General features: G+C 30.2%; 49 protein-coding genes (1 of these 49 running past the window's edge). 9 read left to right on the top strand and 40 right to left on the bottom strand.

The genetic code is table 11. The annotated features are described in order from the left end of the window. The 15 genes from KGF45_RS10880 to KGF45_RS10810 all read right to left on the bottom strand — a co-directional run. Positions 1 to 110 carry the 5' portion of a thiamine pyrophosphate-dependent dehydrogenase E1 component subunit alpha gene (locus tag KGF45_RS10880; RefSeq protein WP_227842548.1) on the bottom strand. Its footprint begins 871 nt before the window's first position, so the window shows 110 of its 981 coding nt (coding positions 1-110); its start codon is at positions 108 to 110; its stop codon lies beyond the left edge, outside the window. A 36-nt stretch (positions 111 to 146) separates the two neighbouring features. Continuing rightward, the gene (mch, locus tag KGF45_RS10875) at positions 147 to 1,106 is read right to left on the bottom strand and encodes a methenyltetrahydromethanopterin cyclohydrolase (protein WP_227827647.1); all 960 of its coding nucleotides are present in this window, start codon (positions 1,104 to 1,106) and stop codon (positions 147 to 149) included. A gap of 24 nt (positions 1,107 to 1,130) precedes the next feature. Continuing rightward, positions 1,131 to 1,865, bottom strand: a complete 735-nt coding sequence (locus KGF45_RS10870) for an SDR family NAD(P)-dependent oxidoreductase (protein ID WP_227827648.1) — start codon at positions 1,863 to 1,865, stop codon at positions 1,131 to 1,133. Positions 1,866 to 1,998: 133 nt separating this feature from the next. Further along, positions 1,999 to 4,251, bottom strand: coding sequence for a xanthine dehydrogenase family protein molybdopterin-binding subunit (locus KGF45_RS10865; RefSeq protein ID WP_227842547.1), 2,253 nt, complete (start codon positions 4,249 to 4,251; stop codon positions 1,999 to 2,001). After that, positions 4,244 to 4,732, bottom strand: coding sequence for a (2Fe-2S)-binding protein (locus KGF45_RS10860; protein ID WP_413840514.1), 489 nt, complete (start codon positions 4,730 to 4,732; stop codon positions 4,244 to 4,246). Before KGF45_RS10860 ends, KGF45_RS10865 begins: the two co-directional genes overlap by 8 nt. Before the next feature lie 272 nt (positions 4,733 to 5,004). After that, on the bottom strand, positions 5,005 to 6,330 hold the full coding sequence (locus KGF45_RS10855; RefSeq protein WP_227827650.1) for a uracil-xanthine permease family protein: 1,326 nt from the start codon (positions 6,328 to 6,330) through the stop codon (positions 5,005 to 5,007). A gap of 1,001 nt (positions 6,331 to 7,331) precedes the next feature. Then, positions 7,332 to 8,933: an N-acyl-D-amino-acid deacylase family protein gene (locus KGF45_RS10850; RefSeq protein WP_227827651.1), complete on the bottom strand. Its 1,602-nt coding sequence runs from the start codon at positions 8,931 to 8,933 to the stop codon at positions 7,332 to 7,334. Between the two features lie 111 nt (positions 8,934 to 9,044). Beyond that, positions 9,045 to 9,722, bottom strand: coding sequence for a hypothetical protein (locus KGF45_RS10845; protein WP_227827652.1), 678 nt, complete (start codon positions 9,720 to 9,722; stop codon positions 9,045 to 9,047). Between the two features lie 12 nt (positions 9,723 to 9,734). Next, positions 9,735 to 10,430: a DUF5058 family protein gene (locus tag KGF45_RS10840; RefSeq protein ID WP_227827653.1), complete on the bottom strand. Its 696-nt coding sequence runs from the start codon at positions 10,428 to 10,430 to the stop codon at positions 9,735 to 9,737. Between the two features lie 50 nt (positions 10,431 to 10,480). Then, on the bottom strand, positions 10,481 to 11,680 hold the full coding sequence (locus KGF45_RS10835; protein ID WP_227842546.1) for a dipeptidase: 1,200 nt from the start codon (positions 11,678 to 11,680) through the stop codon (positions 10,481 to 10,483). Between the two features lie 257 nt (positions 11,681 to 11,937). Next, positions 11,938 to 13,983 (bottom strand): sigma-54 interaction domain-containing protein, encoded by a 2,046-nt coding sequence (locus tag KGF45_RS10830; protein WP_227827655.1) that lies wholly within the window; start codon positions 13,981 to 13,983, stop codon positions 11,938 to 11,940. 300 nt (positions 13,984 to 14,283) lie between these two features. Continuing rightward, the gene (locus KGF45_RS10825; RefSeq protein ID WP_227827656.1) at positions 14,284 to 15,093 is read right to left on the bottom strand and encodes an alpha/beta fold hydrolase; all 810 of its coding nucleotides are present in this window, start codon (positions 15,091 to 15,093) and stop codon (positions 14,284 to 14,286) included. 83 nt (positions 15,094 to 15,176) lie between these two features. Then, positions 15,177 to 15,710: a ferritin-like domain-containing protein gene (locus KGF45_RS10820; RefSeq protein WP_227827657.1), complete on the bottom strand. Its 534-nt coding sequence runs from the start codon at positions 15,708 to 15,710 to the stop codon at positions 15,177 to 15,179. A gap of 179 nt (positions 15,711 to 15,889) precedes the next feature. Beyond that, positions 15,890 to 17,239, bottom strand: coding sequence for a TldD/PmbA family protein (locus tag KGF45_RS10815; protein WP_227827658.1), 1,350 nt, complete (start codon positions 17,237 to 17,239; stop codon positions 15,890 to 15,892). Between the two features lie 11 nt (positions 17,240 to 17,250). Next, positions 17,251 to 18,633, bottom strand: coding sequence for a TldD/PmbA family protein (locus KGF45_RS10810; RefSeq protein ID WP_227827659.1), 1,383 nt, complete (start codon positions 18,631 to 18,633; stop codon positions 17,251 to 17,253). A gap of 231 nt (positions 18,634 to 18,864) precedes the next feature. Between KGF45_RS10810 and KGF45_RS10805 the strand changes: the two genes are divergently transcribed. The 6 genes from KGF45_RS10805 to KGF45_RS10780 all read left to right on the top strand — a co-directional run bounded on the left by KGF45_RS10805 (position 18,865) and on the right by KGF45_RS10780 (position 27,524). Next, positions 18,865 to 20,079 carry an FAD-dependent oxidoreductase gene (locus KGF45_RS10805; protein ID WP_227842545.1) on the top strand — a complete coding sequence of 405 codons (1,215 nt, stop codon included), beginning with the start codon at positions 18,865 to 18,867 and terminating at the stop codon, positions 20,077 to 20,079. 200 nt (positions 20,080 to 20,279) lie between these two features. After that, entirely contained in the window at positions 20,280 to 22,172 is a 1,893-nt protein-coding gene (locus KGF45_RS10800) for a sigma 54-interacting transcriptional regulator (RefSeq protein ID WP_227827661.1), read from the top strand. 267 nt (positions 22,173 to 22,439) lie between these two features. After that, positions 22,440 to 23,414 carry a 2-keto-3-deoxygluconate permease gene (locus KGF45_RS10795; RefSeq protein WP_227839653.1) on the top strand — a complete coding sequence of 325 codons (975 nt, stop codon included), beginning with the start codon at positions 22,440 to 22,442 and terminating at the stop codon, positions 23,412 to 23,414. Between the two features lie 20 nt (positions 23,415 to 23,434). Then, a complete protein-coding gene (locus KGF45_RS10790; RefSeq protein ID WP_009891186.1) occupies positions 23,435 to 23,710 on the top strand; it encodes a UxaA family hydrolase in 276 nt (91 codons plus the stop codon). 12 nt (positions 23,711 to 23,722) lie between these two features. Then, entirely contained in the window at positions 23,723 to 24,886 is a 1,164-nt protein-coding gene (locus KGF45_RS10785) for a UxaA family hydrolase (protein ID WP_227842544.1), read from the top strand. A gap of 355 nt (positions 24,887 to 25,241) precedes the next feature. Then, positions 25,242 to 27,524, top strand: coding sequence for an EAL domain-containing protein (locus KGF45_RS10780; RefSeq protein WP_227827664.1), 2,283 nt, complete (start codon positions 25,242 to 25,244; stop codon positions 27,522 to 27,524). A gap of 62 nt (positions 27,525 to 27,586) precedes the next feature. Here KGF45_RS10780 and KGF45_RS10775 read toward each other — a convergent pair whose 3' ends face one another. From KGF45_RS10775 to KGF45_RS10755, 5 genes are all read right to left on the bottom strand, one after another. After that, complete coding sequence (locus KGF45_RS10775) at positions 27,587 to 28,927, bottom strand: MATE family efflux transporter (protein ID WP_227842543.1); 1,341 nt, start codon at positions 28,925 to 28,927, stop codon at positions 27,587 to 27,589. Positions 28,928 to 28,938: 11 nt separating this feature from the next. Further along, entirely contained in the window at positions 28,939 to 29,721 is a 783-nt protein-coding gene (locus tag KGF45_RS10770; protein ID WP_227827666.1) for an ABC transporter ATP-binding protein, read from the bottom strand. A gap of 14 nt (positions 29,722 to 29,735) precedes the next feature. After that, the gene (locus KGF45_RS10765; RefSeq protein WP_227827667.1) at positions 29,736 to 30,758 is read right to left on the bottom strand and encodes a FecCD family ABC transporter permease; all 1,023 of its coding nucleotides are present in this window, start codon (positions 30,756 to 30,758) and stop codon (positions 29,736 to 29,738) included. A 5-nt stretch (positions 30,759 to 30,763) separates the two neighbouring features. Further along, positions 30,764 to 31,777, bottom strand: coding sequence for a FecCD family ABC transporter permease (locus KGF45_RS10760; RefSeq protein ID WP_227827668.1), 1,014 nt, complete (start codon positions 31,775 to 31,777; stop codon positions 30,764 to 30,766). A gap of 128 nt (positions 31,778 to 31,905) precedes the next feature. Then, the gene (locus tag KGF45_RS10755) at positions 31,906 to 32,844 is read right to left on the bottom strand and encodes an ABC transporter substrate-binding protein (RefSeq protein WP_227827669.1); all 939 of its coding nucleotides are present in this window, start codon (positions 32,842 to 32,844) and stop codon (positions 31,906 to 31,908) included. 280 nt (positions 32,845 to 33,124) lie between these two features. Here KGF45_RS10755 and KGF45_RS10750 point away from each other — a divergent pair, with 280 nt between their 5' ends. Further along, positions 33,125 to 33,589 (top strand): hypothetical protein, encoded by a 465-nt coding sequence (locus KGF45_RS10750; protein ID WP_227827670.1) that lies wholly within the window; start codon positions 33,125 to 33,127, stop codon positions 33,587 to 33,589. Between the two features lie 122 nt (positions 33,590 to 33,711). Here KGF45_RS10750 and KGF45_RS10745 read toward each other — a convergent pair whose 3' ends face one another. The 7 genes from KGF45_RS10745 to KGF45_RS10715 all read right to left on the bottom strand — a co-directional run bounded on the left by KGF45_RS10745 (position 33,712) and on the right by KGF45_RS10715 (position 40,194). Continuing rightward, a complete protein-coding gene (locus tag KGF45_RS10745; protein WP_227827671.1) occupies positions 33,712 to 34,029 on the bottom strand; it encodes a PTS lactose/cellobiose transporter subunit IIA in 318 nt (105 codons plus the stop codon). A gap of 12 nt (positions 34,030 to 34,041) precedes the next feature. Then, the gene (chbG, locus tag KGF45_RS10740; RefSeq protein WP_227827672.1) at positions 34,042 to 34,773 is read right to left on the bottom strand and encodes a chitin disaccharide deacetylase; all 732 of its coding nucleotides are present in this window, start codon (positions 34,771 to 34,773) and stop codon (positions 34,042 to 34,044) included. 22 nt (positions 34,774 to 34,795) lie between these two features. Further along, positions 34,796 to 36,106, bottom strand: a complete 1,311-nt coding sequence (locus KGF45_RS10735; RefSeq protein WP_227842542.1) for a 6-phospho-beta-glucosidase — start codon at positions 36,104 to 36,106, stop codon at positions 34,796 to 34,798. Between the two features lie 74 nt (positions 36,107 to 36,180). Further along, positions 36,181 to 37,497 (bottom strand): PTS transporter subunit EIIC, encoded by a 1,317-nt coding sequence (locus tag KGF45_RS10730; RefSeq protein ID WP_227842541.1) that lies wholly within the window; start codon positions 37,495 to 37,497, stop codon positions 36,181 to 36,183. Positions 37,498 to 37,518: 21 nt separating this feature from the next. Continuing rightward, entirely contained in the window at positions 37,519 to 37,830 is a 312-nt protein-coding gene (locus KGF45_RS10725; protein WP_227827675.1) for a PTS sugar transporter subunit IIB, read from the bottom strand. Positions 37,831 to 38,033: 203 nt separating this feature from the next. Continuing rightward, positions 38,034 to 38,738 carry a GntR family transcriptional regulator gene (locus KGF45_RS10720; RefSeq protein WP_227827676.1) on the bottom strand — a complete coding sequence of 235 codons (705 nt, stop codon included), beginning with the start codon at positions 38,736 to 38,738 and terminating at the stop codon, positions 38,034 to 38,036. A gap of 94 nt (positions 38,739 to 38,832) precedes the next feature. Further along, entirely contained in the window at positions 38,833 to 40,194 is a 1,362-nt protein-coding gene (locus KGF45_RS10715; RefSeq protein WP_227842540.1) for an MATE family efflux transporter, read from the bottom strand. Positions 40,195 to 40,632: 438 nt separating this feature from the next. On the opposite strand from KGF45_RS10715, the gene KGF45_RS10710 reads away from it, so the two are divergent. Both KGF45_RS10710 and KGF45_RS10705 read left to right on the top strand, forming a co-directional pair. Next, on the top strand, positions 40,633 to 42,396 hold the full coding sequence (locus tag KGF45_RS10710) for a bifunctional homocysteine S-methyltransferase/methylenetetrahydrofolate reductase (RefSeq protein ID WP_227842539.1): 1,764 nt from the start codon (positions 40,633 to 40,635) through the stop codon (positions 42,394 to 42,396). 219 nt (positions 42,397 to 42,615) lie between these two features. Then, positions 42,616 to 43,767: a GGDEF domain-containing protein gene (locus KGF45_RS10705; RefSeq protein WP_227842538.1), complete on the top strand. Its 1,152-nt coding sequence runs from the start codon at positions 42,616 to 42,618 to the stop codon at positions 43,765 to 43,767. Positions 43,768 to 43,862: 95 nt separating this feature from the next. Here the strand turns inward: KGF45_RS10705 and KGF45_RS10700 are convergent, their stop codons facing one another. The 13 genes from KGF45_RS10700 to KGF45_RS10640 form a co-directional block, all read right to left on the bottom strand. Next, a complete protein-coding gene (locus tag KGF45_RS10700; RefSeq protein WP_227827680.1) occupies positions 43,863 to 45,581 on the bottom strand; it encodes a putative 2-aminoethylphosphonate ABC transporter permease subunit in 1,719 nt (572 codons plus the stop codon). A 4-nt stretch (positions 45,582 to 45,585) separates the two neighbouring features. After that, positions 45,586 to 46,575: an ABC transporter ATP-binding protein gene (locus KGF45_RS10695; RefSeq protein WP_227827681.1), complete on the bottom strand. Its 990-nt coding sequence runs from the start codon at positions 46,573 to 46,575 to the stop codon at positions 45,586 to 45,588. 103 nt (positions 46,576 to 46,678) lie between these two features. Next, positions 46,679 to 47,728 (bottom strand): putative 2-aminoethylphosphonate ABC transporter substrate-binding protein, encoded by a 1,050-nt coding sequence (locus tag KGF45_RS10690; protein WP_227827682.1) that lies wholly within the window; start codon positions 47,726 to 47,728, stop codon positions 46,679 to 46,681. A gap of 366 nt (positions 47,729 to 48,094) precedes the next feature. Then, positions 48,095 to 48,763: a V-type ATP synthase subunit D gene (locus KGF45_RS10685; RefSeq protein WP_227482033.1), complete on the bottom strand. Its 669-nt coding sequence runs from the start codon at positions 48,761 to 48,763 to the stop codon at positions 48,095 to 48,097. 5 nt (positions 48,764 to 48,768) lie between these two features. Further along, entirely contained in the window at positions 48,769 to 50,142 is a 1,374-nt protein-coding gene (locus KGF45_RS10680; protein WP_227433968.1) for a V-type ATP synthase subunit B, read from the bottom strand. Then, on the bottom strand, positions 50,139 to 51,917 hold the full coding sequence (locus tag KGF45_RS10675) for a V-type ATP synthase subunit A (RefSeq protein WP_227433967.1): 1,779 nt from the start codon (positions 51,915 to 51,917) through the stop codon (positions 50,139 to 50,141). Before KGF45_RS10675 ends, KGF45_RS10680 begins: the two co-directional genes overlap by 4 nt. Positions 51,918 to 52,033: 116 nt before the next feature. Further along, positions 52,034 to 52,351 carry a V-type ATP synthase subunit F gene (locus KGF45_RS10670; RefSeq protein WP_009893746.1) on the bottom strand — a complete coding sequence of 106 codons (318 nt, stop codon included), beginning with the start codon at positions 52,349 to 52,351 and terminating at the stop codon, positions 52,034 to 52,036. After that, positions 52,344 to 53,321: a V-type ATP synthase subunit C gene (locus KGF45_RS10665; RefSeq protein ID WP_227839670.1), complete on the bottom strand. Its 978-nt coding sequence runs from the start codon at positions 53,319 to 53,321 to the stop codon at positions 52,344 to 52,346. The genes KGF45_RS10670 and KGF45_RS10665 overlap by 8 nt, the downstream gene beginning before the upstream one ends. A gap of 16 nt (positions 53,322 to 53,337) precedes the next feature. Beyond that, the gene (locus KGF45_RS10660) at positions 53,338 to 53,901 is read right to left on the bottom strand and encodes a V-type ATP synthase subunit E (protein WP_227827684.1); all 564 of its coding nucleotides are present in this window, start codon (positions 53,899 to 53,901) and stop codon (positions 53,338 to 53,340) included. Between the two features lie 51 nt (positions 53,902 to 53,952). Next, on the bottom strand, positions 53,953 to 54,444 hold the full coding sequence (locus KGF45_RS10655; protein ID WP_003422657.1) for a V-type ATP synthase subunit K: 492 nt from the start codon (positions 54,442 to 54,444) through the stop codon (positions 53,953 to 53,955). 2 nt (positions 54,445 to 54,446) lie between these two features. Further along, a complete protein-coding gene (locus tag KGF45_RS10650; RefSeq protein WP_227827685.1) occupies positions 54,447 to 56,372 on the bottom strand; it encodes a V-type ATP synthase subunit I in 1,926 nt (641 codons plus the stop codon). Position 56,373: 1 nt separating this feature from the next. After that, on the bottom strand, positions 56,374 to 56,685 hold the full coding sequence (locus KGF45_RS10645; RefSeq protein ID WP_227827686.1) for a hypothetical protein: 312 nt from the start codon (positions 56,683 to 56,685) through the stop codon (positions 56,374 to 56,376). Positions 56,686 to 57,324: 639 nt separating this feature from the next. Continuing rightward, positions 57,325 to 57,534: a hypothetical protein gene (locus KGF45_RS10640; RefSeq protein WP_227827687.1), complete on the bottom strand. Its 210-nt coding sequence runs from the start codon at positions 57,532 to 57,534 to the stop codon at positions 57,325 to 57,327. Between the last annotated feature and the right edge of the window lie 137 nt (positions 57,535 to 57,671).

The following is a 57,671-nucleotide window of genomic DNA, read 5'->3' as shown; positions in this document are numbered from 1 at the left end:
AATCCTGGTATTGTTCCATTGGCAGCATATATTTCTATTACTTCTTCAAATCTTCGAATCATAACCATGTCACGGTATAATTTTTCTAATCTTAACTTACCTAATGCCATCTTATCTCCCCCTGAATCAATAAATTTTTAAATTGTTTATTTTAAGAAACTTTTTTCGAGTACTGAATAATTTATTTCTCCTGCCGAAAATGATTTTCCAGTGTTTATATTATGTATTTGTATTTTGCCTATTGAATGTACATCATGGTCTACATAGAAAAAGTCTCTTCCTGCCTTCACAAATACATCTTCAAACAATTCCCCATAATTTGGAGATGACGTTTTCCCTGCTAACTGGTGTATAGTCTTTGCAATGGCAGTATCAGTTGAATCTACCCAAAACTCAGTTTCACTACCATAAATCAATGCATCATTTATTCTTCCCATAGTCTTAAGTTCATCTTTTACTATAGGTGCTATTGGTGCTTTTCCTCTCGCAAGTACAATTTGACCTGCATCAAAGTTTTTTTCAAACATCTTATGACATACTTGCTCAATGATTCTTGCTGATACTTGCATTGATGCTACAATACATGTACTTGGTGAAATTAATATATATGTGTCTTCTGGTTTTACTTTACAAGCATTTGCAACCTCTAAGACTGTTTCATTATTGGGATATTTTATATCTTGGATACATAAAACTGCCTCATGATAAGTATCTTTATATGGAGTCATTTCAAAATACCAGTCTGATTCAACTCTTGCTAAAGCTCTTGCTGGTCCTGACCCAATAGTTGCAAATTCACCTTCTCCAAGTTTCCATCCAGCAATCTGTGAACCCATACATGCAATCAATGGTTTATCTATAAATACTTCAACTGCTGAGAAAGAATATTCATCATTTAATTTAAAATCTCCTAATGACACTGTTCCTAGGTCACCTATAGAAGCCCTAGTAAATAAAACACCTGCTTTCCAGCTTCCACTACAATTTAAGCCCATATCAATTATAGTTGCTCCACAATCCATCTTAATAATTTCACATCCCAATGCTTCTGCATCTTCTATTATCTCTCTCACTACCACCATAGCTTTCTTGTTTAAACTTATCATCTTTATACCTCTCAATATATATTTTTATGCTTTCTTACCACATACATCAATTGCAGCTCCCATTATTGGACTTGCTTCATCAGATGCTAAGAAAGTTACAACTTTTGATACTTCTTCCACTTGCAACATTTCTTCAAGCGGTATCGTAACTGCATCATCATAGTTAAATCTTTTTCTTGTATATTCAGTGTTAGTCATCCCTAAATATATCGCATTTACATTGATTCCATACTCTTTTACTTCTTCAGATAATGTTTGAGTAAAACTTACCATTCCTCCTTTAGAAGCAGCATATGCTCCAAAGCCTGGAAAAAAGTGTTTTGCTGCTGTAGAGCTAATATTTATTATTTTTCCATACTTTTTATCAATCATTGTTCTAAGGACAGCCTTAGTACAATAAAAAGTTCCACTTAAATTAGTCTTTATCTGAGCATCCCAATCTTCAATTGTAGTATCAACTACTGGAGCTGATTTATGGAGAGCAACATTATTAATCAATACATCTACACTCTCAAATTTATCTATTACCTCACTAAAACAAACTTCTACATCTTTAGGTTTACTTACATCACAAACTGAAACAAAAGCTTTACCTCCAGATTTAATGATTTGTTCTGCAACATTATCCAATTTGCTTTTGGTTCTACCAATTAAGACTACTATTGCTCCTTCGATAGCAAAATCTAAAGCAAATCCTGCTCCTAACCCCTGCCCTGCTCCTGTTATCACAACAACCTTATCTTTAAACCTTAAATTCAAAATTCATCACACCCTCTACATTTATATAATTTAAACTTACATTTAGAAAAAGGTCTTACATTTTAATATCTAAAGTATTTTAAATAAATATCTTTTTACTTTGTATAACTAATTTCTTTTGTATAAAGCAACATTAAATATTTATATTATCTAGTAAAATACTTTTCTTTATTGGCAAACTATAAAAATCACAATTTAATGCGTTTGCTACTGCATTTGCTACTGCTGGTGCTGATGGTACAACAGAACATTCACCTATACTCTTAGCTCCAAATGGACCTCCAGGTTCTCCACATTCTATCAGGCCAACTTTTATTTGGGGCATTTCACTAGCCTTTATCATATGATACGAGCGAAATGAATTAGCTTTTATTTTTCCTCTATTGTCAAATTCAAGTGCTTCAGTCAACGCATATCCTATTCCCATTTGAATTGCTCCTTCAATCTGACCTTCTACAGACATTGGGTTTAAAGCTTTCCCTACATCATGAACTGCAACATATTCCAAAACTCTTACACTTGCCAGTTTAGTATCGACCTCAACTTTAGCAAAATGTACACCATATGAACTTGCTCCAGTTTGAGATGCAAAAGTTTCAGCTCCTATAATCTCTCTTAAACTTACCTTTTGAGCATGTATCATGACATCACATAAAGTGGCTTGTTTGTTGTTATTTTTGATAGAATAGACTCTCTCATCCTTAAATTCTATATATTCTTCATCCTCTTTTAAAAGTTGGGATGCTTCCTTTAAAAGTTCTTTTTTTACTGAATTTGCTACTTTTAAAGCTGCATTTCCAGATACAAAAACTCCTCTGCTTGCGTAATCTCCTAAATTCCATGGTGATGCTTCTGTATCTGCCTGTATACATTCTATTTTTTCCTGGCTTATTCCAAGTACTTCAGATATAATTTGTACTTGAACACTTACAGATGCATTTCCCATATCATGAGTACCTGTATATAATACAGCTGAACCATCTTCATTCATTTTCAACATTAAAGCTGTTATATCTCTATGTGCTCCAAAGCATCCATTTCCATGTGAACCAACTGCCATACCTACACCAATCAAAAATCTACCATTTGATTCATTTTGCTGTCTAATTTGTTTTTTCCAGTCAAACATTTCAGCACCTTTTTTTATACAATCTATTGGTCTTGGATTTCCATGAGGACTTTTAAATCTTTGATCTATTCCATCTGGTTCGACTAAGTTCTTAAGCTGTAAATCTAAAATATCCATATTTAGTTTTTTTGCAATTTTATTTAGTTGGGATTGTTGAGCAAAAAAAGCTTGTGGAGAACCATACCCTCTCATTGCTCCTGCAATTGGTGTGTTTGTATACACTGGTATCCCCGTATATCTCATATTTTCAATCTTATATGCTTTAAACACTTTATGACTCATTGCTCCAATTACATTTAAAGCACTTGATGCATATGCACCTGTATTTGTCAGAACTTTCATATCTTGTGCTATAACTTGACCATCCTTCATAACACCCGTTTTTAGATATACAACTGCGCCATGTCTAGTTCTTGTCGAAGCAATAGTTTCTCTCCTGTTAAGTTCTAGTTTGACTGGCCTACCTGACAGTTTTGCTAATAATGCTACAATTGGCTCAATTGTAATCTCTAATTTACCTCCAAAAGCTCCTCCAATAGCTGGACTTACTAGTCTAACTTTATTCATTGGTAATCCAAATAAATTAGATAAGATTATCCTAAATCCAAAAGTGTTTTGATTAGGACTATAAACAGTAAGTTTCCCACTGTAATCATAATCTGCAATCGCCACATGAGTTTCTATTGCACCATGATGTATAGCTGGAAGTGTATACTTATCTTCAAAAATATAATCAGCTTTTTTCATGGCTTCTTCAATATTTCCACACTGCTGTACATTTACTGCAAGCTTGTTTCCCCCTTTATGTATTGGATATGCACCCTCTTGTATTGCTTCTTCTGGATTAAATACTGAGGGTAATTCTTCATATTCAACCTCAATAAGCTTCAATGCTTTTTCAGCCGTTTGTAAATCTTCAGCTGCAACGGCTGCAACTTTATCACCCACAAAACGAACAGTATCATCAAAGATATGTTCAACCTCTGGCAACTCATGTTCATAAAATCTCATGGCACTATTAAAGGCTTTTTGAGGTGAGTTTTTATAAGTGGCTATAGCTTTTACACCTTCTAATTTCTCAGCTTTTGATGTGTCTATTTTTTTAATTTTTGCATGCGCTATAGGGCTGAATAAAACCTTAGCATAAAGCATATTTGGAATTTTCATATCTGCAGTATATCTAAGTTGGCCAGTAGCTTTAAGTACAGCATCTCTTATTGGGACTCTTTCACCAATAACTTTAAAATTATTACTCACAGGTTATACCCCCCATCCTTTTTGCTGATAAAAGTATAGCCTCAACAATTTTTACATATCCTGTACATCTGCAAAGATTATTGTCTATAGACTTTCTAACATCTTCCTCAGAAGGATTTGGATTTTTATCTAACAGGGCTTTTGCCGACATTATCATCCCTGGAGTGCAATACCCACATTGAACAGCTCCACAATCAATAAATGCTTGTTGAATTGGATGTATATTGATACCATCTGACAACCCTTCAATTGTCAATATCTTTTTCCCAACTGCATTTCTTGCTAGAATCAAACATGAATTAACTGCTTCTCCATCTAAAATTATTTTACAAGCTCCACAATCACCAGTACTACATCCACACTTACTTCCAGTTAAATTAAACACTTCTCTTAAAACATAAAGTAAAGTCCAACTTTTTTTTATACTCACCTCTCTCAATCTGCCATTTATATCAAGCTCAATAACATCTATAATCTCCACCTTCTCTCCACATAATTTAATTTTTAATATTTTCTATGAAATTTAATCTTTGATTAATAATTTATCCAAGTTATTTACACTCATTTGACAAGTAAAATCCATAATTACTGTTAAAAAAGGAGGAGCAAGGCGCTCCTCCTGGATATCCTTTCAGATTATACTTTTATTAAAATGAGTATCATATCTTTTGATTATTTAGTTTTTTAAGGTTTTTGGGTAAAAAAAATAGAAGCAAGGCGCTCCTTCTTGGATATCCTTTAGAATTACGTTCTCTAAGCTTTACAACTTACTTTACTTTCCACTACATCCTCTTTTTCCTTAGGCAATACGATATTTAGTATTAAAGATAATAGAGCTGTTCCAGATATACCAGTCATTAAAGTGACTACAATGCTTGGTAAAAATGCTAATGCAGCTTGATTAAAATAACCACCCATACCAATGCCCAGCGAAACTGCTAAAATTGTTATGTTACGATTTGTCATCTTTCCCATTCCAATAACCTTAATACCTGATGATGCAATTGTTCCAAACATCATAACTAATGTACCTCCAATAACTGGGTCTGGTGTTAAAGCTAATATTTGGGCAAACTTTGGGAAAAATGCTAATATACCTAACATTACTCCCCCAAGTGCTACTATGTACCTACTTGCAACTCCTGTCATACAAATTATTCCTATGTTTGGACTACCTGATATGACTGGAAGCCCATTAAACAAAGCTGCAAAACAACTTCCAACTCCATCTGCTCTAACAGCTCTCATCAATTCTTTTTGCGTAGGTAGACGGTTTTCAACAGAACTAACAACCCCTGTCGTATCTCCTATTATTTCCATAACTGTCACAATATGAATTGTACATATGGTTATAATAGCGCCCAAGTTGAACTCCAATCCCCAGTATATAGGCTTTGGCACTGCAAACCAATTTGCTTGTGCCATACTAGAAAAGTCAACCATACCAAATATTACTGCTACTACATAGCCTATTACTATTGAAATTATTATGGATGCTACTTTGAGAAAACCTTTTCCAAATTGATTTAAAATAAGTGTCAACAACAATGTAAATACAGCTAAAGAAAAATTAGCAACTACATTAGGTCCATGAGCATCAAAAGATACTGCATAGTCAAATGAAGAGCTCATAAGTGATAAACCTACTGCCAAAACAACACTTCCTGTAACTGTAGGTGTAAAATATTTATGTAAATATTTTACTGCAAGAGGTCCTACTAAAGTTAAAACTAGACTTCCTACAAGTACTGCTCCAAAAGCTCCAGCAATACCAACATCATTATTTGTACTTAAGGCAATTAATGGTGCTACAAAGGTGAAACTTCCACCAGTAACAATTGGCAACCGTGACCCTATTGGTCCAATTCCCATAGATTGCAGTATGGTGCTCACCCCTGCAATCAACATCGAACATTGAATCAAAAATGCAGTCTCACTTAGTGAGAGACCCATGCCCACAGCTACTAAAATGGCACCCGACATAGTACCTGCAAAAGCAGAAAAAACATGTTGCATACTAAGTGGTATTGCTGTTAGAAGCTTTGGCTTGTCATTAAATCCATACTTGTAATTTTCCATATCTTACCCCTTATCGCTCCCGCCATTGCCGCCAAATGTATGGAGCCATGTAATAAATTATTAGTAACCTTAAAAGTTAGAGCCTAATAAATATTGCACAGTTACATTATGAAGTTTTAGTAATACATTTTGAAATTAGAAAAGCTCTAATTTAAGGAGTGGCGGAGGATTAGTTACTAAAAAAATAAAACGTTTGCTTTTAGCATTATTTTTATTTTTTGTAAGCTAGGTAATTAATCCGATTTTTAATTGTATTATACAGTCACGATTTTAGACTGTCAAGATTATTCTGATAATTTAATTTTAGTTTTATTTAGAATTATTAAAGTAAAAATAATAATCAATCTGTAGAATAAAATCAGTATTAAAACACTTTAATTTTTAAATTTACGTTATTTTTTTATCAATATTCGTTTTAATATTTATTTCTATAAAATATATGCAACCTCTTATTTTCGCCATATAACGCTATTTCAGTAAATATAATAAATAATAAATAGTAACTAACATTTATTAAATATCATAAAAATCTTAATTATTGGATAAATATAAATATTTTATCGTTTATTTAATTAAATTAGACATAGTATATATATTTTATAATATAATATTATTTTAATATATATAAAAAGTAATAACTATTTTTTATTATTTTCTCATTCTCTGATATTGAAACTCTCTTTTGCTAGATATTTTTTTAACATTTTCTAGAAGAAGTTTATCTTTATCTACTTACAAAAAATTTCTTTTTCAAAATTATAACCATTTATTTTCCCAATTTTTCTACATATTTCAATAAATAAAAATCTCAATTTTTTTATTATAAAAGTAAATTATTTTTTGTACATTTCTTATTGTACATGCTTTTTATTGTCCATATAAATTAAGATTTAATACTATTATAAAAAAACGAAGAGTGATTTTTATTTAAATAATATTCAAACTTCGTTTTTTTACTATCTATTTATTTAATTTCTAAATTTTTATTATTTTTTAATATTTTATCTTTTTAATACTTCACCACATTGATTTTTAGTAACTTTACCTTCTTCTAATGCAATTTTCCCATTTACAATTACATATTCAACACCTCTAGCTAATAACTGTGGATTTGAGAAGTCAATCTCTTCAGACCTAGGGTAGCTGTAGTTTTCCATATCAATTACTGTTATATCAGCTATTTTACCCTCTTTAAGTATACCTCTATCCTTTATTTTAAACTGGTTAGCTGGCAATGAAGTTACCCTTCTTACTACTTCTTCCAATCTAACACCTGATTTTTTATACATATCAAAGAAAATTGGAAATGCCCCTCTTCTTTGAAGCTCAAACCATGACATATCTCCACCTACACTAAACAAACAATCTGAACCAACCATAACAAATGGATTATTTATTATCTTTTTATCATGTAATTTATCAGGAAAATCTCCCCTGTACATTCCTCCTAGGCAAAATATAAGTTCTTCATCTCCATCTAAAAGTAAATCTAGTAATAACTTATTCTCATCTATACCTTTTTGTATAGCTATTTCACGTATTGATTTCTTTTCCATATCAATATTATTGGTATTTAGAAGTATTATACTTCCTCTATCTCCAAGTATAAATGCCTCTTTTAATATCAGGGCTCTTCCTTCTTCATTCCTAAGGGCATCCATAACGCCATCCATACCTAATTCAAACAAACTAGATGATATTGCCATAATAAATTGAAGTACTCTTTTTTTCTTCATACAATGTCCAGAACTTCTTGGTACTGTATCAACCATAATATCAACACCATTGTCTCTAGCATTTAATATCTCATCAAATGCATCTAGTTCAACTGGGCTTAAATGGGATACTTGTACTCTAGCTCCACTTTTTTCACCAACTTCTATAGTTTCTTTTACTGCATTATATCTTCCTATGTAATCCCTAATATGAGACGTATATATACCATCATGTTCTTTTATTAGTTTTGCAATCTCAACTAATTCATCAATATCAGCATACTTACTTGGTATATATGCCAATCCAGTAGATATTCCAAAAGCCCCACTTTTCATACCATCATTTATTATCTCTGTAATTTCTATTTTTTCTTCTTCTGTAGGTGGTCTATCTTTAGACCCTCCCATAACACTCCATCTTATAGTGCCATGACCCAATAGAAATCCCATATTAATAGCTATTCCACTATTAGATATAAGGTCACAATATCCTGTAAAACTATTCCAATGCTTATTTTTATCTATAAGATACTTTTTTTCTTCTTCAAGTAATAGACCATTCTTATACATATATTCATATACATTTTCAGAAGAATATGGTGTTATAGAATGACCACAATTACCATTTATAGTTGTTGTAACACCTTGTTTTAGGAATTTTTCAAATTTACCATCTAATATTGCTACTATTTCTTCATGAACATGAGGGTCAATAAATCCAGGTGTTACAACTCTTTTATGACAATCTATCATTTTATTTGTATCATCATTTATCTCAGAATCTATTCTCACTATTAAGTTATTTTTTATCGCTATATCTCCATAAAAACCATTTTGTCCAGTACCATCTACTATAAATCCATTTTTTAAAACTAAATCATATACCACATTATTCACCCCTTAAAATATAATTTTATTGCAGTAGCCTTTACTATAATTCTTTATATTTTAAACTTTTTACTTTTTTAATTTTACTAGCCTCTAAGTTTATCTTTTTTACTAGTCCTTAAGTTTATCTTTATGCATAACTCTTGCAATCAATATAGTACCAAATACACATATAAGAACTACTAAAGACTGTGGTATTATACCTTGCTTTGATAATATAATAGTTAATACAGCTATTACAATTGCTACTAATCCTAGCTTTTTATCTTGTAAAAAAACTTGTCCAAATACTGACCCAAACAAAGCTGGTAAAATTAAATTCAATTTTTCTACTACTTCAGGTGGTATTTTAGACAATACACTTCCTCCTAAAATTACTCCAAAAGTCAAAATACTTATATTTACTAGAATAGATACAGCTATTCCTATAGTAGATATTATTGAACCCTCTTCAGTTCCTGATTCAACTTCTGCTGCTTTTTGAGCTGCTATTGAACATGGCAGTCTCATATTAGATATATTTCCAGAAAGAAAGCTCATATAAGTTCCTGGTATTCCTAAAATTGGTGAATAAGAAACTGGCTCTATTATGTAGTTTGGTGCACTCATACTAACGATTGCCATTGTACTTGCTAATAATGCTGATATTGGAGGCATAAGACCAAATCCAAAACTTAAAATTATTCCAGGAACTAATGCTGCTATAATACCTAAAGATAATGTCAATCTCCCATACCTTATCATAAAAGGTAAGTACTCTTCGTTGTATATAGATTTTACTTTACTCATAAAACTCCCCCCTTATATTATTGAACCTATTATCATTCCACTAAACATTGATATGGTAAGACCCCACTCTCTCAGCCATTTTATATTTTTCTTTTTTTCAATCATACATAGTATTACCATTATTATCATCCCACTTATACAAGCAATTGTTCCATTGTCAAAACGCAATACTCTATCAGCATTTAAGTATGCAAATGAACCTAACATTGCTCCTACAGATATTATTGGTATAAATGATTTCTTACCACTAGAAATAACATTCGTTATTTTATCTAACTTATGCCCAAATAATAATGTAAATATTATCCACCCTAAAGAACCTAATATCATAGTCCAAACTGCATTTGTAAATGCTACTTTTGTCATCTCAGGAGAACCCAAAGTTATCCCTAGTGCATCTGTTCCAAATCCAGCTGACATAGATTCAAAAATTACAGAACCTATAAATGATAATCTCATCCATGCTATAGGTCCACCCATAGTTACTATAAGTGAAACCATCCCAGCAAATATAGTCATTGATGGGCCTATAGCTGAAATAGCACTACTCTTAACAGCTGATTTTATTTGCTTGTCAGTTATCCCCATCGTCTTCCCAACTTTACAAGATTTTATAGCAAATACAAGAGATTGTACTACTACTATTGACACAGCTACTGTACTTGCTATCCACAAAAGTGGATGATTGGCTAATTTTAAATAATCCATTGCAAAAAACCTCCCTATAAATCCTCAAATTTTATTAAAATATTTAAACCTTATTTCCAGACCTTATTCAACACTCTAAGTATGTTTCCACCCAACACCTTTTCTATTTCCTCATCACTATATCCATGTTTTACTAAATATCTAACAATATTTTTTGAAGTTTCAGTTGGATTTTCAAGACCTTTCACATACTCTACTTTAGGATGTTCCTTTGTGCCAGTTATCTTTTTTATATCAAATTTAGCAGCTAACACTGAATGTAATTTAACATGGTCACCGTATACTGTATCCGGTCCAAAAGCTACATGGTCTATCCCTACTAAACTTTTAATATACTCAAAATGTTCCATAAATGACTCTATTGAATGTTCTTTGTTTTTTTCAGTTATTGTAGTATGTGGTGCTGCTTCTACACCTATAACCCCACCCTTTTTAGCACATGCTATTAGTACTTCATCTGGAGTCAATCTCTTTGTGTTCCATAGACTTCTTGCCCCAACATGACTCAATATTATTGGGTCTTTACTGTGTTCTATAACATCAAGTGTCGTTTGAACTCCAACATGAGAACAATCTATAGCCATTCCAATCTTATTCATTCTTTCAACAGCTTTTCTACCAAAATTCGTAAGTCCACCATCTTTTTCTTCTTTCAATCCTGAACCCAATGCATTAGATTCGCTGTATGTTATACCCATTAACCTTATGCCAAATCCATATAGAATATCTATTCTATCAAGTTCATTTTCTATTGGTGCAGCTCCTTCTAGGGTAGGTATCAAAGCTACTTTTCCTTCTTTTTTTGCTATATATATATCTTCTACTTTTTCACACTTTATAACAAAATCTTGATGAGCTAAGTCACATAATCTCATACCTAAATCAATTAATATATCATCCCATTTCCATCCTGAATTAGATGTTATTGTACATACACCATCCATTAAATTATCAAATATAGCATCATAATACCCTCTTGATAATGCCTCATAAGCACATCTTTGTTTACCTTCTCTATTGTATTCAAATATATCTCTTTCTAAATATTCTGGAAATAAAACAGGATGTTCATGTAAAGATATAAATACTTTTTCATCTACAATACTTTTAACCTTTGCTTCTTGAATATCATCTAACTCAATAAGATACTCATCAACTCTCTTGTCTCCCTTACACATTTCAATAGATGAAATATCTTTTCCCTTTTCCAAATAACTATAGGCTTCATATCCTTTATAAGCTGATTTCATAATAATTTCCTCCAAGTTCTACAATTTTTTATATTTACACTATAGAGCAATTAACATGCCAAAATATAAATTTTAATTGTATACTCAATTATTATAAAAATAAAAACAGTAATAAATTGACGATTTACTACTGTTTATTAGAAATGTTTTTTTATTTTTAATTCACTATTTTAAAAATTATATTAATATTCAAAATTATCTTTATTTATTTCAAACTATTATAGGGGATTTTTAAGGTGTTTTTTTCTTTTGACACCCTATATTTTCCCCTTTATTTTTACATACGATATAAAATTTTTACCTTCATTAGTTATAAAGCTACCCTGTTTTTTTATACCAGATAATAACAATCCATGATTTTTTAATTTATCTATTCTCTGTCTTATTTGGTCTACACTCAAGATAACATCTTTTTCTTTTAAGATTTCTTGTAATTTATTTCTTCCTAATGATATATTTTTATTATTCCAAATTTCTATATTCTTCAATATACAAATACTTTCATTTAAAGAATTCGATTGTTTAAAATCCAAAATAATTGAATCAAACTTTTCATTGACTAAAATATTATTTTCTTCAAATTTAAATTGTTCTGGTAAATGTTCATAGTCCACGATATCTTCTTCTACTATAGTATCAATATAATATATTAAATTTTTAAGCTCTCTTACGTTGCCTGGCCACTTATATAATTTTAATGCCTCTATTGATTTTTCTGTAAAACATTTATTACTGTTTATTTCATTTAAAAAATACTCACTTATAAGAGGTACATCTTCTTTTCGCTCTCTAAGTTTAGGTATTTCTATATGTAGTACATTAATCCTATAATATAAATCTTCTCTAAAAGAACCTTCTTTAATTTTCTGTTTTAAATTTTTATTTGTTGCAGCTATAATTCTAACATCTATTGGTATGATTTTACTTCCACCCATTCTCATAACTTCTTTTTCTTGTAAAACTCTTAAAAGCCTTTGTTGTACATCTAAGGATATGTCACCTATTTCATCTAAAAAAATTGTCCCTGTATGAGCTCTTTCAAATATCCCCATTTTTCCACCTTTTATTGCTCCTGTAAAGCTTCCTTCTTCATAGCCAAAAAGTTCACTTTCAATAAGAGTATCTGATAAAGAAGATAAGTTAACTGCAATAAATGGTTTATTCTTTCTCAGAGATTCATTATGTATTGCTTGAGCAAATATCTCTTTTCCAGTTCCATTTTCTCCAAGTATTAAAACTGAAAAATCTGTAGCTGCTATTTTCCTTGCAATATTAATCTTTTCTTTTATTATCTTACTTTCACCCACAACATTCTCAAATGTGTACTTTGATACGAATCCTTTTGTCTGAAATTTATTATAGATTTTATCTTCAAGTGTTTGTATATCACTTATGTCTTTAATACTTATAATACTCTTTACACGTTCATGATTTTCGTATACATTTACCTTATTAATTATAAGTTTTTTATTATTTAGATTTACTACTTCATCATTAACTTCATCCTCTTGAAAAAACATTTTTTTAACAACCTTGTCACTAAACAAATCCATAAAGTTATTAGATATAATTTTATTTTGGTCTATTCCAACTAGATTTGAGAATATTTTATTACAGTATATAAATTTGCCTAATTTATCAATAGAGGCTATTCCTTCATCAATAATCTCTAAGAAACTCTTCATAGTTTTGTTCATAGTTGTATAATACCTATATCCACTTACAGTATCTTCATTATATTTTTCTTTAATAATATGTAATTTATCTATTGATATATTAAGTTTTGTAAAAATTTCTATGACTGTATTTATATCGATTATTTTATCACCTATATCAATTATTTGTTTTACATTTTGTGGCACATTATTTCTACTACCTGTAATAATTCCAACCTCGCAATTTACCTTATCACACCCTGGATAATATGGTATAAGATTAATATGAATTAAACCTAACTTTTTAATTATCTTAGCTGTTTCATCTGCTGACTCCTTATAATCATCTATAACCATAACTTCAGAATCATTTTCTATGCTAATTATCTGATTTATATGTTCAATATTTATTGTACGATGTATTATCACAATAGGTATATTTTTATCAATATTATTGTGTATATATTCTTTTATATCATTATCTGAACATACTATTAATTCATACTTTAATATCTCTATATTTATTTTATCTATGTAAACCATATTATCTATATTGCAAAATTCTCCAAAAATATTTTCTAATTGTTCTGAGATATCCATATTTATTTTGTCATCAGTTGATACAAATAAAATATTATGTTTTTTCATATCACCACCTCCTGCTTACTGAATATAGAAAACAACAATTTGGTTTATTGTAGCACTTTTTGAAAAAATTTTAAATCTTAAAAGTCATATTTTATGCTATTTGGTAATATTTTCTACCAAAAAAAATAAAGGAGGTGTCTCAAAATGAACTTTTTAATTTATGAGGCACTCTTTTTTGTATGAAATCAACTAATCAACTATATTTTCATCATTTCAACAATGAAAAAGAGGCCTTTCTCTATTTTGAGACAGCCCCTTTTATATAACATCATCATATCTTTAATTATTAATAAAATATTTCTATTCCTCTAAAAACTGTAAAAATTCTTGATTAAATAATTTAAGCTCATCATAGAATATAGCATGACCGCTATACTCAAAAGTATATAAAACTGAGTCTTCTATCCTTTCATTCATAAAAACTGCAAATTCATATGGGCAAACTTGGTCTAATTTTCCATGGAATATACCTGTAGGCACTCTTACACATTTTAAATCATTAAATAGTTCTTCATCTCTTAAAGCTACAGCTGTTCCAATTGTTCCTATCCCTGATGCACTAAAACCAATATCATTAAACCACCTTCTAAAACTTTCTGATGGATTTGATGCAAACACTTTTTCCCCAAAATTAGTTACCATTTCAGGTCTATCTGTACATGCTTGAGCTATTAACTTATTAACATCTTCACGTGTCATACCATATGGAAATTCTGGATGCCTTTTTACAAATGATGGTGCCGCAGCAGCAGCTAAGACTAGTTTTGATACTCCATATCCATTAAATAAACTCATATATCTAAGTACAATTGCTCCACCCATTGAAAATCCCACAAGAGTAAAATCTTCTAATCCAATAGCATGTACCACCTTATAAATATCATCAGCCATCTGACTATAAGTATATCCTCCTGCTGTTGCATCAGAGTTACCAAAACCTCTTAAATCAATTGAAACTGTTCTGTAGCCAAGTTTTGGCAGTATATTAGTTTGATATTCAAATATCTTATGTCCTAATGGCCAGCCATGTATAAATAGAACTGTTTTTTTAGCCTTTGGATTTAAATCATACACTGCTATATTTATGTCATTCACACGTACATAATACATATCATTAGCAACTCCCTTCAAGAAAATGTATGATAGTTGTTTTATATATATGAATAAAATAGTTAATAATTAAACATTATATTCTATTTACAGTACTTTTCTATTGCTTTTTTAAACAAACCTACATGAACCTTTTCATCTAAAATTATTCTATTTAATATAGCTTTTATATAAGGGTCTTCAATAATACTTATATCCTTATAATAATTCTCAATAGCCACATACTCTAAATGTAAATCCGATTTTAATCTACTACAAATAGAATCTCCATAAAATACAAAACCACCATTCCAATATGCACCACATGAACTTGAAGAACCTCTATATATAGGATTTCCACCTAATAATCTTATAGTTTTTGCTAATATCTCCATATGTAACATTTCTGTTATAGATATATTTATCCACATTTCATTTAACTCTTTATAATTTTCATCTAAATCAAAGTTATGGTATAAGTACTGATTTACACTTGTAAATTCACTTGATACACCAGCATAATCATCCATTAATAGTTCTGCATAATACTTATTTTTTCCCAATACTTTTATTTCTGGGTATGGCTCGTCACTTGAGTATCCCTTTCTCTTATGCATATCATAGTGTGCATCATTCATGGTATCTCCTCCTTTAGATTTAAATATTGATATTAATTATATGCATCAAAGATTTAACATATGCTTTTATTAGGATGGTTAGGGTTTAATAAATAACTTAAATTAATAAAAAATCCATGCTAATAGAAATTAACATGGATTCATATTTATCTTTATATTTGTGCAATTATTTTCTATCTCTATTCATCTTTTCCTGCTACTGATAATTCTTTAATAACAATTGAAGGTGAACCTATACTGCTCATTGGAAATTCTAAGTCATTCCCTATAACTTCAATATCTTTTAATAAATCAAAGTAATTACCAGCTACTGTAATTTGTTCTACTGGAAATGATTTTTTACCATCTTTAATATAAAAACCTTTAGCTGCTAAAGAAAAATCTCCTGTTACTGAATTTGCACCTGAATGAAGCCCTGCAAAACTAGTAACCATCAAACCTTCCCCTACTTCTTTCATAATATCATCTAAAGATATATTTCCTTTCTCTATATATAAATTAGTTGGATATATACTTATAGGTGATGCATATGAAGCTTTTATTCCATTTCCCGTAGTCTTTACTTTTGCTTTATTAGCGGTCTTTAAATTATGAAGTAATGTCATAAGTTTACCATTTGAAATAACTTCTTTTTTAAAAGTAGCTACACCCTCATCATCAAAAGGAGTAGATGCCATACCATTTTCTAAAAGTGGGTCATCAACTATTGTAACTATAGGAGACGCTATCATTTCTCCTTCTCTATCTTTCAACAAAGATAATCCTTTTTGAGCTGAGTCTGCATTAAATATTCCAGAAAATGTACTAAGTAAAGATACCATTGCTTCATTAAATAATATAGTTTTATATTTGCCTGATGGTATACTCTTTCCGCCTATTTTAGATAACGCATTTTCAACTCCGAGCTTTGCTATTTCCTTTGGATTTATTTCTTCAATAGTAGTTGCTATATTGTATCCTACTCCATCATATTTTTGTCCATTGTCTTGTATAACTGGTACTACAAACCCTATAAGCAGATTAGTTTTATTACTTAACTCTAATCCTTTAGTATTATATATGCCACTACTTGCTACTGAATAAGATATAGTACAACTAGATAAGTTTACTACCTTATCTGAATAAGCTTTAGTCTCTTCTTCCATTTGTAAAGCTAATTCAATCAACTTATCTGCTTCTAAATTTTCTAGTTCCTTAGAATAAGTCTTTACTTCATTATAGTATTTGTCGCCTTCATATATAAATTGTACATCTTCATTTTCGATAGCTCTTACCCCATCTTTTACATTTTTTATCAACATATCAACAGCTTTATCATCTAAAATTTCTGTATAAGAATATCCTATCTTCCCACTTATCTTTCCTCTAAATGATAAGCCAAATGATTTATCAAGATTGTATTTTTCAACTTCTTCTTCATATATATTTATAATTAGATTTTCCACTGTGGAATAATACACTTCACACTCTTCAAAGCCTTCATTTAGAGCTTTCTTAAATAGTAAATCTTTAAAATTTTTAAGTTCCATACTTATTCCTCCTATCTTCCACCTACAGTAATTTCTTTTACTCTTATCATAGGTTGACCTACGTTGGTTGGTATACTTCCTGATACTGAACCACACATACCTTGAGCTTGTTCTAAGTTATCCCCAACCATGTCTATATTCATAAGTACATCACTACCTTTTCCAATTAAACTAGCTCCTCTAACTGCTTCTTTTATTTCTCCATTTTTTATTAAATAACCTTCTGAAACTGCAAAATTAAACTCTCCTGTTACAGGATTTACAGAGCCTCCACCCATTTTTTTGGCATATAGACCATCTGATATTGACTTTATAATATCCTTTGGCTTATCTTCTCCAGCAGCAATATAAGTATTAGTCATTCTCGAAGTAGGAGCAAATTTATAACTCTGTCTACGAGAACTTCCTGTAGGCTTCATTCCCATTCGTCTACCATTAAGTTTATCTATCATATAAGACTTTAAAATTCCATTTTCGATTAAGATATTTTTTTGAGTTTTGTTTCCTTCATCATCTATGTTCATAGAACCCCAATAGTTTGGTATTGTCCCATCATCTATCGCTGTAATTTTTGTAGATGCAATTTGTTGACCTAATTTATCTGCAAATACAGAATTTCCTTTTGCAACTGCTGTAGCTTCCAAAGAGTGTCCACAAGCTTCATGAAATATTACTCCTCCAAATCCATTATCTATTGCCACCATCATATTACCTGCTGGGCAGTTTTTTGCATGTAGCATAGTATGTGCTACTCTAGCAGATTCTCTTCCATAGTATTCTGGGTCTATATCTTCAAATATTTCAAATCCTTTACACCCTCCAGGTCCTTCAAATCCCGTTTGATTTTCATTACCTTTAGATGCAATTGAACTTATTCCCAATCTAGTTCTTATTCTTCTATCTTCCACATAAATTCCTTCAGTATTTGCAATTAGTACTTTTTGGTCTTTATCTGAATAAGTTACATTTACTTGTGATATATCACTACTAAATTCTTTTGCACTTTTATATGCAATTTTCATGACATTTACTTTATCTATATTACCTATTGAATTTGGATAGATTTTTATATTATGTAGATTGTTTATTTTAATACTGTCATTTAATATAACACTCTTCCCCTCTTCTAACTTGCCTAAAGCAATAGCAGCTTTATACGCTATGTCTAATAAACTATTCAATGAATTATCACTTGTATATGCATATATACTCTTTAATCCTTTAAATATTCTTATTCCTATACCATAGTTTCTTCCACCTATTGCATTTTCTACTTTATTATCTATTAAGCCAATAGAATTATTTATAGTGTCTTCTTCAAAAATCTCAGCAAAATCTCCGCCAGTAATTAAACACTTTTCCAATACCTTTGAAACTATATCTTTTGAAAGCATAAATCTACCTCCTATTTTAAATTTTTATTTAACTTTTATTCAATCTTTTTTACTTGTTAATCATCATTATATACCAAATTACTTATGAATATATTATACATATGTTTTACACTAAAATGTTATCATATTTTTATTTATACATACCCATTTATATAAACATTTAAAATGTATAATATTATTTGCTATAGAAAATAATACACTCATACATAATAAATGTTAGGAGTGAAATATATGAATCAAGAATATGTAAAAGGCAAGCCTATTTTTACCAGTATAAATAAAATTCCAAGACAATTTCCATACCTTACTGATGATATTGATACAGATGTTATAATCGTTGGAGGTGGTATAACAGGATGTATTTGTGCATACTATCTAGCTAAAAACAATATAAAATCAGTTATCCTTGAAAAAGGAAGGATTGCACATGGAAGTACTAGTGTAACCACATCACTTTTACAATATGAATTGGATGACAATTTGATAGATTTAACAGAAGTCATGACTCTAACTGATGCCTTAAAAGCATACAATCTTTGCGTATCAGCACTTGAAGAATTAGATAAATTTATAGAATTACATGGAAATAAGTGTGATTATGCAAAAAGAGACACTTTGCTTTACACTGCCAGTAAACTTGAAATTAAAGCTATAAAAGAAGAATATAATCTAAGAAAAGAAAATGGATTTGATGTTGAATATATCGATGAATCTACAAACCCTTTTAGTTTCGATTTAAAGTCTGGATTGATAGCAAAAAATGGTGGACGAGAAATAGACCCATACAAGTATAGTCATCATCTCATTGATGTAAGTCTGAAAAAAGGTCTTGAAGTATATGAAAATACAGAAGTAAAAAAAGTAGACTTTTCAGATGATAAAGTAACAGCTGAAGTATCTTATGGCTATAAAGTTTATGGCAAAAAACTAATTGTGGCTACAGGATATAATACAAGTTTATTTACAAATAGAAACTTCGCAACTAAATCTAATACTTTTAATATAGCTACAAAACCACTTAAAGACATTGATTCTTGGAAAGACAATATTCTGATTAGAGACAATTGTGACCCATATAATTATCTAAGAACCACTAAAGATAATAGATTGATTATAGGTGGCGAAGATGTAGACTTCAGTGATATAGAAAATGAAACTTTAGCAAATAAAAAATATGACATTCTTGAACAAAGACTAAAAGGTATGTTTAAAGACATAAAAGATATACAAGTTGATTACAAGTATTGTGGTTGCTTTGCTTCTACTTTAGATAACTTAGGTTTTATTGGACCTGATAACAAAAATCACAACTTATGGTACTGTTTAGGTTATGGAGCTAATGGAATACTTTTTGCAATCCTAGGAGGTATAATGCTTAGTAAGCTATATCTTGGAGAAGAAGATAAAAATATGAGATTATTTAAGGTAAATAGATTTGACAAATAGATGTTATTATATATTAAAAGACTGTATTTAAAAAAGCTTTAGAATTCTAAAATCTTATTTTTATACAGTCTTTTATAATAATTTATTTAAAAATACTTTATTTATAATTAAATATAAAGTAAAATATTAAAATATCACTAATAAAATTTAGTTATAATAATAATCTTTAAGTTTATTTGATGAAATATGGAGGAATTATTATGAAAGAAATACTTGTTATTGCTCCTACTAAAGGAACCTATGAAAAATCGATTCACATAGTAAAAAAATATAAGTATACAAACATTGACGTTGTATTTGGTAACTTAAAAGAAGGAATACCACTCGCCGAAAAAAGTATTAACCATGGTACTAGAATTATCATAAGTAGAGGTGGAACTTACAATATGTTAAAAGAAACGTATAACATACCTATAGTTGAGATTAAAGTAGATGCTTATGATATTATAGAAAGCTATAAGGAAGTTAAAAATTCAAATGAACCATTTGGGATAATTGGATTTAATAATGTTATATATGGCTTTGATATTATAGAAGAAATATTGAATAAGAAAATAACGATGATTGAAATTGAAAAGGAAGAAGAAATTTATAATGCTATAGAAAAATATAGAAAAAAAGGCATCAATACATATATAGGTGATACTACTGTTGCACATATTGTTGAAAGACTTAATTGTAAGGGAATATTAATTGAATCTAGAGAAGAAAACATACTTAGAGCCATTCAACAAGCTGAACAAATACTAGACGCAACTAAAGATGAACAAAAAAGAAGATTACAGATAGAAGCTATGACAGATTTTGTACATGATGGAATAATAACAGTTGATAAAAATTTTAAAATCACATTATTTAATAAGAGTGCTGAAAAAATATTTGGTATAAAGAAAGAAAATGCACTTTATCATAATGTTATAGATATTATTCCAAATACAGTTTTACCTCAAGTAGTTGAAACCATGGAACCACAAATTGGTGAAATACAGAATATAGGAAGTACAAAAATCATCACAAATAGAGTTCCAATTATCGTTGATGGTCAAATTCAAGGGGCAGTTTCTACATTTCAAGACAGTAAGGAAATAAGTTCATTTGAACACACAATAAGAAGAAGTCTATTAAACAAAGGTCTCTCTGCCAAATATACATTTGATGATATAATCTATGCAAGTGAAAAAACAAAAGATTGTATAGAAGTTGCAAAAAAATATGCTTGTTATGATACTCCAATGATTATTACAGGGGAATCTGGTGTTGGTAAAGAGCTATTTTGTCAAAGTATTCATAATTATAGCAAACGTAAAAATGCTCCTTTTGTTGCTGTAAACTGTGCTGCAATACCTCCATCTTTAATAGAAAGTGAGTTTTTTGGTTATGAAGAGGGCTCATTCACAGGAGCAAGAAAAAAAGGAAAAACAGGTGTATTTGAATTGGCACATGAAGGAACAATTTTTCTCGATGAAATAAGTGAAATTCCAATTGAACTTCAAGGAAGATTATTAAGAGTCTTACAAGAAAAGCAAGTTATGAGAATTGGTGGTGATAAAGTTATTCCCATAGATGTAAAAATAATTTGTGCTTCAAATAAAGACCTAAAAGATATGATGCGTGATGGTTTATTTAGACGAGACCTTTACTTTAGAATAAATATATTAACATTGTACCTTCCTTCACTCAAAGAGAGAAAAGAAGATATAATAAAATTATCAGAATTTTTCATAAAAAAATATTCAGCTAAATACAATAAGATACCTTTAATTATCACTCCAAATATCAGACAAGCTCTTCTTGAAAAAGAATATGAAGGAAACATAAGAGAATTAGAAGGAATAATCGAGAGAGCTGTTATTATAGAATCATTTGATTCAATTTTATCAGAAAAATACAATAGTGAATGTGCAAATACTATAACTGATACAGATAAGGCTGATTTTAAATATAATAACTTAGACTTAAAAACACTAGAAAAAAAATATATATACAAAGTCTATAATGAAAATAATAGAAACACTACAAAAACTTGTGAAATACTAAAAATCACTCGCTCTACCCTATGGAGAAAGTTAAAAGAAATCGAAAGTGATGTTTAAAAATAATACATATATAATATATCGAAACGTTTTATGTTTAATTTTAATACATAAAGCGTTTATTTTTTTCTATTTAAAATTCTACTACATAATAAATAGATTATTTTTTTCGCTATATTTTTCCATATATTTTTTTTAATCTAAGTAATCTACAGTATTTTATACGAATATTAAAAATACTTATAAAAATTAAAACTATATGACACCTCTATTGGCATAGTAATTGCTTTTAAATACTTATATAAAAATTAAAAGGAGTGATACTAGATGCATATCTTAAAATCGGTGAAAAAGATACCAGGAGGACTTATGGTCTGTCCCCTGCTATTGGGAGCACTATTTAATACAGTATGTCCACAGGCTCTTGAAATTGGAGGATTTACAACTTCCTTATTTAAAACTGGTGCAATGAGTATACTTGCTCTATTTTGTCTATGTAATGGCGCTCAAATCAACATAAGACAAGCAGGCAAACCTTTGACTAAGGGCATAGTACTCACGGCAACAAAATTTATAATTGGTGCAGTACTAGGTATTATTGTTAGTAAATTCATTGGTCCTAAAGGCATAATTGGTATTACACCTCTTGCTATAGTTGCTACTATGACTAATTCAAATGGAGGTCTATTTGCTGCTCTTGCTGGTGAATATGGAGATTCTACAGATGTTGGTGCGATATCTATATTATCTCTAAATGATGGTCCATTTTTTACGATGCTTGCCTTTGGGGTAACTGGACTTGCAAATGTACCTATAGTAGCTTTATTTGCAGCACTCATACCAATACTACTTGGATTTATACTTGGTAATCTCGATGAAGATATACGAGAATTTCTTGCACCTGGTACAACATTATTAATACCTTTCTTTGCTTTTCCTCTAGGAGCTGCATTAAACTTTAACCAAATTATAACTGCTGGATTCCCTGGAGTTATACTAGGTCTTGCTGTAACTCTAATAACAGGTATGGGTGGATATTTTGTAATGAAACTTATACGTGCAGAACATCCAGCAGTAGGTGCAGCTACTGGTACAACAGCAGGTAATGCAGCTGGTACTCCTGAAGCTTTAGCCGCTATTGACCCTACACTTGCCACAATTGCGGCCGTTTCAACAGTACAAGTTGCTGCTGCTATCATTGTTACAGCAATATGTTGTCCAATGCTCGTCTCCTATTTGGATAAAAGAGAAAAAAGAAAAAAAGCTATTTTTAAAACAAATAAAAACATAGAAGTAAACTAATATTTTGAGGAGGTAAAAGTATGAACGCAATTATTCATGCAAATGAAAAAGACAATCTAGTTACATGTGTTAGACCTTTAGTTAAAGGTGAAAAAGTTTCAATTGATGGAAAATCTTATATAGTAAATGATAATATTCCTGTTTTTCATAAGATGGCTACAGAAGATGTAAAAAAAGGTGATGTTGTTTATAAATATGGCGAGATTATAGGAATTGCAACAGTTGACATAAAAACTGGTGACTATGTTCATGTACATAATATTGAAAGTACACGTGGTCGTGGAGATAAAAAATAGGAGGTAATAAAAATGAAATTAATGGGTTATTTAAGAGAAAATGGACAATATGGTATTCGTAATCATGTTTTAGTTATTCCAACATCTGTCTGTTCAAGTGAGACAGCCATAAGAATTGCAGCACTTGTTCCTGAAGCAATAGCTATCCCACATCAACATGGATGTTGTCAAATTGGCTCTGATATAGAGCTTACAGCAAAAACATTAATAGGATTTGGTAAAAACCCTAATGTAGCTGCTGTTTTAGTAATTGGCCTTGGATGTGATGGTATTCAAGCAAAAGATTTAGCATCTGAAATATCTACAACAGGAAAAAAAGTTGACTATGTTGTTATACAAGAATGTGGTGGAACACTAAAAGCAATAGCTAAAGGTGCTGAAATAGCAGGTCATATGGCTCGTGAAATATCAAAAGAAGTAAGAGTTGAATTTGATATGAGCGAAATTACATTGGCACTTGAATGTGGTGGCTCTGATCCAACAAGTGGAATCGCATCAAACCCTTCAATAGGAATTGCATCAAATCTTCTTATAGACGAAGGTGGAAGTAGTATATTAAGTGAGACTACAGAAGTAATTGGTGCAGAACATTTATTGGCTACTCGCTTTGAAGATGAAAACATGAAAGAAAAGTTTCTTAAATTTGTAAGTGATGTAGAAAAAAGAGCAATCACTATGGGAGAAGATTTACGCAGTGGTCAACCTACTCCAGGTAATAAAGCTGGTGGATTATCAACAATTGAAGAAAAATCACTTGGCTGTATGTATAAAGCAGGGGACAAACCATTCAAAGGTGCTCTTGAATATGCTGAGATTTTACCTTCAGATAAGAAAGGATTATATTTTATGGATACTCCAGGTCAAGATATAGATTCTATCACTGGTATGGTAGCAGGTGGTGCACAGATTGTAATCTTCTCAACTGGTAGAGGTACTCCAACAGGAAGCCCAATTTCACCAGTTATTAAAATTACTGGAAACAGTGATACATACAACAAAATGATAGATAATATTGATATAAATGCAGGTAGAATTATAACAGAAGGTGCTAAAATTAAAGATATAGGTAAAGAAATATTCGATGAAATAGTAGAAGTATGTAATGGCAAACACACTAAAGCTGAAAGCCTTGGTCATAGAGAATTTGGTATTTACAGAATTTCATCTACATTCTAGTTTGTAATAAATATAAGGTATTGTTTTATAAATTCAATATTTATGCAGAGACTATAAATTAAAAATCCTTTATAAATGTTTTTTCAACCCCAAAAAGAACTGTATCAAAATAGTTAAAATAATTTTGAAAACAGTTCTTTTTTTATTTATAAAATATTATAACTCATAACAATATTATTTAATTAAATTCCAGTATAAATTATAAGAATATCTTCCCTACTTTTTAAAAGAATCTACATAAGAATAAGCGTAAAAATAAAATTTAGCGCCTTCACAGATATAAATATTTGGTATAATATGTCTGAGAGGAGTCTTCTTTGTAAGCCAATAAAAGATGGAGGATGGAATATAAAAAATGTATACTAAAAGCGCACAAAATAAAAAAATAATAATTACTTTATTGCTAACTCTTATTATAATTGTGTCCTTAGTTTGTATTACTTTTGTTATGACACTACATAAAGTAACTCATAGTGAAACAGAACGCTATCTTACAGAAATCTCAGAGAGTGTCTCCACTACAATTAATGTAAAATGTAAAAGTATATTTAAAATATTATACTCTATAGGGGATACTTATTTTCAGTTTAGTGATAACAATAAAAATGTCACTGAATATTTATCTAAAAAATCAAAATTATTGGAGTTTGATTGGTTAGGTATTGTCAATTCTAATGGGAGTTTTATAGGCACTGATGAAAGTACAGGTAATGTTAAAGGACAATATTTTTATAGAAAAGCTCTTCAAGGTGAAGAGACAATTACTCCAATCAAATCTCAATCTGGTATATATGGAATTTTATATTCTGTACCACTTTATAAAAATGATAAAATAGTCGGAGCTGTTACTGCTTGGAATACTCTTGATACTATGAGAACTTTACTAAGCGTGGAAAGTTTTGGTGGTGAAGGATTTTCTCAAATCATTGACAAAAATGGAAATTTTATTGTAAGTTCAGACAACAAAAACGCGCCAAAAAATGTTGTAAACTTTTTCGACACAATTAAAAAACATGGAAGCTATACTGGTAAAAATACTCTTGGAGAAATGAAAGCAAACTTAAAAGAGAACAAAAAAGGTTCTATGTACTTTACATTGGATGATGGTATTTATAAAGCAATGCACTATGTTCCTCTGGAAGAAGAAAATCTATACCTACTTTCAATTGTTCCAGTAAAAGTAGCAAATGCACAGTTTGATTTACTTCTAAAAAAAGTAGTTTTTATCAACATTTTAATTATTATATTATTTTTATTACTTATCATATCAATTATATTTATAAATCGCAAAAATAGAGAACAACTTATAAAAATCGCCTATGTAGACCCTGTAACTAAAGGCTATAGTAAGGCACGTTTTGATATGGAAGCTAAAGAAATCATACAATCATCTTCATCAGGAACCTATTCATTAGTATCTATAAATATTCAGAAGTTCAAACTTATTAATGATTCTTTTGGTAGTGACGCTGGAGATAAAACATTAAAATACATACATGATGTAATTGCTAATTATTTGGAACGAAAAGAATTACTTTGTAGAGTTTCTAATGACCAGTTTAATATTCTTATTAAAACTATTTCACAGAAAGAAATTCTTAAGTACATAGAAAATATTACAAACGATATTAACAGTTTTAATAAAGATAAAGAATGTAAATATTTCATAGCTCTTTCTATAGGCGTCTATAAAATTGATGACCCAAATATACCACTAGTATCAATTCAAGACCGTTCAAATGTAGCACGAAAAAATATTAAAGGAAATGCTGTAAATCATCCACTTTACACATGTGTATTTTATAGTGATTTAGAACGTTTGAGAATGCTTAAAGAAAAAGAAATGGAAAATAGAATGGAAGAAGCATTAGATAATAATGAATTTGTAGTCTACCTCCAACCTAAGGTAGACCTTAAAAACAATAATATTGTAGGTGCAGAAGCGTTAGTACGATGGCAAGACCCAGATAAAGGTCTTATTCCACCAAATGATTTTATTCCTTTCTTTGAAAAGAATGGCTTCATCATCAAACTTGACCATTATGTGTTTGAAAAATCATGTGCCATGATACGAAAATGGATAGACAATGGAGAAACTCCAATACCTATTTCAGTTAATTTTTCACGTGCCCATTTAAATAATAAAGATTTTTTGAAAAAATACAAAACAATTCGTGATAAATACGATGTTCCTGCTAAACTTTTGGAAATCGAATTAACTGAAACACTTGTATTTGATAACTTACAAATGTTACTCAATGTAATAGACCAAATCCATGAGGAAGGTTTTCAATGTTCACTAGATGATTTTGGAAGCGGATATTCTTCACTTAACATGCTAAAAGAAATAAAAGTCGATACTCTAAAACTTGACCGAGCATTTTTTAGTGCTCCCAATGCAGATAATATATCTGAAAATCATGTAATAGAATCTGTAGTTGAACTGGCAAAAAAATTAAATATGAATAGTATATCGGAGGGTGTTGAAACAATCTTACAGATGGAATATCTAAAGAAAATTAATTGTGATATGATACAAGGATATGTTTTTTCTAAACCTATACCTCAAGAAATATTTGAAAAAATGGCTTTTGGAAAAACACTAGATGAAGTCAATACAAGCGATGCCATAAAATAATAGCCTGTCTCTATAAAATGATTTTAATCATTTTGAGACAGGACTTTTTATTTTTCAATATTTTAGGCTTGATTCATCTTAAATTCTCTTCTTAAGAACAATAATACAATTATCATAGCAATAAAATCTGCAATTGGCTGTGCTAACCAAACCCCATCTAAATTAAATCGAATTGGAAGTACAATAATCAATGGTATAAATAAGATAAACTGTCTCAAAAGAGTCAAAAACATAGAATGTTTAACTTTACTTACACATTGAAAATACACAGGTCCAACAATAGAAATCCCCATTATAGGCAAGGTGATTAAATTTATATTTATACCTCTTACAGCTATTTCCATTAGATTTGAATCTTTGTTGAATATGCCAACAAATACTTCAGGAAATACCTGCACTACTAAAAATCCAAAAGATAATATAACTATAGATACTAAGATAGACAGTATTAGGGTTTTCTTTGCACGGTCAAATTGCTTTGCTCCATAATTATATGATATTATAGTTTGCATACCTTGATTTAGACCAAATACAGGCATCATAAACATCAACAAAATAGATGTAAGAGCTGTCATAGCTCCAATAGCCAAATCTCCACCATAAACCTTTAGAGAATTATTAGTAAGTACATGAGTTATACTTATCGCTACTTCCATTGCAAATGGTGTCATACCTATTGCAAATATTTTTTTTGTTATATTTATATCTAATTTTAAATTGTATTTTTTTAATTTTAAATTAGATTTCCCTCTTATAAAATAATGTGCTACCCAAATAAATACCACGACTTGACAGAGTACAGTTGCTATAGCTGCACCTTTTATACCTAAGTTAAACACAAATATAAATATTGGGTCTAATATCAAATTTAGTATACAACCTACTATCATTGTTCTAGCTGCTAACTTAGGATTTCCCTCTGCTCTAATTGCATTATTTAAAGAAAATGCAATTAGATTAAATGGAGTTCCAAGCAATATAACACTCATATAGTCTTTTGCATAAGATATTGAATCTTTGCTTGCTCCCAAAAGAAAAAGTATGTCTTCTAAAAAAACTAATCCTAATACAGTTATAATTATAGATATAATTATAGATAGTGTAAGGGCATTACCCAATATTTTTTCTGCTTCTTTCTTATTTTTTTCTCCTAACTTTATAGATAAGCTTGTACTAGCACCTACTGATACTAACATTCCAAAAGCTATTATTAGTGTAAATACTGGCATAGTTACACCAAGTCCTGCAATAGCTATAGACCCAACTCCTTCCATAGAGCCAATAAAAGCTCTATCTACTACATTGTAAAGTGAAGTTACCATCATCGCTATTATTGCAGGTATTGAATACCTAAATAATAAAATCCATATTTTTTCATGTCTTAATGCTTCTTGATTTTCCATGTTGTCACCATTTATACCATGTCATAAGTTATACAAATTGGTTTATTTGTCCTTGGGTCTGTTGCTATTTCTGCATCGATATTAAACAACTCCTTTAGATTATCTTTTGTCATAACATCGTACGCATTACCTTGACAAACTATCTTACCTTTCTTAATACCTATCATGTGGTCAGCAAATCGTGCTGCGTTATTAAGTTCATGTATTACCATGACAATAGTTCTTCCTTGTTTTTTGTTTAATTCATCTAATAATTTTAGTATTTCTAATTGATGAGCTAAATCTAAATATGTTGTAGGCTCATCTAATAAAAGTATATCAGTCTCTTGTGCCAAAGCCATAGCTATCCATGCTCTTTGTCTTTGTCCTCCTGATAAATCTTCCATACTTCTATCCTTAAACTCTGAAATTCCAGTAACCTCTAAGCTCCAATTTACAATATCTCTGTCTTCTTTACTAGAATTTCCAAATCCACTTTTATGAGGGAATCTTCCATATGAAATTAGCTCTGAAACAGTAAGACCACTAGGAGCTTGAGGACTTTGTGGAAGTACAGCCATACTTTTCGCTATCTCCTTAGATTTTTTCTTATATATATCTTCTCCATTTATATATATATTTCCATTTTTAGGGCTAATAATTCTTCCTATTGTTTTAAGTATTGTAGACTTTCCACAACCATTAGCCCCTATTATAGTAGTTATCTTTCCTTTTGGTATATTTAAATTTAAATCTTTTATAATATCTGTATTTCCATATGATACATTTAGATTTTTAGTATTTATACAATTCATAACAACACCCTTTCCTAATCATTTGCCAACATTAAATAAATAAAGTATGGTACTCCTATTATAGAGACAACTATACCTACTGGTATTTCTATAGGAGCAAGAATATTTCTAGATATAGTGTCTGCCACTAAAAGTAATAATGTACCTATCAACGCTGATACTGGTATTAGTCTTTTATGTCTTGGACCTATTATCTTTCTTCCTATGTGTGGTGCTATTAAACCTAAAAACGAAATACTCCCTGCTACGGATGTTGATACACCAGATAAAATCACTGCATATATTATGAGTCTTCTTCTTTGCTTCTCTACATCTACACCAAGACTTGTAGACACTTCATCACCTAAGTTCAAGACATCTATATACTTAGCCTTATACATAGTTATTCCCATAAAAATCACTATAAATGGAAGTACAGCTATTACATATTTCCAACTAGTTCCCCAGATGCTACCTGATGTCCATACCATAACTCTATTAAATTCTTGTGTTGTAAATTTTAATTGAAATATCGTCAAAATTGAAGTAAAAGCGATATTTACGCCTATACCAATTAGTAGTAACCTTGATGAATTTATTCCACCTTTCCATGCAAGAGAATATATCAAAAATGCTCCAAACAAAGCTCCTACAAGTGCAACAACTGGCATTGTAAATACAGTGAGATTACTCATGCCTTCATAAACATTACCATTCATAAGATATATATAAACAACTACAAATAATGCTGCTCCTGAATTTATACCCAAAATTCCAGAGTCAGCCAAATCATTCTTTGTAACTCCTTGAAGTATTACACCTGCTGTTGATAATGCTGAACCAACCAATAACGCTATTATTATTCTTGGTAATCTCAGTTTAAATATTGCAATTTCATGATTACGCTGACCTTGACCTATAAAAGTCTTTATAACATCCATTGGTTCTATAGAAAATGAACCTAAATTTAAACTAACTAGAAAAGCAATAAAAATAAGTACCATCAAAATTGATATAACAAGTAAAGTTTTAGAATTTGTTTTTATAATATTTTTCATAGCACCTATTTATTCCCCTTTCTAACAAGATATATAAATATTGGAACTCCTATAAGAGCAGTTATAGAGCCAACTGGAGTCTCATATGGAGGATTTATCATTCTACTTAATATATCCGTATATACAAGTAGCACAGCTCCTAGAACCAAAGAACTTGGTATTATATACTTATAATCTGAGCCTACTATTCCTTTAGCTATTTGAGGAACTATGAGACCTATAAAAATAATATTACCTGATACTGAGACAGATGCTCCAGTCATTAATATTACTAAGACTATACATATAAACCTAACAATGTCAGTTTTTTGTCCTAGCCCTATTGCCACTTCTTCTCCAAGACTTAGGATAGTTATTCTTGGGGCCATAATCATAGATAGTATAAATCCAATACCTCCAACTATAAATAATAGCTTTATACCTTCCCACGTCACGCCTACAAGTCCTCCTGATATCCAAAAACTTAATTGCTGAGATAGATTAAAGTACATGGATATTGCAGATGCCAAAGAAATTAACAATGTTCCAAGAGCTACCCCTGCAAGAGCTAATTTTACGTTATTAACTCTTCCTCTTGATTTGGAACTTATAAAATATATAAATAAACCACTTATACTTGCTCCAATAAATGCAAATATCATTATGCTAAAGCTCCCATGTATAAGTTTAGGAAATTTTTGTTGAAGTACTAATGATATTGCAATTGCAAATGTAGCTCCCTGTGTAATTCCTATAACAGAAGGTTCAGCTATAGGATTTCTTGTTATTCCTTGCATTATAGCACCTGAAACTGCTAAAAATCCTCCAACAAGTGCTGCTGCTATTGCCCTTGGAAGTCTAACATCCTTCACTATTCTCATATTTATTCCATCTTCCATATTTGTCAAACTACTTATAACAGTCGATAGATTCATATCTTTAGCCCCAATAGTTATGGATAATACAATTCCAAATACAAGCGCAACTATACTTATTAATATCAACGAATAAGTCAGATTTTTTTTACTAAGTGTAGTCAATTATCCTACCTCCTTTTCCCTTTTAATTGTTAGTACAGTAATATTCATTAGGTATTTTATAATTTTAAACTTATTAAAAATAGGTGTGAAAAATGAACATCATTATCTCACACCTAATAAGTTAAGAATTACTTTGTTAATTCATTTTTAACTGATTCTAATAACAACTCTTTTCCAATTGGATTATATGATTGGCTGAAAAATGGAGCTGCATCAAGTATTGTTACGTTTCCATCTTTTACTGCTCTTATTTGAGCCCATATAGCACTATTTTCTAAATCTTTTTTATCTGATTCTGTAGCTATCACAATTATATGGTCTGCATCTATATCTGTAAGACCTTCCATACTTACCATTGGTAATGTTATTCCATCTTGCTTTGGCATATTTTTAGGTCTAGCTAATTTCATATCATCATTAATTAAAGTTCCAATTCCTCCATCACTAAACACCATAAATTGCCCTGAACTTGCTAACACTGGTAAATAAGTTTTTTCTCCATTTTTTTCTACAACTTCTTTACCTAGTTTTGTAGCTTTTTCATCATACTTTTGTAACCAATCCTTAGCTTCGTCTTCTTTATCAAATATTTTTGAAACATCAGTTAACTTACTTCTCCAGTCATTTGCATAATCTTTCATCATGACTACAGGAGCTATTTCTTTTAATTGGTCATAGATTTTTTCTTGTCTTTGACTCATTATTATTAAATCTGGATTTGCTTCTAATATAGCTTCCATATCCATAGTATCCATCATAGAGTGACCTACTATCTTTACATCTTTAAGTTCTTCTCTTATGTAACTTGGTAATTTATCAGTTTCATATGAGTCTATATTTGCTGTTGCAATAGGTGTATAGCCAGCTATTAATAATTCCTCACTACTTCCTGATATATCAACTATTTTTTTAGGATTTGATGGTATCTTCACCTCTCCCTTAACAGATTGTACAACTCTTGTATCTGATTTTTCTTTATTATCTGTGTTACTATCTGAACATGCTGTAACAAGTACTAACGTAGTTATAATAGATATAAATATTGCTAATGATTTTATTTTTTTCATGATTATTTCTCCTACTTGTTTATTATACTTATATGATATTGATTATCATAAGCACATATTTATTATAGCATTTTTCTAGTTTTAGTCAATATTATTTTGCAAAAGGATAAAAATTCCTAATTAATCTTAATTATATATACTACAGATAAGGTTTTCTTTTATTTAACAATAAATTTTATACCTGTTTTTTATGTAAATATAATAAATAGAATGACTTTTCAGTTAAACAATGATAAAATGCAAGGTACAAAACAGTAATTTAGTAAGGAGGATTTAAATCGTGGTACATTTAGTATATTGTGATAATGCAGGGAAAAAAGGAGAAAAGGTCTTAGACAAAATTTTAGCGGGAACTAAGACGATGGTAATTAGAGGTGCTGCTGGTAGAAAAATACCACATAGCAGAGTATTTCAAGGAGAATTACTTTATTTTATGGAAAAAGGAACTTCAAAAATTTCTGCAAAGGCTACTGTTAAAAAAGTAGACAACTATGTTAAATTAACAGAAGACGAAATTTGCAAAGTTCTAGATGAAAATCAATCAAAATTAAATTTATCCGAAAAGCAAAAAATTCGTTGGCATAAAAAGTGTTTATGCTTGGTTGAGTTTGAAAACGTTCAAGAAATAACACCTCTTGATTTCGACCACCAAGGGAATATGGATGATTGGCTTATTATTGAAAAAATTGAAGATGTAGTTGTTGGTACTAGTATACCTTACAATTACGAAAAATCTAAATTTTAAAATATTAATAAAATAATAAGAGATTCCTAAGTTATAACTTTTAAATTTATTCTAATAAAAAAGAGTGTCTTTAATAATTATAGAAATTATTAAAAACACTCTTTCATAATAGTTAAATTAGACTACTTGCTTTCCAATCTTTCATACAAATCTACAAATTCTTCTGCTAGTTGTTGAAAGTTCATAGATGTCATTAAATGGTCTTGTGCATGAACTAATATAACACTCATTTCAGTTTTATTACCACTAGCTTCATTTTGTATTAATTCTGTCTGGAATTTATGTGCTTTATGAATTGATTCTTTTGACTTTTCAATGCACGCTCTAGCATCATCTATATTTCCGTTCTTTGCTTCTTTTATAGCTTCAAAAGCTAGACCTTTTGCATCACCTGCAAATCCAATTATTCCAAAAGATATTTCTATCATCTTCTCATCCATCTGTATTACCTCCTAAATATCTCTATAGCTTGATATGACTAATCCATTTTCTCTCAAAAACTCTCTGACTTTTTTAGATGTAAGTATTTTGTGCTCTTTCGTTCTATCAATTGCATAAGATGTAGAATTTAAAATATAATCATCTAAAAAAGCTGGGTGAGACATAATATCCACTACATCATACTTCATTATTTCTTCTATATTTTTTATAAAATATTCTTCACTCACATTTTCTTTATAAAAGCTATCTATTAATGGAACTATTTTTGAATACTCTAAATCGTATTCAAAACCTCCTCTTATTGGAAGATTATACTTATTTACAATTTTCTCTATTATTGGTTTTAAATTTACTAAAGTATGAATATGATGATGACTATCTAAATGAGATATGTCTATTCCAAGTTCTTTTACTCTATCTATTTGAGCACAAAGTTCTCTATAAATCTCGTCATAATCCATTTTTTTAATAATTTCGTCTGTAATTCTTCTAATAAAAAAACCTTCTTTATCAACAATAGTTTTTAAGTTAGACAATAATGGTCTACCACAACTTAAAGTCATATGAACTCCACAATTTAAATCTCTATTTTCTTTAAGTAGCTTTACTCCATGTTCTACACCAGGCATATTTGCCATCATAGATGTAGACTTAACTATTCCATTATTATGAGCTGATATTATACCATAATTCACAGCTTCGCAATATCCAAAGTCATCTGCATTTATTATAATTTTAGTCATACCATAACCTACTTTCTATAAACTATCTATTAAATCTAGGAAGATAATCTTTATGAGCTTCTAACATTTCATCTAATATAGTTTTTGCCAAATCATCAGATGGAATCAATGGGTTTATACAAAGTGCCAATAGAGCAGAATCATAATCTCCATATACAGCTGCTTTGGCTGCTAAAACTTCAAATGACTTAATTTGACTTACTAACCCATGTACAGAATCTGGTAAATATCCTATACTTAATGGTCTTGGTCCATTTTTTGTTATTACACTACTTACTTCTACTGCCTGCTCATCTTTAAAGTCTCTTATAGCCCCATTATTTAATGTATTAACTACTTGGATGTCTTTTTTATCATTGTATATAGAACTTATTAGATTACAAGCAGCATCACTATAATAAGCTCCTCCTCTTTTTTCAAGTTGAGGTGGTTTTATATCTAGTTTTTCATCTTTATATAATTCAAATAATTGTTCTTCTAATTCTTTAACCACTTGACCTCTAGCTTTTCCCTCTTTAAACTCTAATAACTCATCTTCAAGCATTTCTTTAGTTTTATAATAATATCTATGATATGGGCAAGGTATAGCACCTAAAGATTTTATAAAATCAGCATTAAAATCAATTGCCTTTATATTTTGCATACTTATATCTGCTTTAACAAACTTATCTATTGCTTCATTTGTAACATCTTCTCCATCTAAAGCTACATTAAGACCATAAACCATATGATTAAGACCTGCAAAATCCATACTTATTCTATCACTTTCTACATTGAATAGTTTAGCTACATCATTTTTTAAATGAATTGGGACATTGCATAGACCTATATATTTTTTAAAGTTAGTGTATTTGAATACAGCTTCTGTTATTATTCCTGTTGGATTTGTAAAGTTCACCATCCATGCATTTGGACATAATTCTTCCACATCTTTTATTATATCAAATATAACTGGTATTGTACGAAGAGCTTTAAACAACCCACCTGCACCATTAGTTTCCTGTCCCATAACTCCATGAGATAAAGGAATAGTTTCATCTTTAATTCTTGCATCTAAAAGGCCTACTCTGAGTTGTGTTGTTACAAAATCTGCGTCTTTTAAAGCTTCTCTTCTATCTAAAGTAAGATTTATTTTCATATCTATTCCAGCTTTTTTTACCATTCTTTTAGCTAGATTCCCTACTATATCTAGTTTTTCTTTTCCATCTTCTATATCTACAAGCCATAATTCCTTTACAGGTAGCTCCTTATATCTATTTATAAAACCTTCTACAAGTTCAGGAGTATAACTTGAACCTCCTCCAATTGTAACTATTTTTAGCCCATTTTTCATCTCATTATACCATCCTTACTTATAATTTAGTATATATTACAGAACTTTATCTGTTTATTGTTGAATAAAATTACCTAGTTGTTAATTTTTGTTAATTTTTTAGCTTCCATTTTTTCAGATGCTATAACAAATGGAATGTATATTAATATTGACAATATTAAATTAAATAGTGCTAAAGCTCCTCCACTCCAGTCACCTGTGGCCATTGCTCCACCTAATATAGGAGGTGTTACCCAAGGTATTTTAGGTAAAATTACTGGTGCTACTAATCCAAAATCTATTGCTAAATATGATACAGCACTACACACTACTGGTGCAAGTACAAATGGAATCATAAAAATAGGATTTAAAACTATTGGAAGCCCAAATATTAATGGTTCTCCTATATTAAATATTGCTGGAGGTCCCCCTAACAATATCATCTCTTTACGTCTTCTTCCTGCTATTAATAAAGCTACAACTAATCCTAATACCATTCCTGAACCACCTAAATACACAAATGCATCAAAGAATGAACCTGCAAGTACATGATATCCTTCAGTTGCACCTGCTTGAGCTAAGGCAGCGTTTTCTCCACCTAATTTCATAAGTATTGTTTCTGTAAAAGGAAGTGCTATATTTGCACCATGAAGACCAACAGTCCAAAGTATATGAATTATAAATGCAATAAGCATTGTAGAACCTAAACTATCAGCTACGTTTGATAGTGGTGCTCCTAAGTAAGTATTCAAAATATCTGTTAAGAAACTTCCATCTGAAAGCATTTTTATAAATATTCCTATTACAGTAAATATCATTATAGTTAACATTCCTGGTATTAACTTTGCAAATGAGCTTGAAACTGCTGGTGGAACTCCATCTGGCATTTTTATAGTTAATTTCTTTACTTTAGATAATCTTACAAATATCTCAGCAGATAATAACCCTATTAATATAGAAGAGAAGAGTGCTGCTGTTCCTAAGTAAGTCTGTTGTATCATTCCCCATCCTTCAACTGCGCTAGTACCACCTTCTGGAACTATCTTACCAATTTGTGGAGCCATTATAAAAAATATAGATAGTGCTATAAGACCAGCTTGTAATCCATCACTTTCATAAGACTTTGCTAGGAAATAGGCAACACCTATTACTAAAAATACTGCCATCGTACCTATAGCTCCCCACCAAAGGTCTTCTCCAAACATAGTCCAATTTTCTCCAAATATATTTGCCATCAGATTTTTATACGCTTCTAATGGCAAGTTGTTTATCAATGTTCCCAATGCACCTACCATAGTTATAGGTATCATTGCTATAAATGCATCCCTTACTGCTACTAAGTGCCTTTGAGCCCCTACCTTTGCAGCTACAGGCACTATATATTTATCCATAAATGACATGAATTTTTCCATTTTACATCCTCCAGTACAATTTTATTTTGAATTATTTAATTCTACTGCTCTATCTAGGACAGCTTTCCCATTACATCTTCCATAATCCATCATATTTATAACTTCTACTGGAATATTATGTGGTTTTGCCATTTCAGTTGCTTTTCCTAATACATATCTAACTTGAGGTCCTAAAAGTAAGACATCACAATTTTCTATTTCATTTTTTAAGTTCACTTCTGATATAGCCCATATTTTTGCTTCTATACCGTTTTCCTTCGCGGCATCCTCCATTTTTGTAACCAATAAACTAGTTGACATCCCTGCTGAACAAGCTAACATTATTTTTATCATTTTCTTACCTCCAAATTAGAATTTATTAAGTATCTTTTTAAGTCACAATATCTTTAAATTATACATTTAAAGTGTCCTTATTTATTAATTTTTATTTTAATGTATATATTTTATTTTTAAATGTATATACATTTATTTCTTGATATTATTATATATCAAATGTATATACATTTCAAGAAAACTTTTTCATTTTTTCTTAATTTTTATTCGACAACAGCACTTAAAGTTAAAGTATATCCATGATGATATGTGTGTGAGTATTCAAAAACCTCACTATTTTGTAACTTACAAACTTGATTTATATATAAAAGTGCTTCTGGCTCTTCAATCTTTAAATTAGTCATACATTCCTCATTTGATATTACAGCTTGTACTTCTCTCTCTGACATAGCTATTTTATATCCACATACTTCTTCTACAAAATTATAAAGTGAATTTTCACAATGAATCTTATTTAAATTTGGAAATAACTTAACTGGCATATATGTAATCATATATGAAACCCTTGTTTCATCTGCCAATCTTACTCTTTTTATCTCCCATACATTTTCTCCTAAGCTAATGTTCAATTTACTTGATAATTCTTCATCTGCTTGAACTATTTCAAGAGATACCAATATATTAGATACTTTATAACCTTTATTTTCCATCTCCTTAGTAAATCCACTTACAGAAGATATATTATCGTATATTTTATTTGCGAGCACTATACTTCCTACACCTCTTTGTCTAGTTATATAACCTTCCTTAACTAGATTATTTAATGCTGACCTTACAGTCATTCTAGTCACATTAAATTCTTCGCTTAATTGCTTTTCAGATGGGATTAAATCCCCTTCTTTCAAACTATCTGAATTTATTAGTTCTCTTACATGATTTTCTATAACTTTATAAATTGGTTCTTTCATTTAATTCACTCCTCATCAATTCGAACTTTTATATGATAAGTTAATTTTATATACAAATAAACAAAATGTCTATACATTTAATACAAATTAAATTTTATTTAGATACCTTATATAATTTCCCAAGTTTAAGCAGATATATAAATAAACTTATCATTAATATTCCCTTTAATATACTTGATAGTGTTATACTCCACCAAACACCATTTAATCCTAATATTTCTGGTCTAGATATAAAATAAGCTAATGGTACTCTTGCACCAGTCAATACAGTAACTATTATAGAAGGTATATAGGTTCTTCCTAACCCTTTAAAAGCTCCTGTTGTTATTATTTCCAAACACATAAAAAATTGAGAGTATCCTAATATTTTAAGATACATCGCTCCTTTTTCTATTGCTTCACTTTCATCTATAAAAACAGAAAAAATACTTCCACCTGCAAATATCAATACTAAGGTTGTCATTATTCCAAGTATAGAAGATACAATTATAGCTATTTTACATCCTTTATTTATTCTAGAGTACTTTTTGGCTCCATAATTTTGTCCAACAAAGCTTCCTAATGCAACAGCCAATCCTTCAGCAGTCATCCATGATATTGCTTCTATTTGTGACCCTACTTTTTGCACTGCAACTGCAACAGGTCCCCATGAAGCTACTATTACACCAAGTAACATTGAAAATATTGTAAACATTCCACTTTGTATAGCTACAGGAAAACCTAATTTATATAGCACTTTATAGTATTTAAGTTCTATTTTTCTGAAGATTTTTATCTTAAAATACTCCTCTTTACTCTTAAATATTATATATAGAAAACACGTAGTAACTACTATTTGTGCAAATACAGTAGCAATAGCAGCCCCTGCAACTCCAAGTTTTGGAGCAGGTCCCCATCCAAAAATTAGCACAGGGTCAAGTATAATATTGGTTATTAGGCCTATTGTATTGATGCAAAAAGGTGTTCTACTATTCCCAAGTCCATTGAAAATTGCTGTAAATACTGGATTGATAAAATAAAATACCATACCTAAAGCTACTATTATTAAATATTGTCTGGACATAGATATAACTTCTAAATCTCCCAATCTGAAAAACCCTATTAGTTGTTTATTGAGTACTATCAAAACCATAGTATACATTATTGCCAACATAATATTTATTTCTACTGCTGATTTTATATATGATTTAGTTGTGCTTATATTATTTTCTCCTATACTTTGTGCTACCTTTACTTCCCCACCTACTTTTGAAATCATAATAAATGCCATTGCAAGCCATGGAAAAAATCCAGCTGTCCCAACTGCGGCTACTGCTTTACTTCCAGCTTTACCAACCCATATCATGTCTATCATATTATATCCCATTTGTATAAATGAAGTCCCCATTATTGGAAGTGATAGTCTAAGTAACTTTTCAGTAATCCTTCCTTCTGTTAAATCAAGTCTATTTTTCATTTTCCACCTCTGTCTTTATAATCTATCATGTGTTATTTCTCTATAACAGTATACTTAACACTTTGGATATTTACATTATTATTTCCAATCATGAATACAAATTTTACTCTATACAATATACCCTATTTATAAAAATTTAATTATAATAATCATTTTTAATAGTTTAATATAAATCATAGGTCTATATAGCTTCAAAATTTATCAACTCTAGAAAAATACTACAGTGTTTGTCTTTGACTTATGGCAATATATATAATTATATCCCTATATCACTATTATAGTTCTTATTTTAATATCAGTTAAGCAAGTATATCAAAATCACTAGCAAACTTGTTATATAAGCTAAGATGCTCCACTATGTTTTCCAAATATTGACAAGATTTTTTTGGGTTGATATACTAATACTTAAAATATTTTAAATTCGTGTGAGGTGAAGCAATGAACATAAATGAATATATTAAAGACTCTGTTTTAGTTTTTGATGGTGCAATGGGTACATACTATTCTAAACTAAAAAATAGTCCTTTCAATTGTGAAATGGCCAATATAAACGATTCATCTACAATATTATCTATACACAAGGAATATATAAAAGCTGGATGTATGGCTATTAAGACAAATACTTTTGCAGCAAATGAAACACTTCTAGAGTGTGATTTTAAAACGGTCAAAGATATTATAAAAAGTGGCTATGAAATTGCATTAGAGGCAACAAGAAATACAGATGTATTTATATTTGCTGATATTGGCCCAATACCTGCTCTAAATGATAGAGATTTGTTACCTGATTATAAGAAAATAGTAGATGTATTTTTAGAAATTGGAGCAACTAATTTTCTATTTGAAACATTTAGTAGTGATGAATATTTACCAGAAATCTCAAGTTATATAAAGGAAAAACAACCAAACGCATTTATCTTAACAGAATTTGCAGTTAATCCAGAGGGCTTTACTAGGCTTGGAAAAAGTGGAACTAATATCTTTAAATCTATTTCCAAGGACAAAAATATTGATGCATTAGGATTTAATTGTATCTCTGGTCCCCACCATTTATTACATTTTATAAAGACACTTGATATTAATGACAATATAGTTTCTATTATGCCTAATGCAGGCTATCCAACTATTATCAATAATCGTACATTTTTTGAAGATAACTCAGACTATTTTTCAGAACAGATGCTAGAAATATTAAATCAAGGAGTTCATATACTAGGTGGATGCTGTGGTACAACACCTGAATTTATTAAAAAGACTGTTGAAATAATAAATTCTTCATACAAAGGCAATGTTGACATAAAAAATGATATTTCTCCAAAAGAAAAAATTAAATCTGTAACAAAAAACGAGCTCTTAGAAAAGCTTGCTGTAGGTAAAAAAATTATAGCAGTTGAACTAGACCCTCCTATTGATACAGATATTGATTTTTTTATGAATAGTGCTGAAAAACTAAAAAACTATGGAGTTGATGCAATAACAATTGCTGACTGCCCTATAGCAAGAGCAAGAGTTGATAGTAGTTTATTAGCTTGCAAAATAAAGAGAGAATTAGACATCACCCCTATACCACATATGACATGTAGGGATAGAAACATTAATGCTACAAAAGCTCTTCTTTTAGGATTAAATATTGAAAACATAAACAATGTGTTAGTAGTAACTGGGGACCCTATACCTTCTGCTGAAAGAGATGAAATAAAAGCTATGTTTAGTTTCAACTCCTCTATACTAGCAAATTACATAAAAACTTTAAATGAAAATACCTTTAATACGCCATTTAATATATTTGGAGCTTTAAATATAAATGCAACAAACTTTGATTCTCAACTTAAGCATGCTAAGATTAAAATAGAAAATGGAGTTACTATGTTTTTAACTCAACCAGTTTTAACAGAACAAGCTCTATTAAACTTAAAAAAAGTTAAGGAAATACTTCCTGCAAAGATATTGGGTGGAATTATACCTGTAGTAAGTTACAAAAATGCTTGTTTTATGAATAATGAAATTTCAGGAATTACTGTCTCACAAGAAATTATAGATATGTACAAAGACGCTTCAAAGGAAGAAGCTACTAAACTTGCTATCAATATATCAACTCAAATAGCAAAAGAAATTGAACCTTATGTAGATGGTTATTATATCATTACACCATTTAAAAGAATTGACATAGTATGTGATATATTAGCAGGTATTGACAAATAAAATAATTATAATACAAATACTATTAAGATATTATAATGTTTATTTATTAAAGTATAGTGTAATTCTAGAAAGCCTTGTATTTGAATCCTTTAAGCTAAATTATAGATTGTAATTTTTAGATGATTTTGATAATATATATGTATATTATGGTAATATTTATAGCTATACATTAATTATGAGGAGATTTTGTGAAACATTTTTTCACAAAAAATTTGGGATATGGAAATAAATAAAAAATTCAATAGAGTCGATATGCAAGTTTCAATACTTACTGCAATTATTGTAATAATTTCTTCTTCATGTGTTTATTTTTTTAATTATGCACTCACTTATAATGATATGATTTATACTTTAAGTGAAAGGTCAAGACATATATATAAATATGTAGAAAAAAATCTTGATAAAGATACCTTTATTGAAATTAATTCTGAAAAAGACCACTCAAAAGAGTCTTATAAAAGTGCTAAGGTGCTATTGGAATCTGTAAAAAATACTACTGGAGTTATGTACCTATACACTGCAAAAAAAACAAAAGACAACTCCTTGGTATATGTTGTTGATGGTTTAGATTCATCTAGAAGTGATTTTAGAAATGCTGGTGATTTGATAGAAAAAGAGATTTGGGGCGACCTTAACAAAGCACTAGATAATAATATATTGCTACCTAAAAAAATAAAGAAAACATCCTGGGGACACATATTTATATCGTATTTTCCTATCCATAATGATGCCGGTAAAGTCGTTGGAGTAATGGGAATTGAATTTGAAGCAAAACATCAATACAATACTTTTAGATTTATAAGTATAGTTACTCCTTTTATAGCTTTATTAACTTGTTTAATATCCGCATTAGTAGCAGTAATCCTATTTAAACGTATATCTAATCCTACATATACTGATTTTGCCAATACTGATTATCTAACAGGCTTAAAAAATAGAAATGCTTTTGAAATAGATATGAATAACTTAAACAATTCAAATCTCAAAATATCAATTTCTATAATGTCAATAGATTTAGATGGTCTTAAAAAAATCAATGATAAATTTGGCCATCAAACAGGAGATTTATACATCAAAAATGCAAGTAAAATTATACAAGATGTAATAAATAAAAAGCATATAGTTTATCGTGTTGGTGGAGATGAGTATATAATTATTTTGAAAGATTCCTATCGTGAAGAAATAGATAGTATTGTCGATAAGATTAACTTAAAAATAATTGAAGAAAACTCTACTAATGAATTAAATTTATCCATGTCTATTGGATATGCTGTCTTTGATGAAAACTTAGATACCTCTTTATTTGATACATACCATCGTGCAGATTCTGAAATGTATTATAATAAAAGAAAAACTAATAAAAACGATTAATATTTATTTTAAATTTATATAAAAAAGTCTATTCTATAAACAATAAATTATAAGAATAGACTTCTTTATATGTGTATTTTTATACAATAACTTCTTTAATTAAAATTTGCTCTTTTTTCCAAACGATTTTTTATAAATTCATGAATTACTTTAACTAGTACATTTGTAATTAATATCAATACAGCCAGTGCTGCTGCTTGTGCTGTACTTCCCTTATCATCCAACTGTACAATTGATATAGCTGCAACCTTCGAACTTGCTGTATATATAAAGACTAGCGCTGATATTGTTACCATAGAATTTAAGAAAAAATACATAAAATTTTCTAAAACTGCTGGCAAACAAAGTGGTATTGTTACATTCTTAAGAATTGATGCACTATTTATTCCCATCGATTTTGCCACCATGTCTAATTCTTTGTCTACTTTCTTAATAGCTGTAGTTGCAGTTATAAATGCCACTGAGAAAAAGTGTACTACATTACATATAACCATGATAAATAATGTTCCATACAATCCATTAAATAAGTTTTTAATGTATATTGTATCCATCAAATTAAACTCTAATTTATTAAAAAATAGTACATAAGCTATACCTAACACTAACCCTGGCAATGCCATAGGCAATGTACTTAAAAAATATCCAAATGACTTTAAATATGGAGCTTTTTCTGTTTTTTCGTTTAGATATGCAAATAAGAAAACAAAACTTGTACCAAGAATAGCTGTCAGTAATGACATTTCTATTGAATTTATAAATGGCTTAATTCCATCAATACTACTTTTCATAGAAAAGTGTTCAAGTGTGAGTCTTAAATCATATGGCCAAACAGATATTAGTGAAGATAAGATTACAGTCAACATTACAGCTATTATTCCAAATGCAATAATTCCTACAATGACTCCAAACATACTGTCTCTTAACTTATTAGATTTAACCTTATATGGGATTGATTTTGAATTTATATATGAATTTTGATTTTTTTCGATTTTTTTAGTTACTATAAAAGATATTATTGCAGGTATTAAAAGTAATATTGATACAGTTGCTCCCATAGGCATATTTTGCTGCCCTATAATTTGCTTGTATACATCTATTGATAATACATTGAAATCTCCTCCAATAACTTTTGGAGCTCCAAAGTCTGTAAAGCACAATGTGAAGGATACAAATGCTGAGCTTATTAAAGAGTACTTAATACTAGGTATCGTTATACTTAAAAACTCTCTTATCTTGCTTATTCCCATAGCATTGCTAGCTTCATATAATCTATAGTCAGTTGAGTTTAGTGATATATAAAGTATCTGAAATGATTGAGGAAATACATATATAATTTGTGCTAATACTATTCCAATTGAACCATATATCGGAATATTTATTCCAAGTAAATTAGTCACTACTCCTTGGTTTCCAAATAAATATACCAAACCTATAGCGTGCATCATTGTAGGAGCAAACATAGGAAACATCGCTATAGATTTAAGAAGTCCTTTAAACTTAATCTTTGTTCTTGTTAGTGCATATGCATAGACTAGTGCAAGTGTTAAAGATATTATAGTTGATATAACAGATACAAATATTGTATTTTTCAGAGAATTTAACAGTGCTTCAGAAGCTAAATATTCTCTAAAATTTTGTAACCCAACAAAAACTCCATCTTTATCTAAAAATGCTTGTACAAACAGATAGATTATGGGTGCCAATAAAAATATTACCAAAGACATAACTAATACTGTAAGTATACATTTTTTTATATCTAAATTCATTTTAGATTTAATATTTATACTTTTAGAACTTATAGCATTATTATTCATATATTTATGCTCCTTTAACTTTTGGATACTTTAAATAGTATTTTTCATCTATACTTACACTTACAAAGTCGCCTTCTACTAAATTTAAATTAACCCATTCTTTTATAGAAACATCACTTATTATAAAGTTTTCATTTAATTTATCTTTTATTTCCACTCTCAATAGATTCCCTCTAAATTCTATATTAGATATTGTTCCATGATAATTTTCTTTTGTTGACTTTTCTATTTGAACATATTCTGGTCTTACAGTTAATATAGAATCTCCTCTATCAAAACAGTTTGTATCTCCTATAAATTGAGCTGTAAATAGGTTTTGAGGATTTTGATATATTTCTTCTGGAGTCCCTATCTGCATTATGTCACCACCATTTAAGATTGCAATTTTGTCTGCCATAGTTATAGCTTCTTCCTGGTCATGTGTTACCATTATTGTTGTTATATTTAATTCTTTCTGTAACTTTTTAATATCCATTCTAAGTTTGTGTCTAACCTTTGCATCAAGTGCAGACATTGGCTCATCTAAAAGTAAAAACTTTGGTTCAAGTGCTAATGCTCTTGCTATTGCAATTCTCTGTTGTTGACCTCCTGACAATGCTTTAGGATACTTATGAGCTTCATTACTCAATCCAACTGTTTCAAGCACTTCTCTAACCTTCTTATCTATCTTTTCTTTTGGTACCTTTCTTTCTTTAAGCGGAAAAGCTATATTGTTATATGCTGTCATATTTGGAAATAATGCATATGATTGAAATACTATCCCAAAACCTCTCTTTGATGGCTCTAAATCCGTGATATCTTTATCTTGAAGAATTATAGCTCCACTATTTACATCTTCAAGCCCTGCTATTATTCTAAGTAATGTAGTTTTTCCACATCCACTAGGCCCAAGTAAACATAGAAATTCACCTTCTTCAATATCTAAACTAATATTATTTAACACTCTTTTTTGGTCATAACTCTTGAACACATTATTTATTTTTAAGTAACTCATATCTAATCTCCCCTTATACAATTATATTTGTTTTTTTAATTTTGTTTTTTAATTTTTCTTATAAGTTTTTTTCTCTATTTTTATTAAAAAATCCATTTAACTTTTACTTACTTTCAGATTTTGAACCATATTTTGATTCCCAAGTTTTTAACACTTCACTTCTATTTTTTGATGCAGAGTTTAAATCAACTTCTTTAATCAACTGTTCTAATGGACGTTTAGAGTAACCTTTTGGTACAGTATTATCTGTCTTTATAGAAGTCACTGCTACTTCATGTGCATATCTGTCCATAGCTGAATCACTTATTGCCCAGTCTAAAAACAATTTTGCTTCTTTTTTTATATTATCTTTCTTAACCAAAGCATTTGCTTCTAAATCCCAACCTGAACCTTCTTTTGGAAATACTACTTCTATAGGTTCTCCACTAGACAATTGCTGTGTAGCTCTATATCCAAGTGTAATGCCTATTGGGTATTCTCCTGAACCAGCTAGTTTTGCAGGTTTTGAACCTGAATGTGTATATGTAGCTATATTCTTATGTAGTTTATCCATATAATTATAAGCTTCTTTTTCACCCATCATTTGGATAAGTCCTGATACTGTAAGATAACCTGTACCAGATGATGCTGGATTTGGCATTGTTATAAGACCTTTGTACTCTGGTTTTATTAAATCATTATATCCTTTTGGAACATCCAACCCTAATTTTTCAAGTTCTTTATAATTAACTACTAATGCTGTCTCTGGTACACTCATACCTACCCATGATACATTTTTTCCAGTATCCTTAAATCTCTTATCTACCTTGTCATAGTTTTTAGGCTTATATGCTTCAAGTGCCCCATCTTCTTTTAGTTCTATCATATTCATTGCTGATAATCCCCATATAACATCTGCTTGTGGATTATCCTTTTCTGCTAATAATTTTGAAGCTATTACACCATGAGAATCCATCACTATTTCTACATCAATATTAGGATACTCTTCTCTAAATCCTTCCATATAGTAAGCTATTTGCTCTTCTTCTAATGCTGCATATATTGTAAGTTTATTATTTCCTTTTCCTTGAGTAGTTTGTGGTGTTGTTGATATGCAACTTGTCATAAATGCAATTACTACAATACACAGACAAGTAAATATAAATTCTTTCATATCTTCCCCCTTTTTTGTGTTTTTATATTTTTTTAATTGTTTTTTATTGTTTTTGCTTATGTTTATATAATACACCTAATTTGTTAATATGAAGTTAAGTGTAAATTAACAATTCGTTAATTTTTAGAAATTTTTGTTAAATTTATTATTTTTTTACAAAGTTCTATGCATATAGACCCTTGTATCTTCATAAAACTTCTTATAAAAAACACCCTTTTACCCATACGAGTATGATTTTATTTGAAGTTTTTTTATATACAAGGTAGAATATACATAACTTTTACATCAGGAGTGTTGAAATATTGTACAAAATAAGCCTAACTCCTATAAACTAGGACGTTAGGCTTATTTTGTATAAGTATTTAATTATCCAACTAAATCATTTTTCTTTTTTTCTTCAAGTGCTTTTTTAAGCACCATATCCTTAACCTTCATAAGTCTAGTAGTACTTGCTCTCTCATTTTCTTCAAGCTTCATAGCAATATACTTAATAGTTTCAATGTAATTTGGTATCATTACATTTTCAAGAGCATTAACACGTCTACGTGTCTTTTCTATCTCTTGTGCAAGAAGCTGTGCACTTTTTTCACTTTCTGCAAGTCTTAAAAGTGGTTCCATTGCATCTGAAAATGCTTCCATAGCAGAATCTAATTCCCCTGATGTAAAAGCAAGACCATAAGGATAAATATCACTTTGATTGTTTTCAGTTTTAAAGTCAAACACAGGAACATCAACACTCATTATATTTCTTGTAGAAACACCTACAGAAACAGATTGTTTTGGCATCATAAGTGCTGAACCTAGATACTCCTGACTCATAACTGCCCTTGCAATTATAAAATTTTTATAAGCAGCATCAAGAGCATTTTCTGCTTCTTCACGTAATCGCTTATTTTCTCTTACAATTTCAAGAAATTGTTTCATAAGTTCATCAAGCTTATCTTTAAGAAGCTTATGACCTCTTGTTGCAGTTTTAAGGAGTTTCTTAAGTCTAGTCATTTCCATACGTGTTGGATTTATATTTAATCTAGCCACAGATATCACTCCTTAGGCATATATTTTTCAAAATATTCATCACGAATACGTTTAAGTTCACTTTTGGGTAACATACTAAGAAGCTTCCATCCAATTTCTAATGTCTGCTCAATAGTTCTGTCAGTTCTAAACCCTTGTGAAACGTATTCTTTCTCAAATTCATCTGCAAATTTTGCATACATTAAATCAATTTCAGAAAGTGCAGATTCACCCAGTATTGCCATAAGTTCTTTTGCATCTTTACCTCTTGAGTATGCTGCAAAAAGCTGGTTCATTGTATCTGCATGGTCCTCACGAGTCTTACCTTTACCAATTCCCTTATCTTTAAGACGAGAAAGTGATGGTAAAACATCTATAGGAGGCTGTATATCTTTTTTGTAAAGTTCACGGTTAAGTATAATTTGTCCTTCTGTAATGTATCCTGTAAGGTCAGGAATTGGATGTGTTTTATCATCCTCAGGCATTGTAAGTATTGGAATCATTGTTATAGACCCTTCATGCCCTTTCATTTTTCCTGCTCTTTCATACATTGTAGCAAGGTCAGTATAAAGATAACCTGGATATCCACGACGTCCTGGAACTTCTTTTTTAGCTGCAGAAACTTCACGTAATGCTTCTGCATAGTTTGTAATATCTGTTATTATAACAAGTACATGCATATCTTGCTCAAAAGCAAGGTATTCTGCTGCTGTAAGTGCCATTCTAGGTGTAGATACACGCTCTACTGCTGGGTCATTTGCAAGGTTTACAAATACCACAGAACGGTCGATTGCACCAGTTGCTTTAAAATCACTTATGAAGAAATCTGCATCTTCAAAAGTTATACCAACAGCTGCAAATACAACGGCAAACTTAGAGTCAGTTCCACGAACTTTTGCTTGTCTTGCAATTTGAACTGCAAGATTAGCATGTGGCAAACCAGAACCTGAGAATATAGGAAGTTTTTGCCCTCTAACCAAGGTATTAAGTCCGTCTATTGCAGAAACACCAGTCTGTATAAACTCAGCTGGATAATCACGCGCTGCTGGATTTATAGGTGCACCATTTATATCAAGTCTCTTATCTGGTATAATTTCTGGTCCACCATCAATAGGTTTACCCATCCCACTAAAAACACGACCTAATATGTCTGGTGAAACTCCAAAATCAAGACTCTTTCCTAAAAAACGTACTTTACTTTCAGCAAGGTTTATACCTGTTGAACTTTCAAAAAGTTGGACAAGTGCAGTATCTTCATTTACTTCTAGAACTTTACAACGACGAATTTCTCCACTTGAAAGCTCAATTTCTCCAAGTTCATCAAATTTTACACCTTCTACGCCGTTTATTAGCATAAGAGGACCGGCTACCTCTTGTATTGACTTATATTCCTTTATCATAGTTCTTCAGCCCCCCTCTTTTTAATAAGGTCAGCAAGCTCGTTGTCTATTTCATCTTCAATTGCATCGTAAGCAGCATCTAGTTTATCTTCTTCTACATACTTAGCACGACCAATCTTTTCAAGAACTGAAAGCTTGATAATATCATTTATAGTAACATTTTGCTTAATAGCATCTTGTGCTGACTTATAGAATTTTAGAATAAGCCCCATCATTCTATATTGTTTATGAAGTGATGTATAAGTATCAACTTCATGGAAAGAGTTTTGATGAAGGAAGTCCTCTCTTATAGAACGAGTAACTTCTAATATCAATCTATCTCCATCTGAAAGTGAGTCAACACCAACCAATTGAACTATCTCTTGAAGCTCAGATTCAACTTGCAAAAGTTTCATAGCTTGAGCTCTTTGAGCTGAGAAATTATCATTTACATTTTTATCTGCCCATACATCAACTTTCTCCTGATAAAGTGAATAACTTGTTAACCAGTTAATTGCTGGGAAGTGACGTTTGTATGCTAATGAAGCATCAAGTCCCCAGAATACTTTTACTATACGAAGTGTTGCTTGGCTGACAGGTTCTGATGTATCACCACCAGGAGGAGAAACAGCACCAATTGCTGTAAGAGTTCCTTCTCTGTCATCCATACCTAGACAGTTTACTTTTCCTGCTCTCTCATAGAATTGAGCAAGACGCGAACCTAAATACGCTGGGTAACCTTCTTCACCTGGCATCTCTTCCAAACGACCACTCATCTCTCTAAGAGCCTCTGCCCATCTTGATGTAGAGTCTGCCATAAGTGCAACACTGTATCCCATATCTCTAAAATATTCAGCTATTGTAATACCAGTGTATATAGAGGCCTCACGTGCAGCAACTGGCATATCTGATGTATTGGCTATAAGTACTGTTCTTTGCATAAGTGACTCGCCTGTTCTTGGGTCTTTTAGTTCAGGGAATTCAAGAAGAACATCTGTCATTTCATTTCCACGTTCTCCACATCCTATATATACAACTATATCTGCATCTGCCCATTTAGCAAGCTGATGCTGTGTAACAGTTTTTCCACTTCCAAAAGGCCCTGGAATAGCTGCTACACCACCTTTTGTAATTGGGAAAAATGTATCTATAACTCTTTGACCTGTAACAAGAAGTGAATCTGGTGTTTTCTTTTCCCTATATGGTCTTTCTTTTCTAACTGGCCACTTTTGCATCATAGTTACAGCTATATCATTACCTTTTTCATCTGTGATAACACAAACTGTATCCTCAACAGTAAATTCTCCAGAATATATTTCTTTTATAGTACCTTTTACTCCATAAGGAACCATAATCTTACATTCCACTACAGCAGTTTCTTGAACTACCCCAATTATATCTCCTGCTACTACTTTATCACCAGCAGACTTTTTAGGTTTGAATTCCCATTTAATTGTTCTATCAAGTGAAGATACTTCAACACCTTTAGTTATATTAGTACCTGAAATCTCATACATTTTTTCAAGTGGACGTTGAATACCATCATAAATAGTTGAAATAAGACCTGGCCCAAGCTCAACACTCATAGGCATTCCAAGAGAAACCACTTCTTCTCCTGGTCCTAGACCAGAAGTTTCCTCATAAACCTGTATAGAAGCCTTATCTCCATGCATTTCAATAATCTCGCCTATAAGATGTTTATCAGAAACTCTTACGACGTCAAACATATTCGCATCTCTCATGCCCTCCGCTACGACAAGCGGTCCTGACACCTTTACAATTGTGCCTGTTTTCATATTCTCTCACCTGCAATCATATACTTTATCAAAATTTAAATATTCCCTCCTATATTTTATCAATACATTTTTTTAGCATTAACAAAATTTGAGATTGTCTCTTATTCAATTTGCATCTATTCTTTAAATAATATATCTGCACCTATAGCACGTTTACTAGATTCTCTTACTTCATTCATACCTAATCCCATACTTCCTCCAATACCTGGAATAACTATAATAGCAGGAAGTTGATAGTCTTTGTATTTTGCTATTGATTCTTTTGCAAGCAATGACGCCTGTTCTGTAATATAAATTATCGCATATTCATCTTCAACCAACTTATGTATACTTTTTTTAATTTCGTCACTATCATAGGCTGGGAAGATATCTATTCCAAGAGCTAAAAATCCCATGATGCTATCTTTATCTCCAACTACTCCTACTTTATACATAAGCATCCCTTAGCCTTTCTTTTATAGTATCTGCGTCTATATTATTAAGCTTACTAGTCATAATAATCCTAATTGTTTTTATTTCTGATTCTTTAGCATATAAATATGCAATTAGCGGTTCTAGTGTAAGAGGTTTAAATTTTGCGTCTCTAACATATTCCATAAGATAATCATCACAAAGTTTTTCAAAGACAGTAAATCCACTATCCATACCATTTTTACAGACATCAGAGTAAGAAGTAGATTTAAAACATGATGCTGGAGTGTCTGAAGAAAAAGCTTCTAAGAATTTTTCTTTATCAAGTGAACCACCTGAAACAAACACATTCATAAACATATCAAAATCTTTCTTCATATTTTTAACTCTTATAAAACTCTTTAGATTTGTTAAATCACAAACTTTCATAACATAATCTATTACAAATTTATTTTGGCTTTCTGTAGCTGTCTCTTTCATACTTGAAAAAGTTGCTTTATCTAAAACAATATCAACCATTTGACCATTTTGTGTTTTACTATAAATCTCAAATGCATCTGTTATTGCTCCTGCCATTATCTTAGGTAAATCACTAAAACTACGATTTGCTAAAGATTCTTTAAGCTTAGCAAGTGGAATTGTACCTCCATCAATTAAGTACTTTTCGCCATCTACACCAGAGATTTCTTCTTTAATCAAAACTTTTAAGTTATGATAATCATTTTTATAAAGGAATACATCAACAAATTTTTCTTCAGGGGCTAGACCTTTAAGAATTTCATATGTTTTAGATAATTCTTGAGTCAAAACATTCTCAAAATTGTGAACATTATTGTTTGACGAATCCGTATAACCTGCTTCTGCTATAATTCTTAAAGAGTCTTCAGGGCTTTTAGCTTCTGCCATTTGAATAAACATTTGTCTGTTAAGAAGCTGTTTTTCAAGCACTCTTATTCGTGCCACGGCATAGGGATAAGTTTTTTCTTCTGCCATTTTTTAACCCCCCTCCTTAATTAAACAAAATTTCTGCTGCAATTTGCTCAATATCTTCATGCTCTACTGCAATTATAGCTTCAAACGAATAATTATACTCAATATCACCTTTTTTAACTATGAAACCTCCAGTAATATCTCTAGTTTCATCAGACACTTTGATGTCTTTTTTAGATAATACATCTTTTAATGTTTTTCTATCTTTTTTAGATAATACTATCTCAGAACCATCTGTACAATTCGCTTTTTCAATCATATTTAATATAATTTTTTCATATTCACTATCTTTAAGATTTAGAAGTTTATTTTTAGCTTCTAAAATTACTTCTTCTAAAATCTGTTGTTTCTTTGATAATATTTGTTTCTTTGCCTCCATATAAGCTCCTGATATTTCTTTAGAAGCTGCTTTTTCTGCTTCTGCCTCTGCAAGCTTTGTATAGGAAGCCATTTCCTTTTCAGCTTTTTCATTAGCTGAGCTTATCTTTGAATCTGTTTCAATTTTAGCTTTATCCAATATTTCTTGCGCCTCTTGCTTGGCATCAGCTATAATTCTGTCAATCATTTTTTGTTCATTACCCATAGGAGTGCTTCCTCCTTTTCATTTTTTTTACTTATGAATTATATTCTATAATTATCCAATTGCAATTCCATTGTAAGCTAAGAAAGAAACAAGTAGTCCTAAAAGAGCATATGTTTCAACTATAGCTGCAAATGTTATAGCTTTACCAAGTTCTTCAGGTCTTTTAGCAACTATTCCAACCCCTGCTGCTGCTGCCTTACCTTGTGCAATACCTGATACTAAACCAACTAGACCAATTGGAAGCCCTGCCATAAGAAGTTGTAAACCTTGAGCTGATGTTGGTATCGCATCTCCACCAATAATTCCTGCTTTTGATAAAATAAGGAAAGCTATGATAAATCCATATAGACCTTGTGTACCAGGAAGAAGTTGTAAAACTAGAAGTTGACCGAATTTACTAGGGTCTTCTGTTACAACACCTGCTGCGGCTTGCCCTGCTATTGAAGTACCTTTAGCAGAACCCATACCTGCAAATAACGCTGCTATAGCAGCTCCTGATATTGCCAAAAATTGACCATTTCCTAACGCGTTTAAAAATTCCATATTTACATCTCCTTTTTATTAATGCTTGTATATTTTGTTTTATACTTAAACGGAACAAAAGGAACTCCTCCGCCTTCATAAAACTTATTGAAAAATTCTACATACTGTAACCTACTTGTATGAACATATGCACCTAGTGCATTTATAAGAAGGTTTATTGTGTGTCCTACAACACCAATTACAACTGCAAATATTGGACCAGCTATAGCCCCTAAAAGATTGATAACCTGCCCTATAACTCCTGTTGTTAGACAAAGAGCCATAATTCTTGTATAAGATAATATATCAGCAAAATAACTTGTTATACCATAAAGACTTGAAAATCCTTTAAAAAGCTTAACAGGTACTCCTTTAAAGCTTCTCCCTTGAGTAAGAACAAGACCTATAGCACCTATAATTGCTAAATATTTTCCTACTTCAGAAAATACGCCTATATCTCCTGCAACAAAAGGTATTATAAGTAGACATACCCCTGTTATACATAAATACCAAAATCCTACGTCACAAATTGCATCTATGACCTTTCCATCTCTTATTAGTGTATATGCTTTAATTCCTAAACCTACATATATATGGATAATACCGAACAGTAATGACATCCCCATAAGTACCATAACATCCTCTAAAGGATTAATTAAAGCTTTTATAGGAATTAAATCCCCCAAAATACCCCCGAATATAAGACCCCATATAGTAGTTGAAACTCCACAAATACCAATAAGTTTAATTAAATTTCCTTCACCCTTTTTCATCTTTGATTTGTATATAATAAATCCACAAACTAGGGCAATTATTATCCCATATGCAGCATCACTTAGCATCATTCCAAAGAATATAACATAAAAGAAAGTCATAATTGTATTTGGGTCAATATCTTTTGTGCTTGGACAACTGTACATGTTTGTTACACTTTCAAAAGGTGTTACAAGTTTATTGTTTTCAAGTAGAATTGGGAAACCTTCTTCTTTATTTCCTTCCTCTGTTTGAACACAACAATCAAACTTTTCTGTGATTTCATTAATTAGCTCACTGGCACTTTTACTTGGCAACCAACCATTAAGACAGAATGTTGTTTTTGTTTTTACAAGTCTCTCTATAATCTTTTTCTGGTCTCTTTCTATAGTGTAAAAATCATATAGATTTTCAAGCATGTGTATATTATTTCCATGATTTTTGATTTCTTCTGTCTTATTTTTAGAAACGTTTTCCTGTCTAATTATCATTTCATTGTATTTCTTGATAGCTTGTGATGGTGTTCCTTCCTCACTTGGTAATGTAACTATTGAAAAATTAAATTCTTTAAGAACTTCTGTAGCATTATCAAAAGTTTCTTTTAAAGTAATTAAATAAACATAGTTCATTAACTTGTCAGAGTCAATAATTCCAAGAACACTTTCTGGCACTTCATCCTCTAGTCTAACTCTTAAAGCATCAATATTTGCGTTTGTGGGTATCGTTCCTAGAATAGTTTTTGTATACTTAGTTTCCATCTTTTCAAAAGGAACATCAAAGTTTACCCATGGCTCTAACATACTTTTATTATTATTTAATAAATTTATGTTACTCCTTATTGTACCTATCTCTTTATTTAGATTATTTAACTCCAAAACTTCAGCATAAATTTCCTCTTCTTTTTCACTGTCAATTTTGTTAAATTCTCTTTTTGGTGCAAACATAGCTTTTTTTTGTTTCACTAGTGAAGAAACAATGTCAATCGCTTGATTCACATGTGCCATCTTCTGTTCTAACATTATAACCTCTGACTCCTCACCATCTTTTGTAAGATGATTTTTTAACTCATCCATTTCAGTAAGAAAGGCACTATCATCAATTTGAACAAATCCACGGTTCATAAGTAGCTTTAAAATTTGGCTTTTTTGAGCTTCTAAGCCAACAATAGATATCTTGTTCATATTAACTATTGCCATATTATCTCACTACCTTTCCAATAACCGCCTCGATTGCCTTACTTCGTCTTTCTGTCGCAGTTTTTTCAATTTTCAGACATTCACTTTTAGCATCTGCCAAGATTTTATCAACCTCTGCTTTACTGTCGGTGACTGCCTTCTCAACAAGAGTTTCTTCCATAAGCTTTGCTTGCTTTTTTACATCAGCCAAGATGCTTTCACATTCGTTTACAGCATCAGCTCTGATAGACTCTGCATCAGTAACAGCTTTTACTTTAATACTGTCTGCTGTCTGCTCTGCCTCAACAATGCTTTTTATTATTTCAAAAGCCATCCAAATCACCTCTCTTACCTTTTTACTATGTATATAACTAATTAGAGTTTTTTATTCTAATTAGATTACTACCTCATTGTTAAAGTATAAACAGCATTTTTATATAATAATTAATTTTTTTCAACGTTTATTTTTTAATAAAACACATTTTAGAGTAGTACTTGCTTAGACTTACATTCTTTTTTGACTTACTTTTAGACTATGACATGAGTATGATTTTTAAATATCATTATTTTCAATAATTATAATTTAAAGCAATATGGTTTGTCAATAGCGTTATTTTGTTTTGAAATTAACGTTTTATCGACATTTTTAATTTTTATTTCAATTTTTTTTTACGTATAATTTTATTTTTTCCATATAAATTATTTTTATCTTTTTTTTCAACACCTGAGATGGTAAAACTTATTGTTTTTTTTGAATTTTTAGAAATATCTTATATTTTTTCATCTAACTTTTATAAATCATTAGCTCATATCGATTTTTGTCAGCTTATTTTAGTTTAATTTTTTCTAAATTTATTAGAAATAAGTTAATCCTTTTTTAAGATTGATAAAATTTACACTTATTTTTAAATATTTTAATCTCTCAATTATTTTCTTAACTTTAAATATATAATATAACTAATTAGTTTATATATTATATATTCGCCAACATGATGAAAAAGTCCTCGAACCAATCACTCCAATCTTCAATAGGATATGCAGCTCCTCCATTTACGCTTTTTAGAAGATTGGATGTATATTCTTCTCCTATAGAAAAAAGTTCACCTATGGTTATATCATATCCTCTATATGTAACTACTTTACAAAATGAATCCATAACATCACGTTGTTTTCTTGTTTCCATAATCTCTTTCGTGAACTACCATCCACTTAACTACCTACGGTAATGTTTGAAGTGGTGGCTTCTTGGTCAAGATAACTATTGTTATCAGTATCTCCAAGCTATTAGGCTAGTTCCTAACCCTTATGATTACCATTTAT

Source organism: Clostridioides sp. ZZV14-6154, from assembly GCF_020657785.1.
GTDB lineage: Bacteria > Bacillota > Clostridia > Peptostreptococcales > Peptostreptococcaceae > Clostridioides.
This window is presented reverse-complemented; position numbering and strand designations above follow the sequence as displayed.

What these genes read in the sequence shown, in the direction of transcription:
- mch (WP_227827647.1), bottom strand. Translation starts at nt 1,106, where the DNA reads ATGATAAGTTTAAACAAGAAAGCTATGGTGGTAGTGAGAGAGATAATA.
- KGF45_RS10855 (WP_227827650.1), bottom strand. Translation starts at nt 6,330, where the DNA reads ATGGAAAATTACAAGTATGGATTTAATGACAAGCCAAAGCTTCTAACA.
- KGF45_RS10845 (WP_227827652.1), bottom strand. Translation starts at nt 9,722, where the DNA reads ATGAGTAAAGTAAAATCTATATACAACGAAGAGTACTTACCTTTTATG.
- KGF45_RS10840 (WP_227827653.1), bottom strand. Translation starts at nt 10,430, where the DNA reads ATGGATTATTTAAAATTAGCCAATCATCCACTTTTGTGGATAGCAAGT.
- KGF45_RS10835 (WP_227842546.1), bottom strand. Translation starts at nt 11,680, where the DNA reads ATGAAATCAGCTTATAAAGGATATGAAGCCTATAGTTATTTGGAAAAG.
- KGF45_RS10830 (WP_227827655.1), bottom strand. Translation starts at nt 13,983, where the DNA reads ATGAAAAAACATAATATTTTATTTGTATCAACTGATGACAAAATAAAT.
- KGF45_RS10825 (WP_227827656.1), bottom strand. Translation starts at nt 15,093, where the DNA reads ATGTATTATGTACGTGTGAATGACATAAATATAGCAGTGTATGATTTA.
- KGF45_RS10820 (WP_227827657.1), bottom strand. Translation starts at nt 15,710, where the DNA reads ATGAATGATGCACACTATGATATGCATAAGAGAAAGGGATACTCAAGT.
- KGF45_RS10815 (WP_227827658.1), bottom strand. Translation starts at nt 17,239, where the DNA reads ATGGAACTTAAAAATTTTAAAGATTTACTATTTAAGAAAGCTCTAAAT.
- KGF45_RS10810 (WP_227827659.1), bottom strand. Translation starts at nt 18,633, where the DNA reads ATGCTTTCAAAAGATATAGTTTCAAAGGTATTGGAAAAGTGTTTAATT.
- KGF45_RS10805 (WP_227842545.1), top strand. Translation starts at nt 18,865, where the DNA reads ATGAATCAAGAATATGTAAAAGGCAAGCCTATTTTTACCAGTATAAAT.
- KGF45_RS10800 (WP_227827661.1), top strand. Translation starts at nt 20,280, where the DNA reads ATGAAAGAAATACTTGTTATTGCTCCTACTAAAGGAACCTATGAAAAA.
- KGF45_RS10795 (WP_227839653.1), top strand. Translation starts at nt 22,440, where the DNA reads ATGCATATCTTAAAATCGGTGAAAAAGATACCAGGAGGACTTATGGTC.
- KGF45_RS10790 (WP_009891186.1), top strand. Translation starts at nt 23,435, where the DNA reads ATGAACGCAATTATTCATGCAAATGAAAAAGACAATCTAGTTACATGT.
- KGF45_RS10785 (WP_227842544.1), top strand. Translation starts at nt 23,723, where the DNA reads ATGAAATTAATGGGTTATTTAAGAGAAAATGGACAATATGGTATTCGT.
- KGF45_RS10780 (WP_227827664.1), top strand. Translation starts at nt 25,242, where the DNA reads ATGTATACTAAAAGCGCACAAAATAAAAAAATAATAATTACTTTATTG.
- KGF45_RS10775 (WP_227842543.1), bottom strand. Translation starts at nt 28,927, where the DNA reads ATGGAAAATCAAGAAGCATTAAGACATGAAAAAATATGGATTTTATTA.
- KGF45_RS10770 (WP_227827666.1), bottom strand. Translation starts at nt 29,721, where the DNA reads ATGAATTGTATAAATACTAAAAATCTAAATGTATCATATGGAAATACA.
- KGF45_RS10765 (WP_227827667.1), bottom strand. Translation starts at nt 30,758, where the DNA reads ATGAAAAATATTATAAAAACAAATTCTAAAACTTTACTTGTTATATCA.
- KGF45_RS10755 (WP_227827669.1), bottom strand. Translation starts at nt 32,844, where the DNA reads ATGAAAAAAATAAAATCATTAGCAATATTTATATCTATTATAACTACG.
- KGF45_RS10745 (WP_227827671.1), bottom strand. Translation starts at nt 34,029, where the DNA reads ATGGATGAGAAGATGATAGAAATATCTTTTGGAATAATTGGATTTGCA.
- chbG (WP_227827672.1), bottom strand. Translation starts at nt 34,773, where the DNA reads ATGACTAAAATTATAATAAATGCAGATGACTTTGGATATTGCGAAGCT.
- KGF45_RS10735 (WP_227842542.1), bottom strand. Translation starts at nt 36,106, where the DNA reads ATGAAAAATGGGCTAAAAATAGTTACAATTGGAGGAGGTTCAAGTTAT.
- KGF45_RS10730 (WP_227842541.1), bottom strand. Translation starts at nt 37,497, where the DNA reads ATGGAAAAATTCATGTCATTTATGGATAAATATATAGTGCCTGTAGCT.
- KGF45_RS10725 (WP_227827675.1), bottom strand. Translation starts at nt 37,830, where the DNA reads ATGATAAAAATAATGTTAGCTTGTTCAGCAGGGATGTCAACTAGTTTA.
- KGF45_RS10720 (WP_227827676.1), bottom strand. Translation starts at nt 38,738, where the DNA reads ATGAAAGAACCAATTTATAAAGTTATAGAAAATCATGTAAGAGAACTA.
- KGF45_RS10715 (WP_227842540.1), bottom strand. Translation starts at nt 40,194, where the DNA reads ATGAAAAATAGACTTGATTTAACAGAAGGAAGGATTACTGAAAAGTTA.
- KGF45_RS10710 (WP_227842539.1), top strand. Translation starts at nt 40,633, where the DNA reads ATGAACATAAATGAATATATTAAAGACTCTGTTTTAGTTTTTGATGGT.
- KGF45_RS10705 (WP_227842538.1), top strand. Translation starts at nt 42,616, where the DNA reads ATGGAAATAAATAAAAAATTCAATAGAGTCGATATGCAAGTTTCAATA.
- KGF45_RS10700 (WP_227827680.1), bottom strand. Translation starts at nt 45,581, where the DNA reads ATGAATAATAATGCTATAAGTTCTAAAAGTATAAATATTAAATCTAAA.
- KGF45_RS10695 (WP_227827681.1), bottom strand. Translation starts at nt 46,575, where the DNA reads ATGAGTTACTTAAAAATAAATAATGTGTTCAAGAGTTATGACCAAAAA.
- KGF45_RS10690 (WP_227827682.1), bottom strand. Translation starts at nt 47,728, where the DNA reads ATGAAAGAATTTATATTTACTTGTCTGTGTATTGTAGTAATTGCATTT.
- KGF45_RS10680 (WP_227433968.1), bottom strand. Translation starts at nt 50,142, where the DNA reads ATGATAAAGGAATATAAGTCAATACAAGAGGTAGCCGGTCCTCTTATG.
- KGF45_RS10675 (WP_227433967.1), bottom strand. Translation starts at nt 51,917, where the DNA reads ATGAAAACAGGCACAATTGTAAAGGTGTCAGGACCGCTTGTCGTAGCG.
- KGF45_RS10670 (WP_009893746.1), bottom strand. Translation starts at nt 52,351, where the DNA reads ATGTATAAAGTAGGAGTAGTTGGAGATAAAGATAGCATCATGGGATTT.
- KGF45_RS10665 (WP_227839670.1), bottom strand. Translation starts at nt 53,321, where the DNA reads ATGGCAGAAGAAAAAACTTATCCCTATGCCGTGGCACGAATAAGAGTG.
- KGF45_RS10660 (WP_227827684.1), bottom strand. Translation starts at nt 53,901, where the DNA reads ATGGGTAATGAACAAAAAATGATTGACAGAATTATAGCTGATGCCAAG.
- KGF45_RS10655 (WP_003422657.1), bottom strand. Translation starts at nt 54,444, where the DNA reads ATGGAATTTTTAAACGCGTTAGGAAATGGTCAATTTTTGGCAATATCA.
- KGF45_RS10650 (WP_227827685.1), bottom strand. Translation starts at nt 56,372, where the DNA reads ATGGCAATAGTTAATATGAACAAGATATCTATTGTTGGCTTAGAAGCT.
- KGF45_RS10645 (WP_227827686.1), bottom strand. Translation starts at nt 56,685, where the DNA reads ATGGCTTTTGAAATAATAAAAAGCATTGTTGAGGCAGAGCAGACAGCA.
- KGF45_RS10640 (WP_227827687.1), bottom strand. Translation starts at nt 57,534, where the DNA reads ATGGAAACAAGAAAACAACGTGATGTTATGGATTCATTTTGTAAAGTA.